At 31.8% G+C, this 57,671-nt stretch carries 65 protein-coding genes (2 of these 65 running past the window's edge); 32 read left to right on the top strand and 33 right to left on the bottom strand.

The features are described from left to right. The 3 genes from VF726_RS21510 to VF726_RS21500 all read left to right on the top strand — a co-directional run. Positions 1–860, top strand: the 3' portion of a protein-coding gene (locus VF726_RS21510; RefSeq protein WP_440171953.1) for an MFS transporter. The gene continues 439 nt to the left of window position 1, outside the view; the window shows 860 of its 1,299 coding nt (coding positions 440–1,299); the start codon falls outside the window, past its left edge; it ends in the stop codon at positions 858–860. A gap of 244 nt (positions 861–1,104) precedes the next feature. Beyond that, the gene (locus VF726_RS21505) at positions 1,105–1,902 is read left to right on the top strand and encodes a MerR family transcriptional regulator (protein ID WP_440171952.1); all 798 of its coding nucleotides are present in this window, start codon (positions 1,105–1,107) and stop codon (positions 1,900–1,902) included. A 22-nt stretch (positions 1,903–1,924) separates the two neighbouring features. Beyond that, positions 1,925–2,569, top strand: a complete 645-nt coding sequence (locus VF726_RS21500) for a methyltransferase family protein (RefSeq protein ID WP_440171950.1) — start codon at positions 1,925–1,927, stop codon at positions 2,567–2,569. Between the two features lie 49 nt (positions 2,570–2,618). Here VF726_RS21500 and VF726_RS21495 read toward each other — a convergent pair whose 3' ends face one another. Next, entirely contained in the window at positions 2,619–3,332 is a 714-nt protein-coding gene (locus tag VF726_RS21495; protein ID WP_440171948.1) for a hypothetical protein, read from the bottom strand. Positions 3,333–3,828: 496 nt separating this feature from the next. On the opposite strand from VF726_RS21495, the gene VF726_RS21490 reads away from it, so the two are divergent. After that, positions 3,829–4,629, top strand: a complete 801-nt coding sequence (locus VF726_RS21490) for a GNAT family N-acetyltransferase (RefSeq protein ID WP_440171946.1) — start codon at positions 3,829–3,831, stop codon at positions 4,627–4,629. 45 nt (positions 4,630–4,674) lie between these two features. Beyond that, positions 4,675–5,538: a glycerophosphodiester phosphodiesterase gene (locus VF726_RS21485; RefSeq protein WP_440171944.1), complete on the top strand. Its 864-nt coding sequence runs from the start codon at positions 4,675–4,677 to the stop codon at positions 5,536–5,538. 271 nt (positions 5,539–5,809) lie between these two features. Here VF726_RS21485 and VF726_RS21480 read toward each other — a convergent pair whose 3' ends face one another. Beyond that, positions 5,810–6,271 (bottom strand): DUF2306 domain-containing protein, encoded by a 462-nt coding sequence (locus VF726_RS21480; RefSeq protein WP_440171942.1) that lies wholly within the window; start codon positions 6,269–6,271, stop codon positions 5,810–5,812. Between the two features lie 174 nt (positions 6,272–6,445). Here VF726_RS21480 and VF726_RS21475 point away from each other — a divergent pair, with 174 nt between their 5' ends. After that, entirely contained in the window at positions 6,446–6,976 is a 531-nt protein-coding gene (locus tag VF726_RS21475) for a DUF4269 domain-containing protein (protein ID WP_440171940.1), read from the top strand. A gap of 44 nt (positions 6,977–7,020) precedes the next feature. On the opposite strand, the gene norG is transcribed toward VF726_RS21475, so the two are convergent. After that, positions 7,021–8,457 (bottom strand): efflux pump transcription regulator NorG, encoded by a 1,437-nt coding sequence (gene norG / locus VF726_RS21470; protein WP_440171939.1) that lies wholly within the window; start codon positions 8,455–8,457, stop codon positions 7,021–7,023. A 148-nt stretch (positions 8,458–8,605) separates the two neighbouring features. On the opposite strand from norG, the gene VF726_RS21465 reads away from it, so the two are divergent. The 14 genes from VF726_RS21465 (at position 8,606) to VF726_RS21400 (ending at position 18,869) form a co-directional block, all read left to right on the top strand. Continuing rightward, positions 8,606–9,517: a DMT family transporter gene (locus VF726_RS21465; RefSeq protein WP_440171937.1), complete on the top strand. Its 912-nt coding sequence runs from the start codon at positions 8,606–8,608 to the stop codon at positions 9,515–9,517. 106 nt (positions 9,518–9,623) lie between these two features. Beyond that, a complete protein-coding gene (locus tag VF726_RS21460) occupies positions 9,624–10,082 on the top strand; it encodes a GNAT family N-acetyltransferase (RefSeq protein WP_440171935.1) in 459 nt (152 codons plus the stop codon). Between the two features lie 30 nt (positions 10,083–10,112). After that, entirely contained in the window at positions 10,113–10,259 is a 147-nt protein-coding gene (locus VF726_RS21455) for a hypothetical protein (protein WP_440171933.1), read from the top strand. 25 nt (positions 10,260–10,284) lie between these two features. Next, positions 10,285–10,731 carry an NUDIX domain-containing protein gene (locus tag VF726_RS21450; protein WP_440171931.1) on the top strand — a complete coding sequence of 149 codons (447 nt, stop codon included), beginning with the start codon at positions 10,285–10,287 and terminating at the stop codon, positions 10,729–10,731. 199 nt (positions 10,732–10,930) lie between these two features. Then, positions 10,931–11,197 carry a heterocycloanthracin/sonorensin family bacteriocin gene (locus VF726_RS21445; RefSeq protein WP_440171929.1) on the top strand — a complete coding sequence of 89 codons (267 nt, stop codon included), beginning with the start codon at positions 10,931–10,933 and terminating at the stop codon, positions 11,195–11,197. 101 nt (positions 11,198–11,298) lie between these two features. Next, the gene (locus VF726_RS21440; protein WP_440171927.1) at positions 11,299–12,315 is read left to right on the top strand and encodes a serine hydrolase domain-containing protein; all 1,017 of its coding nucleotides are present in this window, start codon (positions 11,299–11,301) and stop codon (positions 12,313–12,315) included. 31 nt (positions 12,316–12,346) lie between these two features. Beyond that, the gene (locus tag VF726_RS21435; RefSeq protein WP_000653680.1) at positions 12,347–12,490 is read left to right on the top strand and encodes a hypothetical protein; all 144 of its coding nucleotides are present in this window, start codon (positions 12,347–12,349) and stop codon (positions 12,488–12,490) included. 279 nt (positions 12,491–12,769) lie between these two features. After that, entirely contained in the window at positions 12,770–13,978 is a 1,209-nt protein-coding gene (locus tag VF726_RS21430) for an L-lactate MFS transporter (RefSeq protein ID WP_440171924.1), read from the top strand. A 288-nt stretch (positions 13,979–14,266) separates the two neighbouring features. Then, positions 14,267–14,893, top strand: a complete 627-nt coding sequence (locus VF726_RS21425) for a cadmium resistance transporter (RefSeq protein ID WP_440171922.1) — start codon at positions 14,267–14,269, stop codon at positions 14,891–14,893. Between the two features lie 174 nt (positions 14,894–15,067). Then, on the top strand, positions 15,068–15,493 hold the full coding sequence (locus VF726_RS21420) for a GNAT family N-acetyltransferase (protein ID WP_440171920.1): 426 nt from the start codon (positions 15,068–15,070) through the stop codon (positions 15,491–15,493). Positions 15,494–15,708: 215 nt separating this feature from the next. Continuing rightward, a complete protein-coding gene (locus VF726_RS21415; protein WP_440171918.1) occupies positions 15,709–16,152 on the top strand; it encodes an NUDIX hydrolase in 444 nt (147 codons plus the stop codon). A gap of 30 nt (positions 16,153–16,182) precedes the next feature. Next, positions 16,183–17,316, top strand: a complete 1,134-nt coding sequence (gene dnaN / locus VF726_RS21410) for a DNA polymerase III subunit beta (protein ID WP_440171916.1) — start codon at positions 16,183–16,185, stop codon at positions 17,314–17,316. Positions 17,317–17,335: 19 nt separating this feature from the next. Then, positions 17,336–17,848 carry an NUDIX hydrolase gene (locus VF726_RS21405; protein ID WP_440171914.1) on the top strand — a complete coding sequence of 171 codons (513 nt, stop codon included), beginning with the start codon at positions 17,336–17,338 and terminating at the stop codon, positions 17,846–17,848. Positions 17,849–17,930: 82 nt separating this feature from the next. Then, entirely contained in the window at positions 17,931–18,869 is a 939-nt protein-coding gene (locus VF726_RS21400; protein ID WP_440171912.1) for a hypothetical protein, read from the top strand. A 61-nt stretch (positions 18,870–18,930) separates the two neighbouring features. On the opposite strand, the gene VF726_RS21395 is transcribed toward VF726_RS21400, so the two are convergent. Beyond that, positions 18,931–19,893: an MBL fold metallo-hydrolase gene (locus VF726_RS21395; RefSeq protein WP_440171910.1), complete on the bottom strand. Its 963-nt coding sequence runs from the start codon at positions 19,891–19,893 to the stop codon at positions 18,931–18,933. 293 nt (positions 19,894–20,186) lie between these two features. On the opposite strand from VF726_RS21395, the gene VF726_RS21390 reads away from it, so the two are divergent. From VF726_RS21390 to VF726_RS21380, 3 genes are all read left to right on the top strand, one after another. After that, positions 20,187–21,164, top strand: a complete 978-nt coding sequence (locus VF726_RS21390; protein ID WP_440171908.1) for an LAGLIDADG family homing endonuclease — start codon at positions 20,187–20,189, stop codon at positions 21,162–21,164. A 135-nt stretch (positions 21,165–21,299) separates the two neighbouring features. Continuing rightward, the gene (locus VF726_RS21385; protein ID WP_440171906.1) at positions 21,300–22,385 is read left to right on the top strand and encodes a hypothetical protein; all 1,086 of its coding nucleotides are present in this window, start codon (positions 21,300–21,302) and stop codon (positions 22,383–22,385) included. Between the two features lie 133 nt (positions 22,386–22,518). After that, on the top strand, positions 22,519–22,914 hold the full coding sequence (locus VF726_RS21380; protein WP_213745378.1) for a RidA family protein: 396 nt from the start codon (positions 22,519–22,521) through the stop codon (positions 22,912–22,914). 707 nt (positions 22,915–23,621) lie between these two features. Here VF726_RS21380 and VF726_RS21375 read toward each other — a convergent pair. From VF726_RS21375 to VF726_RS21355, 5 genes are all read right to left on the bottom strand, one after another. Beyond that, entirely contained in the window at positions 23,622–24,437 is an 816-nt protein-coding gene (locus tag VF726_RS21375) for a YwqG family protein (protein ID WP_440171904.1), read from the bottom strand. A 78-nt stretch (positions 24,438–24,515) separates the two neighbouring features. After that, positions 24,516–26,141: a DnaJ family domain-containing protein gene (locus tag VF726_RS21370; protein ID WP_440171902.1), complete on the bottom strand. Its 1,626-nt coding sequence runs from the start codon at positions 26,139–26,141 to the stop codon at positions 24,516–24,518. An 89-nt stretch (positions 26,142–26,230) separates the two neighbouring features. Further along, on the bottom strand, positions 26,231–26,596 hold the full coding sequence (locus VF726_RS21365) for a hypothetical protein (protein WP_440171900.1): 366 nt from the start codon (positions 26,594–26,596) through the stop codon (positions 26,231–26,233). A gap of 259 nt (positions 26,597–26,855) precedes the next feature. After that, positions 26,856–27,227: a YxiJ-like family protein gene (locus VF726_RS21360; RefSeq protein WP_000765968.1), complete on the bottom strand. Its 372-nt coding sequence runs from the start codon at positions 27,225–27,227 to the stop codon at positions 26,856–26,858. Between the two features lie 12 nt (positions 27,228–27,239). Further along, entirely contained in the window at positions 27,240–28,091 is an 852-nt protein-coding gene (locus VF726_RS21355; protein WP_440171898.1) for a patatin-like phospholipase family protein, read from the bottom strand. A gap of 179 nt (positions 28,092–28,270) precedes the next feature. Here VF726_RS21355 and VF726_RS21350 point away from each other — a divergent pair, with 179 nt between their 5' ends. After that, positions 28,271–28,648 carry a PH domain-containing protein gene (locus VF726_RS21350; protein WP_000522480.1) on the top strand — a complete coding sequence of 126 codons (378 nt, stop codon included), beginning with the start codon at positions 28,271–28,273 and terminating at the stop codon, positions 28,646–28,648. A gap of 121 nt (positions 28,649–28,769) precedes the next feature. On the opposite strand, the gene VF726_RS21345 is transcribed toward VF726_RS21350, so the two are convergent. The 5 genes from VF726_RS21345 to VF726_RS21325 all read right to left on the bottom strand — a co-directional run bounded on the left by VF726_RS21345 (position 28,770) and on the right by VF726_RS21325 (position 32,538). After that, complete coding sequence (locus tag VF726_RS21345; RefSeq protein ID WP_440171896.1) at positions 28,770–29,243, bottom strand: GNAT family N-acetyltransferase; 474 nt, start codon at positions 29,241–29,243, stop codon at positions 28,770–28,772. 1 nt (position 29,244) lies between these two features. Further along, positions 29,245–29,766, bottom strand: coding sequence for a YfiT family bacillithiol transferase (locus VF726_RS21340; protein ID WP_440171894.1), 522 nt, complete (start codon positions 29,764–29,766; stop codon positions 29,245–29,247). Between the two features lie 16 nt (positions 29,767–29,782). Beyond that, entirely contained in the window at positions 29,783–30,310 is a 528-nt protein-coding gene (locus VF726_RS21335) for a GNAT family N-acetyltransferase (RefSeq protein ID WP_440171892.1), read from the bottom strand. A 63-nt stretch (positions 30,311–30,373) separates the two neighbouring features. Next, positions 30,374–31,696: an FAD-dependent oxidoreductase gene (locus VF726_RS21330; RefSeq protein ID WP_440171890.1), complete on the bottom strand. Its 1,323-nt coding sequence runs from the start codon at positions 31,694–31,696 to the stop codon at positions 30,374–30,376. A 62-nt stretch (positions 31,697–31,758) separates the two neighbouring features. Continuing rightward, the gene (locus VF726_RS21325; RefSeq protein WP_440171888.1) at positions 31,759–32,538 is read right to left on the bottom strand and encodes an undecaprenyl-diphosphate phosphatase; all 780 of its coding nucleotides are present in this window, start codon (positions 32,536–32,538) and stop codon (positions 31,759–31,761) included. Between the two features lie 132 nt (positions 32,539–32,670). Between VF726_RS21325 and VF726_RS21320 the strand changes: the two genes are divergently transcribed. Then, on the top strand, positions 32,671–32,877 hold the full coding sequence (locus tag VF726_RS21320; protein WP_440171886.1) for a hypothetical protein: 207 nt from the start codon (positions 32,671–32,673) through the stop codon (positions 32,875–32,877). A 49-nt stretch (positions 32,878–32,926) separates the two neighbouring features. Here the strand turns inward: VF726_RS21320 and VF726_RS21315 are convergent, their stop codons facing one another. The 4 genes from VF726_RS21315 to VF726_RS21300 all read right to left on the bottom strand — a co-directional run bounded on the left by VF726_RS21315 (position 32,927) and on the right by VF726_RS21300 (position 36,092). Continuing rightward, positions 32,927–33,307, bottom strand: a complete 381-nt coding sequence (locus tag VF726_RS21315) for a nucleotide excision repair endonuclease (protein ID WP_440171884.1) — start codon at positions 33,305–33,307, stop codon at positions 32,927–32,929. A gap of 77 nt (positions 33,308–33,384) precedes the next feature. Then, entirely contained in the window at positions 33,385–33,948 is a 564-nt protein-coding gene (locus tag VF726_RS21310; RefSeq protein ID WP_440171882.1) for a GNAT family N-acetyltransferase, read from the bottom strand. A gap of 39 nt (positions 33,949–33,987) precedes the next feature. Next, positions 33,988–34,560, bottom strand: a complete 573-nt coding sequence (locus VF726_RS21305; RefSeq protein WP_440171880.1) for a hypothetical protein — start codon at positions 34,558–34,560, stop codon at positions 33,988–33,990. 101 nt (positions 34,561–34,661) lie between these two features. After that, entirely contained in the window at positions 34,662–36,092 is a 1,431-nt protein-coding gene (locus tag VF726_RS21300) for a PQQ-dependent sugar dehydrogenase (protein WP_440171878.1), read from the bottom strand. A gap of 202 nt (positions 36,093–36,294) precedes the next feature. Between VF726_RS21300 and VF726_RS21295 the strand changes: the two genes are divergently transcribed. Together VF726_RS21295 and VF726_RS21290 are read left to right on the top strand one after the other, a co-directional pair. Beyond that, positions 36,295–36,552, top strand: coding sequence for a hypothetical protein (locus VF726_RS21295; protein ID WP_440171876.1), 258 nt, complete (start codon positions 36,295–36,297; stop codon positions 36,550–36,552). A 258-nt stretch (positions 36,553–36,810) separates the two neighbouring features. After that, positions 36,811–37,260 (top strand): NUDIX hydrolase, encoded by a 450-nt coding sequence (locus VF726_RS21290; RefSeq protein ID WP_440171874.1) that lies wholly within the window; start codon positions 36,811–36,813, stop codon positions 37,258–37,260. 213 nt (positions 37,261–37,473) lie between these two features. On the opposite strand, the gene VF726_RS21285 is transcribed toward VF726_RS21290, so the two are convergent. The 8 genes from VF726_RS21285 to VF726_RS21250 form a co-directional block, all read right to left on the bottom strand. Continuing rightward, the gene (locus tag VF726_RS21285) at positions 37,474–37,662 is read right to left on the bottom strand and encodes a hypothetical protein (protein WP_440171873.1); all 189 of its coding nucleotides are present in this window, start codon (positions 37,660–37,662) and stop codon (positions 37,474–37,476) included. A gap of 133 nt (positions 37,663–37,795) precedes the next feature. Then, positions 37,796–38,461, bottom strand: a complete 666-nt coding sequence (locus VF726_RS21280; RefSeq protein WP_440171871.1) for a DNA alkylation repair protein — start codon at positions 38,459–38,461, stop codon at positions 37,796–37,798. Positions 38,462–38,910: 449 nt separating this feature from the next. After that, positions 38,911–40,026 carry an NAD(P)/FAD-dependent oxidoreductase gene (locus VF726_RS21275; RefSeq protein ID WP_440171869.1) on the bottom strand — a complete coding sequence of 372 codons (1,116 nt, stop codon included), beginning with the start codon at positions 40,024–40,026 and terminating at the stop codon, positions 38,911–38,913. Between the two features lie 126 nt (positions 40,027–40,152). Continuing rightward, positions 40,153–40,806, bottom strand: a complete 654-nt coding sequence (locus VF726_RS21270; protein ID WP_440171867.1) for a YdeI/OmpD-associated family protein — start codon at positions 40,804–40,806, stop codon at positions 40,153–40,155. Between the two features lie 138 nt (positions 40,807–40,944). Beyond that, complete coding sequence (locus tag VF726_RS21265) at positions 40,945–41,712, bottom strand: arylamine N-acetyltransferase family protein (RefSeq protein WP_440171865.1); 768 nt, start codon at positions 41,710–41,712, stop codon at positions 40,945–40,947. Between the two features lie 138 nt (positions 41,713–41,850). After that, positions 41,851–42,375 carry a MepB family protein gene (locus VF726_RS21260; protein WP_440171863.1) on the bottom strand — a complete coding sequence of 175 codons (525 nt, stop codon included), beginning with the start codon at positions 42,373–42,375 and terminating at the stop codon, positions 41,851–41,853. A gap of 87 nt (positions 42,376–42,462) precedes the next feature. After that, positions 42,463–42,828 (bottom strand): DUF4180 domain-containing protein, encoded by a 366-nt coding sequence (locus tag VF726_RS21255; protein WP_440171861.1) that lies wholly within the window; start codon positions 42,826–42,828, stop codon positions 42,463–42,465. Between the two features lie 171 nt (positions 42,829–42,999). Beyond that, positions 43,000–43,692, bottom strand: coding sequence for an HAD family hydrolase (locus tag VF726_RS21250; RefSeq protein WP_440172065.1), 693 nt, complete (start codon positions 43,690–43,692; stop codon positions 43,000–43,002). A 286-nt stretch (positions 43,693–43,978) separates the two neighbouring features. Between VF726_RS21250 and VF726_RS21245 the strand changes: the two genes are divergently transcribed. Beyond that, positions 43,979–44,515 carry a DinB family protein gene (locus VF726_RS21245; RefSeq protein ID WP_440171859.1) on the top strand — a complete coding sequence of 179 codons (537 nt, stop codon included), beginning with the start codon at positions 43,979–43,981 and terminating at the stop codon, positions 44,513–44,515. 147 nt (positions 44,516–44,662) lie between these two features. Further along, positions 44,663–44,845: a hypothetical protein gene (locus VF726_RS21240; protein ID WP_440171857.1), complete on the top strand. Its 183-nt coding sequence runs from the start codon at positions 44,663–44,665 to the stop codon at positions 44,843–44,845. Positions 44,846–45,014: 169 nt separating this feature from the next. Here VF726_RS21240 and VF726_RS21235 read toward each other — a convergent pair whose 3' ends face one another. The 5 genes from VF726_RS21235 to VF726_RS21215 form a co-directional block, all read right to left on the bottom strand. After that, on the bottom strand, positions 45,015–46,025 hold the full coding sequence (locus VF726_RS21235) for an aminoglycoside phosphotransferase family protein (RefSeq protein WP_440171855.1): 1,011 nt from the start codon (positions 46,023–46,025) through the stop codon (positions 45,015–45,017). Positions 46,026–46,320: 295 nt separating this feature from the next. Further along, complete coding sequence (locus VF726_RS21230; RefSeq protein WP_440171853.1) at positions 46,321–46,920, bottom strand: undecaprenyl-diphosphatase; 600 nt, start codon at positions 46,918–46,920, stop codon at positions 46,321–46,323. A gap of 505 nt (positions 46,921–47,425) precedes the next feature. Further along, entirely contained in the window at positions 47,426–49,990 is a 2,565-nt protein-coding gene (gene pulA / locus VF726_RS21225; RefSeq protein WP_440171851.1) for a type I pullulanase, read from the bottom strand. 487 nt (positions 49,991–50,477) lie between these two features. Continuing rightward, the gene (locus VF726_RS21220; RefSeq protein ID WP_440171849.1) at positions 50,478–52,181 is read right to left on the bottom strand and encodes a M4 family metallopeptidase; all 1,704 of its coding nucleotides are present in this window, start codon (positions 52,179–52,181) and stop codon (positions 50,478–50,480) included. Between the two features lie 382 nt (positions 52,182–52,563). Next, complete coding sequence (locus VF726_RS21215; RefSeq protein ID WP_440171847.1) at positions 52,564–53,064, bottom strand: AraC family transcriptional regulator; 501 nt, start codon at positions 53,062–53,064, stop codon at positions 52,564–52,566. Positions 53,065–53,283: 219 nt separating this feature from the next. Between VF726_RS21215 and VF726_RS21210 the strand changes: the two genes are divergently transcribed. Both VF726_RS21210 and secY read left to right on the top strand, forming a co-directional pair. Continuing rightward, positions 53,284–53,751: a VOC family protein gene (locus tag VF726_RS21210; RefSeq protein ID WP_000589645.1), complete on the top strand. Its 468-nt coding sequence runs from the start codon at positions 53,284–53,286 to the stop codon at positions 53,749–53,751. 354 nt (positions 53,752–54,105) lie between these two features. Next, positions 54,106–55,410 carry a preprotein translocase subunit SecY gene (gene secY / locus VF726_RS21205; RefSeq protein WP_087956173.1) on the top strand — a complete coding sequence of 435 codons (1,305 nt, stop codon included), beginning with the start codon at positions 54,106–54,108 and terminating at the stop codon, positions 55,408–55,410. A 17-nt stretch (positions 55,411–55,427) separates the two neighbouring features. Here secY and VF726_RS21200 read toward each other — a convergent pair whose 3' ends face one another. Then, on the bottom strand, positions 55,428–56,465 hold the full coding sequence (locus tag VF726_RS21200) for a DnaA N-terminal domain-containing protein (RefSeq protein WP_440171844.1): 1,038 nt from the start codon (positions 56,463–56,465) through the stop codon (positions 55,428–55,430). A gap of 135 nt (positions 56,466–56,600) precedes the next feature. After that, positions 56,601–57,518, bottom strand: coding sequence for a DMT family transporter (locus VF726_RS21195; RefSeq protein ID WP_440171842.1), 918 nt, complete (start codon positions 57,516–57,518; stop codon positions 56,601–56,603). Between the two features lie 146 nt (positions 57,519–57,664). On the opposite strand from VF726_RS21195, the gene pdxR reads away from it, so the two are divergent. Next, on the top strand, positions 57,665–57,671 hold the 5' portion of the coding sequence (pdxR, locus tag VF726_RS21190) for a MocR-like pyridoxine biosynthesis transcription factor PdxR (protein WP_440171840.1). 1,427 nt of this gene lie beyond the right edge of the window; only the first 7 of its 1,434 coding nucleotides appear in the window; its start codon is at positions 57,665–57,667; its stop codon lies off the right edge, out of view.

Raw genomic sequence — 57,671 nt, 5'->3', positions numbered from 1 at the left:
GTATTAATTCTATAAGTAAAATTATCGATTCTGTATCTTTAATTCTTGGTCCTATGTTAGGCGGCATTGTTTTTTCAGTATTTGATATTAAAACTTTTATCATTATAAACGGTATTTCGTTTCTTTTTTCAGGGATAGCATTACTATTTATTCACTTTAAACTGTTCGAGTGTAATATAAATGAGGGGAATTCAAAAAGAAGAGTTAATTTTATTAAAGATATACAAGAGGGGTTTTCTTACTTACTTGAAAAGGAAAGCTTAAAAAATACGTTTCATATTTTAGTTTTGTTTAATTTCTTCTTAGGCTTTGCTGTAACTGTTCCATTGCCATACATTATTAATACGGTACTCAATCTGACTTCTAAGCAATTTGGTATTATTCAAGGGACTTTTCCAGTAGGGATGATAATTGGTGCAATTGCAGTAAAAAAGATAACTGATCGTTTTTCTTACTCTTATCTTTTGAAAAAGCTAAGTTCTATGTTGTCAGTTATTATGATTCTTTCAGGGATTCCAGTTTTATTCAAAAGCTTTGAAGTGAATGATTTTGTATTCGTTATTACGTATTGTGTTGTTATGATCTTTTTAGGGCTTATTATAGCGCTTATTGATATCCCTTTAATTTATTTCATGCAAAAAGAGATACCTGATGAATATAGGGGAAGAGTACTTAGTATTGGATTAAGCTTAGGGAAAATGATGCAGCCAATAGCACTCGCAATATCAGGTCTATTATTAAATTATATTCCAGCCTACATTATTCCAATTGTAGGTGGAATCTTATATTTAATAGTAATTAAAATTTCATCAAACCGTTTCACGTTAGAAGTTCATTCGAAAGATTATAGTGCTTCGTAGAATCTTAGGTTATTTATAGAATAGATACCATCAAGCTAAGAAAAGCAAGTACCCTAAAACGAAAAAACGGGCTGAGTTCCTATGGATAATTTTAAAAAGGTTACATTGAGGATACTGTAAATTTATATGTTTATGGGGATGAATGTGGTTACTAAATACAATAAGAAAATTTAACTGTATTGATTGACCTTCCCCTTACAGGAAGCAGTATATTTAAAATAATTAATAACAGGAGGTGAGTGGTATGCTTTCAATTGGGGAGTTCTCAAAAATATCGCATCTTACAATGAAGACGCTGCGCTACTATGATGAAATTGGACTTTTAAAACCTGATTTCATAGACGCTAAGAATGGCTATCGCTACTATAATATTTCCCAATTAGAAACAGCTTTATTGATTACACGATTAAAAACATATTTATTTTCGCTGGAAGAAATTAAGGGTATTTTAGCAAATTGGGAGAATACAGCGTTGTTTAACTCTAAAATGAAAGCCAAACAAGAAAGTCTAACACAACAGATTACATTTTATTATTCTTTATTAAAAAAATTAAAGTTTGATATTCAACAATTAGATGAAGAGGAAAGTATCATGGATTACTTAAATTATATTGAGATTAATCTTGTAAATCACTTAACCTTTCATATAGTATCTCAGCGAAAGCGAATAAATATCACCGATTTCCTATTGCACTTTAATGGGTTGTTCAGTAAAATTGCATTTGAAAATTTATCGCCTATTGCAAAACCACTTGCTATATTCCATAGTTCAGAATATACACCTGAAAATTATGATGTAGAAATTGCGATTCCTCTTACCAAGACCGCAAATAAAACAAAAGTGTTTCATCCCGGCCTTTGTGCAATGGCTACGCTTATTGGTTCTTACGAAGAATTACCTTCTGTTCACACAAAATTACATGTTTGGATTAAAGAAAAGAACTATAAATTGAATGGCGCTCCGTTTGAAGTTTATAAAACGAATCCTTATAGCACACTGGGGGAGAATAATATTATAGAAGTATATTTTCCTATAAAATGATTAAAGGAAGGTGCGTATCACAATGTATGGTATAAACCAGCCGACAATAAAGGAAAAAATCTTGATTTTAGTTGCTGAGATTATCTATTTAATCATTGCATATTACTTACTTTTCATTACTTATTTCAAGCCAGCTATTTCAATAGTACTTTTTATCGCTTTAATTATTACCGCTTTACGATTAACAGCTATGATGTTTATATGGTTGCCTAGAGGGATTGCATGGCAAGAAGCCATTATGAACAGTATTGCTTTTGGAATATATTATTTAGGTTTTCCAATCTTAATGATTACTAGTAATCAGGAACCAAACATAACATTTATTATTATAGGCTGGATATTGTTTTTAGGGGGAAGTATATTAAACACAGTTTCAGAGTTACTTAGAAAACCTTTTAAAGACAATCCTGTAAATCAAGGTAAGCTATATACAGGTGGTTTATTTAAATATGCGATTCATATTAATTATCTTGGGGATTGCATTTGGGTGCTTGGTTTAGCATTAATCTCGAGCAATATTTTTAGTTTATTTATCCCGCTAGGCCTATTCTTAGTATTTGTTTTTGACTATATTCCCAAATCTGATGATTACTTACAAAACAAGTATGGGGAACAATTTACAGTGTATAAACAAAAAACAAAAAAACTAATACCGTTTATTTGGTAAATCAACTTCATAAATTATAAAAAGTGCAGGATTCATATCCTGCGCTTTTCTATCGTAGTTCAGCTGTTTTTCTAATAACAATCTTATCAATATCATCTTCTTCATCACCGATAAATAAACCGCGTTCTTTTAAATATGCCTCAAAATATAGATCTGCTTCTGCACGTTCATCATACGGTTTTACAGATAGAACGAAACCTAATTTGTTTTGTTCCTCTAAATGAGAAGTGGAGATGTAGGCCGGTACATTGTGACGTAAAAAGAGTTCTTTAACCGGAATAATCATATCTTTCATTAATTTCGTTAACATACCCATTTCAAACTCGAAATTAAAGCGATCTATACTACACAAATCAGCGAATACTACACCGATAAAACCTGTATTAAATACTTCTTGATATTCTGCGTCTTCGTCATTACCGTAAAAATTCTTTTCGATTAAATAATTTACAAAATAAGCCACACCATCACTTTGTTCAAATGGTTTCGTTGAGAGAACAAAGCCGATTTTCTTTTGTTTATGTAAATACACACATGACATGTATGCTGAAATATTATGTTCTTTAAATAGAGAACTTGTTGCCCCTGAGAGACCATCAAGTACGTGATGAACAATTTGAAGTTTTTTACGAGCGAAATAATAGGATTTCTTTTGTAACTCCAATGTATCAATAAAGACAGAGCCGATAAAGCCTGTATTTGAAATGATAGGTGTTTGCTTTTTTCTTCCTCTGCGCTTTGCTTGAGCCATTGTGAAAATCATCCCTTCATGTACAATTAAAATAAAAAGAACGTTTGTTCGTATATTTATATTTTACTATTAAAACGCTATAAAGTAAAGGGTTTTTGACGAAAAAAACAACAAAAAAGACACCTGTAAAAGGTGTCTTAAACGCTGTAGGGAAGAGGGTTCATCCATACAATTTATATTATGATACAGAAACAATCTCTTCTGTATCTTCTACATCTAAATGACAGTCCATAGTACGAACATCCTGATCTTCATGACTTCCGAAATAAATAGTAATTTTCATATGTATCGCTCCTTTATTCTAGGAATACCTAAAATAATTACTAGTAATGTTAATATTTATTATATACCACTTTTTTCATTCCGACAACGTTATATCATTTTTAATTCTTTTAGGGTGAATAGGCTGATGTATAGAGCTATTTTTATAGAAATAGGCACATTTCATATATGTTATATTTAATACTGAACGATTCGAATACGAATTTGTATGAAAGGAGAAAAATGAATGAATTATAAACAATTACTAATAGATAACTTCACATATAAAACGTCATATATTGCGCGACAAGTACATGGAATGAATGTAAAAGAAACGAAGGATTATATTGCTGTTGATTGTGGTTTACCTGCAGATACATTTAATATTATTACTTTATTAAACAATGATTTAACGGAAGGTAATGAGAAATTGTATAGAGTGGTAAACATCTATAATCAAAAGAAATTTCCAATGAGTGTTTGGTTTTGGAATGATAGGCCTGAGCAGATTATAAAAAGCGCATTAATAAAACTTGGCTTAAAAGAAGCAGAACAAAATATCGCGATGGTAGCAGACTTAAAAATAATTCATCCAATAATAAATATGCCAGAAGGTTTTACGATACAAAAAGCATATTCGTCAGGACAAATTAAAAAGTTTGGAGAAACGTTAGCTAATCTATTTGGTACATCAGAGGAAGGTACACAGGTACAAGCATTTTACAACCAAACCTCTTCTTTCGACTTATGGAATAGTGAAAATATGAAACTATACTTAGGACTTTATAAAGATGAAGTTGTATCGGTTGGTTCATTAGTGTGCACAAAAGATAGTATTGGTATTTATGATATAGCAACTAAAGAAGAAATGAGAGGGCAAGGATTTGGATCTACTATGTTTCATTACTTGCTGCAGGAAGCAAAGGAATTAAACGTCGCTCAATGTGTATTACAAGCTTCAGCTGATGGGATTAGTATTTATAAAAAGGCTGGTTTTCAATCTGTTGGACAAATGACTGTATTTGAAAATCGACATTTAATTGAATAAATTATCCGAGCTAAATTGCTTACATGTAGGAGTAAATACATCATTATGAAAAAGATATATATTATTACAATACTTTGCACCTTTATAGTAATAGGTACCTTTGTTTTTTATAAAGTAGATGAACTTAAGTACACGAAAGCTGTTAATCAATCAAATCATATAAAAACCATTGCACATAGAGGAGCTTCTGCGTATGCGCCAGAACATACAATAGCAGCTTATACATTAGGACAACGATTAAAAGGAGATTATATAGAAATTGATCTTCAAATGACAAAAGACGGAAATTTAGTAGCTATGCATGATGAAACAGTAAACCGCACAACAAATGGTACCGGGCTAGTTAAGGAGTATACATTAGAAGAATTAAAGCAATTAAAGGCAGGTTCTTTTTTTAATGAAAAATATCCAACTTTAGCAAAGAAAGAATATGAAAATGCTAAAGTCCCAACACTAGAAGAAATTATTGAAACGTTCGGGCATCACGCGAACTATTATATTGAAACCAAATCACCAGATCAATATGCTGGTATGGAAGAAAAGCTATTAGCAATTATAAAGCACTACGAAATAAGTGATAAAGTTATTATTCAATCATTTAGTGAAGAAAGTCTGCAAAAAATTCATAGTTTAGATGTTAATATACCGCTAGTACAATTACTACCTTACAAAAAGGCAGTTCAATTAACTGAATTAGAAATAAAAAAGTATAAAACATACTGCATTGGTCTAGGGATGAACTATAAATATATTGATTCAGCTTATGTAAAGAGAATAAAGAAACATGGATTAGAAGTTCATCCATTTACTGTAGATAATGAAAAAGATATGAAAAAGTTACTTTTATGGGGCGTTGACGGGATGTTTACGAATTACCCGGATCGTTTACATTCGTTAGTACAATCTTAAACTATAATAGTGTAATTACCACTGAACCAATAAAACAAGTACCCACAAGTATACATAGATAGTTCGTGATTCAGATGGTAACATCATTGAATACTTAGGGCCGATATTGAAATGAAATCCGAAAAAGAATCCAATATTTTTATTGGATTCTTTTTATTTAGCTTTAAGTGACTAACTTAAAGCAATACGATTTTGAATTTATAAATAAAATATTACATTGAGTATGATTTTTCATAATAATCATCAGAAAGTAACGAAAATGTAATGAATTTTAACTACGCTTTTTATATTTTTTTGATACACTGGCTACGAGAGGAATACCGATTAATGTAGGTAAAAACCAAAACCATATAGGCGGCAATAAATTAATTATGGGAATATGAATACCGACATTTACTAAAAGTGCAGTTACCGCACCTATATAAGAACCTAACATACCTATAATATGGTGATGCAGCCAATTTTTCCAACGTTTTTTTCGTGCAAGGTAGCCATAAATCGCAAAAGCATAAGAGAAAGTTGCTACATAAAATAAATATGCGATTTTATCCCAGTTTATAATGGATAATATAATTGCAGTAAGGGTGATGACCACATAGGATGCATGATATATTTCACCCCATTCCGTATGTTTTCCTTTCTTCTTTTGAGCAACCATCGCTATTATCCCAGTGATTAAACATATCGTTCCAAATAATATGTGGATGGTTAAAAGAATGTTAAAAATGCTCATTATAATTCCTCCCTTTTTATTTTTATAGTATTGCAGTATAGGAGAAAAGTTGAAACATATTGTTTATTCACTTTAATATATTGAAGTGAAGGTACTCCAAAAACAAGTTGAAACGGACAAATTTTTCTTGCATTTAGTGAGACACGTATTACGTGAAATGAAGGAGAGACTTCCATGTTTACATCTATTACATATTTACAATCAGGGAATGACAAGCAACTAAAGGTATATGATGTTTTGAATAAACTCAATATAATGGAGGATTTAGCTTTATATAGCCCCGTTCTTTGCGGAACAATCCCTATACGAATTGATACTCTTCAATCTGACTTAGATATAGTAATGGAAGTACATAACTTTGATGTTTTTGAACAGGAAATGAGATCTTTATATGGTTCTTATGAAGGGTTCAAAATAAAAAAAAAGAAAATTAAAAATATCGAATCAATAAAGGTAAATTTTGAATTTGAAGGTTTTGAATTTGAATTATTTGCTCAGCCTAAGCCAGTGCGTAATCAAAATGCATATAGACATATGATAGTAGAGCACATGTTATTAATGCAGCATCCCCATATAAGGGAAGAAATTCTTCGCTTAAAAGAGAGCGGTTTAAAAACAGAACCTGCTTTTGCTCAAGTATTAAACATTGACGGGGATCCTTATGAAGGACTTATTTTATTAGGGCAGGAAATGAGATTGTGGTAAATAAGATACATAAAAACTCCTCTATAGAAAAAGAGGAGTTTTTGTTATGCCGTTAGCTTACGAATTAATTCACTCAACAATTTAATCCCGTTAGTCATTTGCTCTGAAGAAGCATATCCATATGATAAACGAATGTATCGATCTGATTCTTCTTCATATATACGTCCAGGGTTTAAAAGAACTCCTTTTGATAGTGCCTCTGAAAATAATTTCTTCATCGGAATGCTAGGTATTATCTTTAGCCATATAAAAAATCCCCCACTAGGAATATCCCAGGTGGCAATATCTGCACAATACTTATTTAAAGCTCGTATCATTATTTGTCTGCGTTCTTTTAGTTTAATTCTTACGTTCGCTACATGTTCCTCATAAAACCCTTTATTTATCCATTCAGCAGCAACTCTTTGTGATAATGAACTCGATCCATAGTCTGTTTGCATTTTTATATCTGATAATCTATCAATAACAGGTTCTGGGCCGATAATCCATCCAATTCTAAGTCCTGGGGTAAGTGTCTTAGAGAGACTACCAATATATAATACATGTCCATGTTTATCTATAGACTTTAAAGGAGCTGGAGGGGGTTCATCAATCCATAACTCGCGGTAAATATCATCTTCAATAATAGGCAACTGTTCCTTTTCACATATCTTTATTATTTCTTTTCTTCGCTCTTGAGACATTAATATCCCTGTTGGGTTTTGAAAACTAGGGATAGAATATAAAATGTTTCTCTTTTGACTGTATTTAATCCGTTTTAATAATTCGTTAGGTAAAATACCATGATGATCCATACATATACCTGATAAATTTATATTTGCTGATTGAAATACATGCAGTGAATATAAGTAAGAAGGTTGTTCAAGTAAAACGGTTGACTCTCTATGTAAAAGACCAATTGATATTAATTGCAATGCTTGTAATGCGCCCGAGACGATTAATATAGAACTCGGTGATACATGTATTCCAAATGACTTTACGTATTTACTTATTGCTTCACGTAATGGATAAAACCCTTTTTGTTCCTCGTATCCAAAATAATCTAATTCCTCACTTACTTTTTTCAAAATGGACTGCATCGTTTCTAACGGAAAAAGATGAGGAGCAAGTTCACCTTTACTTAGCTGGATAAGTTTGTTATTTGCTTCTGCTTCATTTATTTCTCGTACCATTAACTTGCTTGGTTTATGAATACCGGCCTTTACATATTCACTCCAATCAGGCGGAGGATTCGTTGCTAATAATGACCATGTATTATTCGTTACAATTGTTCCTGCTCCGATTCTCCCTTGAATCAAGCCATCAGCCATAAGTTCATCTAGTGCAGTTATTACAGTGCTACGATTTACTTGAAATAATTTTGCTAACTGCCTTTGACTAGGGATCTTACTTCCAATTGACCATTCTCCGATTTCAATTTTTTCTTTCATATAATCTACTATCTGCCGATACTTAGGCAGTTTTTTACTAGTTGTCATCAAAAAACTCCTTCGTTCACTTAAAAAATACCAAGTGGTTGGTTTTTATGATAAAAAACTGGTTGAAGACATTGTATCAACTATTAAATATGATGAAAAGAAATAATTGGTAATTTGAAAATGGTTAGTTTATTAGGGAAGGAGAGACAACATGCATAATAAAAAATGGGATTTACGCATTATATGTGCTCACGCTTTTACGATTCTTATATGGGGATCTGCTTTTCCTGCAATTCGTATGGGGCTTGCATCTTATACACCTGAGCATCTGACTTTACTACGTTTATTAATTGCCTCATTCATACTTCTTTTGTTTTCCTTTATATATAAGTTACGGCTACCGGATTTAAAGGATATCCCAGCAATTTTTATATTTGGTGCTTTAGGATTTACTTTTTATCACATTGCATTAAACTACGGCGAAAAAACAGTAAATGCTGGTTCTGCAAGTTTAATTGTTTCGGTTACACCTATAGTAACGGCAATTCTTGCTTCTATATTTTTAAACGAAAAAATGAAATTACATGGTTGGGTCGGTGGTGTAATTAGTTTTATAGGAATTGCTCTCATATCATTTAGTCAAGGAGATACTATGCAATTAAATAGTGGAGGAGTATTTATATTATTAGCAGCGATTTCAGAAAGCCTATATTTTGTTTTCCAAACTTCTTACTTAAAAAAGTACGGCTTCTTACCATTTACCATATATACAATTTTATCTAGTACTGTATGTATGCTTATTTTCTTACCGGGATTGTATCAAGAAATACTAGCAGCTCCTCTTGAAGTGAATTTGAGCGTTATATATTTAGGTTTATTTCCAACAGTACTCCCGTATATTACATTAGCCTATATTATATCTCATACTGGTGCTTCCGAGGCAACAAGTTCTCTATATTTAACGCCAGTAATTGCGTGTTTTATATCTTGGGTATGGTTAGGAGAAGTACCTACTTTTATTTCGGTAGTTGGTGGAGTAATTACTATACTTGGAGTTTTAATAGCGCATGTATCATTAAAGAAAGATATTCGAAGTGAAAAGTACAGTGATTTAACTGGATAAATTCTATTTAGAAGTGATAACTCCCTGTTTTTTACAATCAAGAAACAGGGAATTATTTTACTACGTTGAATATGTAAATATATTCTTAATAAAGGGGTTTAAAATATTGAATATCCAGTTAAAGGTTGTTACGAGAGAGAATTGGGAAGATGCTTTAAAGCTACAAGTTAAAGATAATCAGACGAAATTTGTTCCATCTGTAGCAGTTTCACTTGCTAAAGTCTATATAAAACCAGATGGTGACAATGTAGAATACATACCATTTGCGATATACAACGGCGAACTAATGGTTGGTTTTGTTATGCATGCTGTTGTAAGAGAAACAACTGATATGTATTGGATGAACGGATTTATTATCGATCAAAAGCAACAAGGTAACGGTTATGGAAAAGCAGCATTACAAGAAAGTATATACTTAATAAAAAATACGTTTAAGGCGTGTAAAGAAATTAGATTAACAGTACATAAAGATAATATCTCTGCAAAGAAATTATATGAAAGTTACGGTTTTCAACCATTGGGGCATGATTATGATGGTGAGGAAGTATATCGCTTATTTGTTTAATTATTATGTAGCAAAGGTGTGAAATGAATTATGCAATTTACTGAAGTCAAAATTGAAGTATTTATCCCTGAAGAATACATTGAACTATTAAGGGATGCGTTTAATAAAATTCACCTGTATGAGACACCAATGATTTATATTATCCCGATATTAAATGTCTATTTTGAGCAAGTATAAATTGAATACCTAGGAGGAATATCGATTGGAAAATAAATTCCATCATATTGTACGAGCAGTCATGATAAAAAATGAAAAATTATTAGTTGCTGAATATATTGGCCATCATTATTTTTTACCAGGTGGTCATGTTGAAGTTGGCGAATCGGCTGAGAATGCATTAATAAGAGAAATAAGAGAAGAACTCGGAGTAAATTGTAGCATAAAACAATTTTTAGGAGTCATAGAAAACCAATGGCAAGATCAAGAAGTTCTTCACCATGAAATCAATCATATTTTTGAGATAGATTCACAAGAGTTACATATTGATTTCGTACCAAAATCTAAAGAATCTCATTTAGCGTTTCACTGGCATGATTTTAATCAAGATGCTTTACATACTTATAAAATCATGCCAGCACCTTCAGTTAAAGAGTTACTAGAAAGAAAATTAAGTGATGAACTACTAAATTGTTGGATTAGCAATTTTTAAACGCCTCTATCAATAGTAAATCCTTCCGCCAAAAGGAAAATAAGAAAATAGGCTAAAAAACAAGGTACATCACCTAGTGTAAGTTCATATTTTGTTGATGTACGCATTTAGTCTATAGTCTTGTTTCTACTTTGTTTGCAAAAATATATTACTTTTCATATTTGGACGGAATTTATATTTATAAATGGAGGGTTTCATAATGAATCAGTTTCAACAAGAACTACAATCATTGAACCTTAATGATTATCAAACTGGTAATGTTGTGTATTGGGATCCACAACAAAATCAATATCCATACTACTACATTCAAGACGATGCACGTCGTTGCGGTGGATGCGGAGGTTGTGGTGGACGCTGTGGCGGATGTGGCGGCAGATGTGGTGGTTGTGCAGGTCGTTGCGGCGGATGCATAGGTTGCGCTGGATGTTTCAGTTGTTTTAATTGCTGGAACTGGTGGATCATTTAAGTAGTGTAAATCAAAGCTAATTTACTTGAAAGAAAGGTGTGAAAGCTATTTTGCACTTTTCTTTCAAGCTGTAATTTTTATGCGTATTAAGGGGGATTTATTTGTATACATATGATAATTTGATTTCTTGGGTAGAGAATATAAAAGAAAAAAACCATAGCTCTGCTACAGCGCTTTATATTATAAAAGATAATAAAATCGTGCTAGAGCATTATAGTGGATATCACTCAAATACATCGACTAATAAAGAAGTGACCGCATCTTCACAGTTCAATGTTGCTTCTGCTAGAAAAAGTTATTTAGGTTTAATGGTAGCATATGCGCTTTACGAGGGAAAAATAGACTCTTTTGATGATGAAGCGATAAAATATTTTAAAGACTTTGATCCTGTATTGCTCGGTAAAACGACGATAAGACATTTAGTAACACATTCGCACGGATTAGAAGAAACGAATGACGGGACAATTTTTCGTGAATTTGAACCGGGACAATCATGGGCGTATAGAGATATTAATGTAAGAATGATGACACATCTTATTTATCAGCTATATAACAAAAGTTTTCCTGAATTGTTAAGAGAGCGTGTGTTTAGACCTGCTAATTTTCAAGAAACCGGTTGGAGAGTTCAGCAAGATGAAAATTTAGTTGACGTTGTTAATAATCCAAAAGAAGACGCGATTAGTGAAATTGGTACGGTAGATGACGGTACTGAAAAAAATCTATTTGTCTCAGCTAAAGAATTTGCGCAGTGGGGCAATCTTCATTTAAATCAAGGTATGATAGATGATAAACAAATTGTTCCAAAAGAAGTTATAAAAATCGCTACGAGTTTGCAGAGTCCAACATATGTAAATAAAGAGCTACCACAAAATGGCTTGTTTTGGTTCGTTCAAAATGAACCTGCACAATTAAGTGAACTAGGTGAACGCGTACCAAAAGGATCGTATCAAATATTAGGAATTACGGGACCAACTATATTAGTAATACCTGAATATAATGTAGTTGTTGCGAAAATGTATAATAAAAGATACAACTACGGCGGTGATAATTATTTATATTATTTACGTGAATTTAGTAATTTAGTCGCTGATACATTTCGTAACGGTAATAGGGCATAATTACTCCTATAACAAAAAGGAGTGATTGAAAGTGAAAGATAAAGTGAACAAAAATAAAAAGCAAAATATAAAAGATGTAAATACAGAGCAAAATGCGATCTATAGCGATCCTAAAGATGCAGCTAATATGCAAACGGTACCGCAGCCGAAGGATTTTGATGAAATCGAATATTAATTTTTTATCCGACTATATGATGAATGAAAAATACGTCTTAAGTCTCATCACATATAAGAAACTATTTGATAACATAAATACATAAGCATTTGAAAATGTCTTATCTTAACAAAGCTTTCTTTTGAAACATCTGATATAACCTGCAAAAGACACTTCTTTATGGAGTGTCTTTTTGTGTATATGAACTTAATTTCCATTTTCCGTACAGTATCTTGCATTTTATGATGGTTATACTAACTGTGAAAATCTATGTCAAGATAAAAGAAGGGGACAGTTAGTATGAAACAAACTTCTATAAATCCGTTACTAATTGTTCTAGGTACAATCATTGTTCAAATTGGCCTTGGAACAATTTATACATGGAGTTTATTTAACCAGCCCCTTGTCAGTAAGTTTGGATGGAACCTTAATTCCGTTGCGATAACTTTCTCCATAACAAGCTTTTCTTTATCATTTTCAACTTTATTTGCAGGCAAGTTACAGCAAAAATTAGGACTTCGTAAACTTATCGCTACTGCAGGGATTGTTCTGGGACTCGGTTTAATACTTAGTTCGCAAGTTTCTTCCTTACCATTATTATATTTATTAGCTGGTGTAGTTGTTGGTTATGCAGATGGAACTGCTTATATTACATCACTATCTAATCTAATTAAATGGTTTCCAAATCGGAAAGGGCTTATTTCCGGTATATCTGTATCAGCATATGGAATGGGGAGCTTAATCTTTAGATATATAAACGGAAATCTGATCGACAGCCTTGGTGTATCACAAGCTTTTTTATATTGGGGCATTATCGTTTTGCTTTTAGTATTAATCGGATCGTTCTTCTTACGTGAAGCAATTGTAAGTAATGCTGTAACTGAAACATTACACAATGACTATACTCCGCGTGAAATGATGCGAACGAAACAAGTATATCTTTTGTTTTTTATGTTATTTACATCGTGTATGGGTGGTCTATATTTAATCGGTATGGTAAAGGACATTGGCGTACAACTTGTTGGACTTAGTGCAGCAACTGCTGCTAACGCCGTTGCAATGATTGCAATTTTTAATACAGTAGGTCGTATTGTTCTTGGAACGTTATCAGATAAAATAGGTCGAATGAAAATCGTTTCTGCAACATTTATTATCATTGGATTGTCAGTCTTTACATTAAGTTTCATTCCACTAAATTACGGGATTTATTTCGCTTGTGTAGCAAGCGTTGCCTTTTGCTTTGGTGGTAATATCACGATCTTCCCAGCAATTGTTGGGGATTTCTTCGGATTAAAAAACCATAGTACAAATTACGGTATTGTATATCAAGGTTTCGGGTTTGGTGCACTTGCAGGAGCGTTCATTGGAGCCTTACTTGGTGGATTTCAACCGACCTTTATTATAATCGGTGTTTTAAGCGTTATTTCCTTCATCATTTCGATATTAATTCGTCCACCAAAAGCAGAAAAGAAAAAAGAAACACAACATTTATATCGGAAAGTAGCTTAAATATAAAAAGAGTCCTCCTATAGGGCTCTTTTTATATTGCAAAATATTTGATTTTCCGTTTTTACTAATCGTGTAGGAAGAAAAGAATTATTTAATTCTAAGTAAAATGATTTGAAAAGTAATAAAGTGATTTATTTCTCAATGAACTAAGTAGCAGATTAGTAAAATATTCATATTGTTTTATAAAGGTACTGAAATCATGTTATAAAACTACATTAACCACCTTTGTTATTAGATATGAGATTCATCTATATATCATTATTTTATTATAAAGGTAGTTGGCTTATATTGGTTACAACTATAATTTCTTCTTTTATTGCATTCACTTCAACGAATATTGATGATATTTTTATACTCCTTGTTTTATTTTCACAAGTAAGGACAGGAGTAATTAAGAAAGAAGGTAGATTTGTCCGGGAAAAAACTAAGATGGAAGAACTGTATATTGTTATTGGACAATATTTAGGATTTAGTGTAATTATTTTCCTGAGTATCATTGGTTCTTTAAGCTCTTTTTTCATTCCAATATCTTGGATTGGTTTATTAGGATTCGTGCCAATTTATATGGGAGTGAAAGGACTATTGTCACTTCGTTCTTATAAAGGTACTAAAGTCATCGCTAATACTTCTAGTCCATTATTTAAAGTAGCTTCGATAACATTAGCTAATGGAGCTGATAATATTTCAATTTATATACCAATGTTCGCTAGTCAAAATCTTAAAACGAATATTGTTACATTAGTTATCTTTTTTTGCATGATAGCAATATGGTGTTTTATTAGCTATAGATTGTTAAGAGCTCCTATTTTAGCTGAAGTACTTGAGAAAAACTGTCATATAATCTTTCCAATTGTTCTAATTGGTTTAGGAATATTCATTCTTTTGCGTAGTAATACACTTGAATTATTGTACTAACGGAAAGTTTTATTAAATGAATCGCACTACGTAAAGGGCCTTATTACAGATGGAGTGTAGTAGGGCTTTTCTTTATTTTAGTGAAATGAAACAGTGCCCTACGACTATTAAGTTAGACAGGATATTACGATTATTAAATTGAATAGATACTTTAAAAGGAGCGTGATAATTAAAATGAAAATAGTACAACAATGGGTCCAAGAAGATAATGATTACATAAGAGAAAAAGTTATTGAATATAATCAAAAACATATTTCGGATGAAGAGAAAAAGCCTTCAGAAAAAATTAGTTTTATAGTGAGAAATGAAAAGGAAGAAATTGTAGGCGGAATAACTGCGATTACATTTTGGCACCACGTACATGTCGATTTCCTTTGGGTTTCTGAAGAGTATAGACACGAAGGATACGGAAGTAAGTTATTAAAACTAATTGAAGAATTTGCAATTGAAAAAGAGTGTAGGCTAATCAATTTAGATACTTTTAGCTTTCAAGCACCTGCTTTTTATAAAAAACATGGATATAAAGTAATCGGAGTAAGTGAAGATCACCCTAAAGGACATAATCGATACTATTTAGAAAAAAGGTTAGAAAGTATTTAGGATCCAACAATAAATCAATCAAACCATAAAGAGCGTACGTTGAATAATTACTTTCGAAATAGGTTCTTTTTTATTTAGAAAGGCAAGAATATCGATAATTAACTTTACTAAAAACAGATAAATGAAATACTCTATTAACTTTTTTATATTTTAAAACGATTAAATGGTAGAATGTAACAAAGACAGAAAATTCTCGTTATTGAAGGTGAACTTAGATGAAAAAAGTAAATGTTACATATGCACTTTTATACGATAAAACAAATGAAAAGATCTTAATGGTAAAAAACAAAGGGAAGAATGGCTCTTATTACACATTACCAGGTGGTGCAGTTAAATTAGGAGAAACATTAGAAGAGGGAGTCATTCGGGAAGTGAAAGAAGAAACCGGTTTACATATAACTGTAAACGGTGTTTGTTACATTAGCGAAGCTTTTTTCGAAGAGAGAGGACATCATGCAATATTCTTTAATTTTTTAGGTGAAATAATCGGTGGAGAGACATATATATCAAGGCCAAAAGAAATCGAAGAGATTACTTGGATGGATTTACATAAAGCAGCACCGCATTTACGTATACCAGAACAATTATTAAATACATTACAAAGGAAAGAAACAGCACCTTACTTTTTTAACGGAACAATCATTCATCAATCTTCATAACATTATCATTTCATGTAAGGCGGGGAAAAAATGGAGTTTATCGTTAATCATAAACATTTCACTCAAGCACTTTCAGAAGTAAGTAAAGCTATATCTACCAAATCTATAATCCCTATACTATCTGGTATAAAAATAACCGCAGATCAATCTGGAATTACTTTAATCGCGAGTAATTCAAATATTTTCATCGAAAAATTCATCCCTAGTTCCATAGATGAAGAACAAATTACGACTATCTTAAAAGCAGGGACAATTGTTGTACCTGCAAAATACTTCATTGAAATTATAAAGAAAATGCCAAGCGATATAGTAATAAAAAGTAAGAATGAGCAAACAATTACCATACAATCAGAAGAAATCACATTAAACTTAAATGGCTTTCCAGCGAATGAATTTCCTAACGTACCACAAATAGACGATCATGCAGAAATACAAATAGAAACAAAACAATTGATTGATGCATTTAAACAAACAGTCTTTGCAGTAGCGAAAAATGAATCTAGACCCGTTCTTACCGGAGTACATATTGAGTTAGACCACAACAAATTAATATGCGCTGCAACTGACTCTCATAGACTAGCTATACGTGAAACATTAATTTCTACTAATGTGAAAGCGAATTGTATTGTACCAAGTGCAACCATTAATGAACTTTTAAAATTAATGAACAGCAATTTAGAATTCGTTTCTATTTATCTATCAGAAAGCCACATTATTTTTACATTCGGCACAACTACATTATATTCAAGATTAATTGAAGGGAAATATCCTAATATATCTAGTTTAATTCCAAATGAATTTCAAACAGTCATTAACATAGATAGACAAAGAATGTTACAAGGGGTAGATCGATCAAGCTTATTAGCAAGTGAATGGGCAAATAACAATGTCAACTTAGAAATCATAGACGAATCCACATTAAAAATTTCTTCTAATGCGTCTCAGATTGGTAAAATATCCGAGACACAACAGATAGATGCGATTCAAGGTGGAAAACAATTAAATATATCTTTCGATGGACGATTTATGATGGATGCTTTAAAAGCAATAAAAGAAGAAACGGTTACTTTAAGTTTCAGTGGTTCTATGAGACCAATATTAATTGAAGCAGGGACGCAATCTGCAGCAGTACATCTTATATCTCCAGTGAGAACTTATTCATAACAAAGGAAGGAATCACATTATGTATAAGCACACCTTATGTTTTATAAAGAGAAATGAAGAGATACTTATGTTAAATAGAGAATATGACCCTGTAAAAGGATTGTGGAATGGGGTAGGGGGAAAGATAGAAAAGGGAGAAACACCTTTAGAGAATGCAATCCGTGAAATAAAAGAAGAGACTAATATAGAAGTTACGCATGACCAAATTCAATATAAAGGGATTATTAAGTGGGAGGACTCTTCATATTCTGGCGGTATGTATGTTTATCTAATAGAGCTACTTAATGAATTTACATATCAAACTCCAAAAAAAGTATCAGAAGGAATTTTAGATTGGAAAGAGATTTCTTGGATTCTAAGCGACTATAATTACGGCGTAGGAGAGATGATACCAAAATTTTTATATGCAGTACTCCACAATGAATTAATATTAGAGCATAACTTTGTTTTGTCTAATCATAAATTAATAGATTATAGGAATGAAGAATTGGCTAAGCAGGACAGTTCTATAGATAATATAGTTCAATTATAAAAAGCAGGAATTGTAATCTATCATACACAGCAAAATAATTATCATTTAAATTATTCGAAGAGTAGCTAAGGAGAAAATTTATATGAGGATGAGGGTAATGAAGAAAATAATTATTTTACTCATAGCTCTAGTTTTAATTACTTTTGCTTTTTATCAATACACCAAAAAAGATCGTGTAGCAAAAAATGATAAGGTGTATGTAGAAGACTTTAAAGGTAAAAATGATTCAAATAAAATACAATCTGCTATTAATAAAGCAGAATCTAGTAAATTTAAAACAGTATTGCTTGATGATAAGAAGTATAAAATCACATCACCAATCGTAGTAAAACAGGGTGTAAAGTTATTATTTGGTTATGGAACACAATTTGTTGTTGAAGGTAATTTTAGAGTTCTAGAATTAGAAAAAAATTCATCAATTGAAGGGGCCTATATAGCTATAGACGATCCTACATTTAATTCTGAAGTTATATATTTAGATGGCAAAAATAAGTATTATAATACTTGGCACAAAACAAAAATAAAAGATATAAATATTATTAATTGGACAGAAACGAATAAAGGTACCGGCATTTCTTTGTATTCTGGTGGGAAGGAAAATGAAATTTCATTTATTAATTTTGAAAATATAAAAGTTGTAGGAATGGAAACTGGGGTGAAATTAGTAGCAAAGAAACCACAATCTGGTTATGCCTGGATAAATGCCAATCGTTTTATGAACTTCTCACTTGAAGATTGTGTAAATATGATTTATATGGATAGTAATGTAACTACTCCAAATGAAATTAGTGGTAATCAATTTACAAATCTACAAATACAGCCATCCAGTAAAACGAAAAATATATTAAGAGTAAGTGGACAGCATAACGAGTTCAATGGAATGGTGTGGGATTTACAGAAAATCAATCACGAAAACGAACTCGTTGAACTAACTGATAAGAGTATGAATACAGTGATTGAAATGTCCAGTGTACCAGCAAATAGAATTTTAGATAGCGGGAAATCAAATACAGTGAGATAAGTTTAAAAACAGAAAAAGAGCGAATTTCTTATAAGAGAGTTCGCTCTTTTTCTATTTGTAATCAAATTTCTCTCCACCAAGCTGTTGAAGGATAGTTTGTAGATTTTAACGTAATAGATTCGCCAATTTGAGGTGTTGTAATTTTAACTCCTAAACGGTTAGCTTCTTTCGTAACACGCTCTACCGGGTCACTCCATTCGTGTAATGCTAATGTAAAAGCACCCCAATGAATCGGAAGAAGTAATTCTCCTTGTACATCAATATGAGCTTGTACAGTTTCTTCAGGCAACATATGAATCGCAGACCACCTCGGATCATATTGTCCGCATTCCATCAATGTAAGATCGAATGGACCATATTTATCACCAATTTCCTTAAAGTGAGGGGCATAACCGCTATCACCACTAAAGAAAATTTTAGTATCTTGACCAAGAATAAGCCATGAACACCATAACGAACAATCTCTATCTGTCATACTTCGTCCAGAGAAATGCCTTGCAGGAGCACAAACTAACTTAATATTATCAAACGTAATTTCATCCCACCAATTATGCTCACTAATTTTGATAGGTGAAACACCCCATTTAATAAGATATTGTGCAACTCCGGTCGGAACATAGAAATGCTTTGCACGATCTTTTAATTGCATAATACTTTTATAATTTAAATGATCATAGTGATTATGAGAAATAATAATCGCATCAATCTCTTGAAGGTCATCACGTTCTAAAGAAAAAGCACCACTATAGCGTTTACTAGTAAACAAAGGAAATGGGGAAGAGGAATCTCCAAACATCGGGTCTAATAACAGTTTTTTACCTTCTATTTTCAAAAGAGAAGCAGAATGGCCAAACCATGTAACACTCTCTAACGGTTCATTATCTTTATTTGATAAAACGATAGGCAAATCCTTTATAGGACGCAGCTTTGATTTCATTTTTAAGTAATCAGTCATTAAACCTATAATATCTTTCGGTTTAAAACTTACATCAGTATCGATTTGATTTTTATATTTCTTTTTCATTCGTTCTCCTTTTTACGTTTAACAATATACGTATGTTGTTATTGTAGCTATTTGTAGTTTAAACGAAATCATTTTACCTTTCACCGTAATTGCAGTACATTTCATAAATTTGTCAAATTCATTATTCTTATATGCAAAACAAAAACCATGCAGCAGATAAAATGAATACGAAGTAAATGTAAATTGTTTTAATTTTGTAAAGTTCTTCTTATAAGCAGCAAAGAACATACGTTTCGTTATATGTTATAGAAGAAAATATGTCTCTAATTATTAAAAGGAAGGAGAGGATGTAAGTGCAAATAGAGAGAAAAAAGAACTCAAAATGTAAACTATCAAAATCGGAAATAACGCAACAATATGCAGAAGGGAAGTGTACTTCAGAAATAGCTACTCTTGCTAATGTGTCTGCAAGGTATATTCGTATGGTTTTATCAGACAGCAACGTTCCAAGGCGCGCTATAGGGAGTTGGAAGAGAAAGTATGACATAACAGAAGATTATTTTAAAACGTGGTCAAATAATATGGCTTATATATTAGGGGTTATAGCAGCAGATGGTGTTATACAGAAAGAAAATCAATGTGTCAGTATATCTCAAAAAGTAAGTTATATTTTAGAAGACATAAAAAAAGAACTAAAAACAAACCAGCCACTTTACCAAAACGAAAAAACAGGTGTATATATGCTAAACATTAATAGCAAAACAATAAAAGATGACCTTATGAACATACATGGAATTATGCCATGTAAATCTTTTAACATTGAATTTCCTTTTGTACCAGAAGAATATTTACATCATTTTGTGCGAGGGTATTTTGATGGGGATGGTTACGTCAAGTATGAAACTTATACAGTAAGCTTTGTAGGAGGATCATATAGCTTTATGAATTCTTTAAATCAGGTACTACAAAATCATAATTTACCAGCCGATTTACTAAATCAAAATAAACATTATCGCGTCATTTTAACCGGAAGAAAACCAATACAACTATTTTCAAAGTGGATTTATAAAGACAAAGATATTTATTTGCATAGAAAATATGAAGAATTTCAGAAAGAAAGTCTAAGTCTAGATCAATTAAAAGATCGAAAGCTAAAAAGAACTCAAGCTGCTGTTAAGCAGAGAAAACAAAATTTCCTTAAGGAATATATGAAAAATAAATGTATCGCTAAAACTTGTTCCATTTTAGAAATAAAGGAACCAACTTTTAAAAGTTGGTTAAAAAATGATAATCAATTTAAAAAAGACTATGAAAGAATTCATTCATTATAAAAATGTAAGAAACCTTAGTATACCTATGCTAAGGTTTTTAATTTGGGATTATTAGAGGACACTCATTTTCGTTTATAGAACTTAATAAATACATAGATTTTACAATGAATTTATTAGTAAGGGAGGGAATATGAAATGCTCACTAATAATAGTCCGGAGAATATATTACATACAGCTTATGAAGCAAAAATGATTTCGTCTGGAGATAATTCGCCATCTGTAAAAATAAAGGGAACGAAGCTTCAATATTTACTTGTAATGCTTCATCTTGGTTTTGAGTCAAATATTGTGAAAATGGTGCTAGGTTGGACGAATGAGGAATTTGAAGAGCGCATTAATTCATTAGAAGTAGAGGGGCTATTGAAACAAACAGGAGGGAGGTACTATCCAACATGTATGGTTATAACAGCTTGTGAAGGAAAAAAACTTTATAACCTTTGTGAACCTCTAATTAAACAAACACTTAAGATCATTGAAAACCATTCAAATCAAATTGAATGGTTTTCAAAAAGAATCGACGCGTTTAATCATTTATCTAAAGAATCGTATAGTCTTTTACTCTATAGTGGTGTGTTATTAGATTTTGGACAAATAAATTACATTGAAGAAAACTATTTAAAAAAGAAACGACCTTTAAGAAAAAAGAAACGATATTATTATGCTATTCAAGAACAAGAACTAGCAGATATAGAGGCTTTCGGGATGTATGGGAATACGTATTTAGATTTAGGAGAAGTTCAAATTGGTCTTTATGGAAATTCTCGATATTCAACATTAAATTTAATAACAGCAAATAACGAAATATTTGAAGAATATTTTCAAAACACTAATACTGATATTAATTATAAGAAAAAGCAATTAGTAAAAGGTTTCGTAGCAGCAGATAGACAAATAGACTTACATTTAAATGTAGTTTACGAAAAATTAGGCTTATATCAAAATTCACAACCTGTTATCCCGGTGTTTAAATCAACAGACTTATTTATACTTAACGAAATTGCAAACACAATCAGTGAAGATTTAGTCTTATTATTTAATGAAAACGATAAACCTTTAAAACAATACTTTGCCAGTAGCAGATACTCAAAAGAAATTACTTATGAAGAGTTTTTTATCTGGTGGTATCACTTTTTCTATACAAAAGTAACTGAAGAATTAATAAAACAAGGTGTAATTATAACAAGCACACAAAAAAATCAAACGTACATAATCCATCAATAACTTTAAATTAAAGTGCTAATATACTTTTACAAATGTAGCAGCTGAATGGAGAAATAATTATTAGTAAATAAGGGATAATCTGAAATTAAAATCTAATATAAAGAAAATAAGATATTTAAAGGAGAGAAGAGTCTTGCAAAAGAAATTTATCAATCCAGAAACGATGCCACCAACTTTTGGATACTCACATGTAGTCGAAGTTAGTAACGCTAAACGAACAATTTACATATCTGGACAAGTAGCAATCAATACCGATGGTCAAATAGTTGGTGTTGGTGATATAGCTATACAAACGCGACAAGTATTCGAAAACATTAAAAGTGCATTAGATACTTTAGAATTACAATTTAATGATGTAGTAAAATTAACATTTTTCTTAACAGATATTTCTCAAATGGCCACTGTTAGAGATATACGAGATCAATACATTGATACTAAAAATCCACCAGCAAGTTCAGCTGTAGAAGTTAGAAAGTTAATTAACGATAACTTTTTAATTGAAATCGAAGCAATTGCTGTAGCAAACTAATTTTAAAAACTTATTATGAATCATATCCATGCAATTCGTTTAATGTGTTCATTTAAAACGAATTGCATTTTTTATTGTCTTAAATATAATTTATATCTGGAGACATTATCATCAACAACTCATAAAACAACAACAAATAAGCACACAATCGATTACACAGAATGAATCCGATGAAAAGGGAAGCGTAACAATGTATACTAACATATAATAAGTTTATTACTTTTATCCAGTTAACATAATATATATTATAGGTAGTTATAGAAACAAAGCAATATCAGGTATCAAAATCCAAGTAAACTATACTTAATGAGACGAAACGGAGATTTTTAGTGAGATTCATACAAAATCGTATTTAAACGAATTTCTACAGTTTTTATTTGTTTTACATTCATCACAGCAACTCTTAATCAATAATCGCTTACGATTTAACAAATCAAAAACATTTTTGATCGGCAATAAATTTTTATACAGAAATTTTATTTCTATACAAAATATAAATTTATATTTTTATTTTATGTGTTACTTTATGAATTTATTGCTATTTGCACACGTTTTATAACTTTGTATTATTTGTTGTGATTTATGCTTGACTTTCATTACACTCATATTTTTTATTCTAGTTAACATAACGTTTATATTTAACATAAAAAAATCTCCCTCACCTTCAGGAAGATTTTTTAGTTTGCTAGTATTTCATTTATAAGTTTTTAATAACAATCCCAATTGTAAATAACATTAGAAAAATTTAGATTTAACAAATCGTCTTTTTTTATAAAGAAATTAGCAACACCAGAATCTCCCCACATAATATTTAACGAATCGTCTGTATCGATTTGTAGCAACAATATGTCATGATGCTCGTATTTTACTTCCCATTCTCTTGGATCTGTTTGTGTGAAAAATGGATAACCGCCTATTTTATGGCCTTGACTTACATATATATCATCATACAGTTCACCTAATTCTGTACTATTTTCTTCATCAACAATTTCTTCCCAATCAATTTCTTCACTAAACATCTTTTCAAATCGATAATCCCTTGATGTTACCGGTTGATAACCTAATTCAAACTTTAATTTCGCTGCTTCGGGAATAATAAAGTCCTCTAATTCTAAAGTGTTTAAATAACTAAAATCAGTAATTACCTTATTTAAATCTTTTATAATTGTAGAATGATAAATAATTCGAAAATCCTTTTGGATTGTTGGATGATCAAAATCTGCTCCATAAAGCTCATCATCAGCACTTACGAAAAACTGTAACATTCCCTTTTGAGGCATATATTCAACATGTGGCATTTCTTCAAAGTTTAGTTGAGCAAGTAACATCATAGGTTGTCCATTTGAATCTTTAGGGTGCTCTTGATCTATAGGTAAATACGGATACCCACCAAACTTACTCTCAAAAAGCGTTGTCTCTGCTAATGTTCCAGACACGTTAATATACGGTTTCACACTTTCTTCTAAAATAGTACGATACTGCTCTAGTTCTTTCGGAATTTGAAGTTGATACGTATTCTTCATTACATCTGCCTCCCTTTAATAATGAATTGAAAATGCTTTACTTAATTATATAGCAAGAGATAACTTCATTAAAAATCGTTAAAATTCCGTTTTCACCCTCGTTTTTTGCGCACTTGGTGGACAAATTAAGTTATGTTCTAAAACCTTTTTATTAATAGTTCGAATTAAATCCGCTGCTTCTTCAGAATTTATATTTTCTTTTAGCCTTTCTTTTAAATCATCAATTTCTTTTGAAAGCTCAATCCACCTTGGTAAAACATGATTATTCTTTAACGTTCTATACAGTTGCTTTTCAGGATTGTATGAAAGGTCTTTATCTAGATTTAGAGGTTTCCCTTTACCAGGCATATTATCAAAAGACCCTCTCTTTTCTGCTTCTTTAACGATAGAACTAATATGATCCTCATACGTATAGGACCAAACTTTCTCATCTTTTACTAAAATCTCTTGCTTTTTTAGTTTTTTATCTAGTTCTTCTTGATTCATAGATTCTCTCTCCTTTTTATTTTTTAGTGTCGTTTTTGTAAGTTCTAATGCCCTTAATCCATCGAATAGCTTTTCTCGCCACCACACGCTATCATGTCCGCCTTGAAACTCTTCATAGGTGGTTTGGCATTTCTTTTCTTCTAAAGCTTTATATAGACGTCTATTAGCCGTTAAAAGAGGTTCATTTTCAAGTTCACCTACTGCTATGTAAGAATTGAGATGAGTCGCATTAGAATCTATTGATGAAATTTGATTTTCAATCCAAGGAATTGTATTTTCATAATTATCCTTTTTCCAATGTACGGATCCAGACATTGACAACACATTTCCGAAAATATGTGGATTTTGAAGTGCTGCATAAAAAGCTGCTAAGCCACTAAGGCTGAAACCAGCAATTGTTGTATGTTTTGCTTTTTGATACACATGATATTTAGTTTGAATCCATGGAAGTAATTCCTTCGTTAAAAATGCATTCATTTTATCGTTATAAGTTAGTTCTTCTAGCCGGTTAACAGGATCTATAGCCACAGCAATACAAGATGGGATTTCTTTTTCGTAAATTAAATAATTAAGTGTTTTTGTGATTGAAAGGTCATTAATGAATGAATTCCCATCAAATACAATGAGAAGTTCTTGAAGATGTGAAGTGTGAGAATAATCATGAGGCGTATAAATATGAATTTTACGTGTGTTATTTAAAATCGAACTATAAAAAGAATATGTTTCAATTCTCCCAGATGGATAATGATTTGAAGGAAAACGACTGCTATACTTCACTTCCATCTCTATATTTAACAAAGTCGCTTTATTGGTACCTTCTCCAAATGTATTTTTATTAAATTGGTCTAGTTGATACTGTTCACTACGCTTTATCCAATCATTTTCGAAAAAATCATTTACTGTAAAATAATAAGTTGAAATAAAACTCTTATTCGTCCTAAACGTAACATACCAAATATCTGTCTGTAACAATTGTTGTAATTGATTTACAGACAAATCCCAACCAGGAAAACTACCGAATACATAAACATTTTCAGTGTTTTGATCCCCTAACCATATATAAGTTATAAGCTTATACTGATTATCTGCAGGGCATTGTTCTATTAGTGGCGTGTGATTTGACTTTATTTCATGCAAAAAAGTATAAAGAGCTTTTTCGTTTCCATTCTTTAATTGATTTTTAAGCTTCTCTAACTTAGGACTGATTATTGTAGTCACCTCTCTTTCTCCTTTGTAGTATTCTATATGTAGTTTTTTTCATTAGAATCCCTATTTAAAAGTAGTCGTAAGTTATTTGTTTAGCGAAGTTATTTATTAGAAAAATAATCAATTGCCTGAATAGAAAGTTCTAATGATTTTATTCTTCTTTCTAAAAGTGTTCTTTGAGGACTCCCAAGCTTTGACTTAACATAAATCTTTTCAATTGATGGAAGCAAACCAATTAGAACATTTCGAGCGTCTGCTAAATCCTCTTGCGTGTAATGATGGGTTTCTTGATTCCAAATACTTTCTAACATAGCTAAGCCGATAATAGCTGCTTTGAGTCTTTTTTTCACTAAAGTAGTGTTTGAGCCTTTTTGAGTCATCTGTGATAAGGCATTTTCAAGTTTACGGATTGTTGACTGTAAAGACTTTATTGATTCTACTTTATCTACATTTGATACGTTTTCCATATTAAATCTGTCCCTTCTTCGTTTCTAAATTAGTTTTCTTGATATTTGATAATACCATTTAGAAGCGAATTTTACTCGAAATATTTGAGTTGGACATGAATTTAAAGGGAAACAACTAACAAACTTCTATCTCCTCCCTCACACATTCTCTATATGTACTTCTTTTTTCTCGTTAAAATACCTACATGGATAAGTTGTAAATATTGTATATTTTATGAACAAAAAACGTACAAGCAGCATCACTTGTACGTTTTAATTTTTATTCAGTAAGATAATAAAGTAATAGCTTGCGGGTCTTTTCATAATTCATGAAATCTCTATATAAAATGGGATACTTCATAATCTCTATTTCTAGAAAACAATATTGTGGAAACCATTCAAAAAACGATTTCCTTAGCCATTTTATTTGATTAAACACAATCTCCTGTTCATTGTTATTAAGTACGTAACTTAAAGTACCTGCTGTATGCATCCAATAATAATTTAAATCAGCGCTTATACAATCATCTTCTGTAAACATATTATTAAAATCTTTTCGTATTTTTCGAATGTCACAATTCGGAAACGGTTTATACAGCAGACTAGGCATTTTCTGCAATTCATTAAAAATAACCCTTTTTCCTAACTTCAACTTTCCACCCCTTTATTTCTCTATCCAATTTAATAAGTTTTTATAATGATATTGAGCATCTGTATAGCCAAGATTATATAAATTAACGAGCTTTTCTTTACTTCTTTCTATTCCGCTTATTGGAAGCTGTACGCTAGGCTGAATAATATAAAAGTTGTCTTTTTGTTTTATTTGATTCATATAAGATATCGTCTCATTATAAAAACGATAATGTTCTACTAAAGATTCTGCGATGTTCGGATATTTCCTATATAAAATTTTAGCTAGCCCAGAAAATTTATTTCGCTGTTTCTCATATCCTTCTGGTTTTGTCATAATTACAACGTTCTTTTCATAACCATCAGTTTGCGCTTTTAAAACCGGTATAGGATCTATAATTCCTCCATCTAGCAATTTTCGATTATCATATTCTACAGCAGGTGCTATAAACGGCACTGAGCTAGATGCACGAATGATTTTTAAAATATCATTTCCGTGTTCTGCTTTATTATAATAAATAGCTTGTCCTGATTCACAATCAGTCGTCCCTATAACAAACTGTTCATTTGAGTTTAAGAAAGTTTGAAAATCAAATGGAACAATTTTATTAGGTACTTCATCAAATAAAAAGTCCATTCCAAATAATTCGCGTTTTCGAATGAAATTTCGATAAGATATATAACGATGATCTGCTACTAGCTCTGTATTCACTTTCTTATTTCTCCCTTTTTGACGTGATAAATAAGTCGCTCCCATACAAGCTCCAGCAGATACGCCGACTACGTAAGGAAAGAATAAGTTCTTTTCCATAAAATATTCGAGTACGCCTGCCGTATATAAACCTTTCATTCCTCCGCCTTCTAATACTAAACCGATATTCTTCATGCTATATCCCTCTGCTTCTTTTTTCTTACTTACATATTAGCATAAGATATTAAGATGAGGTTGTATAAAAGGATTACAACAATAGCCAGAAACTACTAATGTAATATCATAACTTCACACCAAGTTGCATGGTACAATATAAGTAACACATACCACAAATAATGGAGGAGGAATTTCCTATGGGTTTATTTAGCGGTATTTTAGGAAATGCATCAAATACGAGTACAGAAAGTGTAGAACGTGATTTAGAGAAGATTATGTTAGACGATGAGAAAGTTGAACATGCTTATAAATTAATTCGTGATTTAATCGTATTTACAAATCGTCGTCTTATTTTAGTAGATAAACAAGGAATATCAGGTAAAAAAACTGAGTATCATTCTATCCCTTATAAAAGCATTACACAATTTAGCATTGAAACAGCTGGGCATTTTGATTTAGATGCAGAACTTAAAATTTGGGTATCTAGTTTGAGTACACCAATTACGAAAGAATTTAAAGGTGACGATAGTGTTTTAAGCATTCAAAAAGCGTTAGTAACATATACGACGAAATAACGCTTTTCTGTATGTTTATTCATATATAAAATTACTAACCTGAGTATTTTGGAAGAATATTCATCGTTTTTGTATATTTAATCTAAAATAACATAAAATGGTAAAGCGTATTTTAAACGCTTTACCTTTCTTTTTTGTAATAAATAAGTGTAGTTTTATCATTTAATTTCTTAGTTTCTTCTGTTCTTGTATATCCCATCTTTTCGTATAGAAAACAATTTCTTTCTTCTTCTAAAATCGTAGCAAGTTCAAAACTTCGTGCTTCTGGAAACATCTCTTCAATTAAAATAAGTACCTTCTGAGCAATTCCTTTCCCTTGATAGATTGGATGAATAAACATTGGACTAATCCAGAATTTATTAGGTATTTCTTTTTTTGATATGCATATTGCTCCAACAAGGTTCGAATCAAATATAATCTTATAAAAGTTATTACTAGGATTATTAATCCTTAAAATAGTTTTTTCAATAGATTCATTTGCTGGATTTGTTTCATAGTCTTTATATTTATTTAATAAAGGTTTAAAAGAGTCTATTTGCATTTGAAATAACAATGCTGCATCAATTTCTGTTGCCTTCTCTAATGTAATCTCCATGTTACCAATTAAGACGCTTTCTTAACGAGTTAATATGAGCTGTATGATGGCGACCATGCCATGCGTATAGTCCTATTGCAGCAGCAAGTTTTGTTTCGCCAGACTCTGGATGGTTAAATGTCTTTTCTAGATCTTCAAGTTCTAAAGAATATAATAGGTTAACCCATCTTTTATGTAATGAATCTAACATTACTAGTGAAACATCTACTGGCAATTTAGAATCAGGTAATTCTGCCCACTTCTCTTCTTTATACGGTTTAATTGTTGGATTCTTTTCTGTTAATGCTAATTTAAAGCGTATGTAGCTGTTCATATGACTATCAACAACGTGATGAACTACTTGACGAACTGTCCATCCACCAACGCGATACGGTGTGTCTAACTGCTTCTGATCTAAATCTTTAATTGCCTTTGCTAGTTCATTAGGTAAATCTTCAATTTCTTGAATCCATGTATCAATCATTTCTTCAGTAATAGGACGTTTGTATGTAAATTGGCCAATTGGATAACGTAAATCATTCATGTATAAGTCCCCCTTATTATAAGCGCGAAGTATTTCTCCATATATAATGTACAAACTTCACATGTTCCCCGTTTAATTCTACAGAATTTGTATCTGCTTCGTTATGATAAGAAGAAAATCCGCTTTTTTCTAGTACAACTTGTGATGCGAGATTATTAGTAGTTGTTTTAGCGTGTACTTCAGTGATTTCATTATTTTTCGCTACGTCTAAAACTAATTTTACAGCTGCTGTTGCAATTCCTTTTTTAGTAAACTTTTCTCCGACTCGATAGCCTAGTGAACTACTTCGGGATTCTGTATCTATATCTACTAAATTTATTCGTCCTACAATTTCTTTTTCTTCGTTACGAATTAAATAAAAATAAGAATCTCCATCAGCCTGTTCTATTAATAAATCATCTAATAGTTTTTGAAAATATTCAAAATCAAAATATTGCGAGCCACGATTTGGTACCATTGTTTCAAAAAAAGATTTATTCGTAAGTTCAAACGTAAATAAATCCTTAGCATCGTTTTTCTTTAATTGTTCTATGTATATTTTCATCTTGACTACTCCTTCTATATCTACTAACTGTTATATATTCTTTTTCAACCAACTATTTTCCTTCTATTTCTTTCGCTTCAGTAACACAGCAAGTAACACTTTCGGATGAAATAGGTGAAATGGACTACGAATTAAATTCATCACTCTTACTAATCGAATATAAATGTCAGAGTCACTTGCAGATAGTTGATATATTTGTTTCGTATACCAAAGCTGAAATTTTTGCTTTATCGTTAATTCTTTTTTTAGCTGAGGATGGCGTGATATTTCCGTTGTAGTCATTTCCCATGGAGTTTGTATGATATGAGCGGTCTCTTTATAAAACTGCTTTGTAAATGCTTTATCAAGCTTTTGTTTCCTTTGTAAAAGTAACTGCAATTGATAAGCTTCCATAGCAGCAACTGAAACACCTTGCCCAAAAACAGGATCGAAACGACAATGTGCATCCCCAATTACTAACAACCTTTCGGGTAAATCATTTACTAAATCAAATCGCCGACGTACTTGATACGGAATTTTGTAAGTTTTGATATTTGAAATTGCCTCTGCTTTATTTAGAAAATCTGTCACATTAGAAATTGATAGATTTTCAGCAAAATTATAAAATTCATCATCTGTTTGTGGTGCTTTCTCATTTGCATAACCACTGAAAGTAACAAAATAACGATTATCCTCAATTGTTTGAATAAGAACGCCATACGGATTGTCAGGAAAGCTTGGAGACATTAGCATATTACAACAGTCTAATTTCTCATTTTCTTTAAGTTTAAACATTCTAGTTGCGTAAAATAAATCAATACGTACTTTTTCTTCTCGTACTTCAATATTGTATTCACGTAGCCAAGCTATACTTTTTGAAGCAAATCCACTCGCATCAACAACAATATCTGCTTTAATTTCTTCTTGCGTTCCCGTCTCTAAACATTTCGCTTTTACTCCACATACTTTGTTACGTTTTCCATCTATTAATAACCCTTCAATCAATGTTTCATATTTAATAGTAATAGTAGAAACCTGATCTATTCGTTTTTGAATATGCCATTCAAGCAAAAACCTACTTTGTTGAATCATATGTACTTCTCCTATGAATGATTGTTTCCATAAACCAAATTGATGCCATTTTAAATCACGAGTAAAGTTATTTACGATACTACCTGCTTCAACTAGTTCATTAGTGATAGTAGGAAACAATTCCTGAATGGCATTTTCTCCACCTTTTAATAACACATGAGGATGATTACTTTGTGGAACTCTTTTTCTCGAAGCTTTTCCATCCCATCTTTCACCGGCTTCTATAATGATTACTTCTTTAAAAGTAGTTGATAATGCTTTTGCTGCGAGTTTTCCTGCGATACTTCCGCCAATAACGATAGCTTTATTAAACATATTTTCCTCCTTAATGAAAAAAGACCCTGCCTTGTGTGAATGAAACAGGATCTGTTACTAAACTAAAACACATGAGTATATTGCAACGTTAAAATTAAAATACCTAATCCCCATACGTAGTACGCGAATACTTTTAAAGAGTGACGTTTTAAATATTGAATCATCCATGAAACGGCTATGTAACCAAAAAAAGCAGCTGATAACGTTCCGACAATTAAAGATGTACTAGAAATAGATTCTGCTTTCCCTTGATAAACATCTGCTAATTGCAAAATGATAGCTCCGACAATAGCTGGAGTTGATAACAAGAAAGAAAAATAAGCAGCAGTTTCGCGGTCTAACTTTCTCCATAATGCAGCGACGATTGTCATTCCAGAACGAGAAATTGCCGGAAAAATAGCAGCCGCTTGAAAGGAACCGATAATAAATGCATCTTTATATGTAATGTTGTCCATTTTTTTACGACCGTTCTTTTGTTTGTCGGCCATGTAGAGAAAGAATCCTGTCACTAAAAACTCCCAACCAATCGTAATACCTGTTTTTGAAATATCCTCAAAGAAATCTTTAAATAACAAGCCAATTACGACTGCGGGTATCGTCCCGACAATAAGTAGTAGCATTAGTTTTGAAAATGGATTTTTAATTAAATAAATAAATTCTTTTTTGTAATAAATAAATACCGCAAGTAAAGTCCCAATATGCAGCATCGTATCTAAAAATAATCCAGCTTCATCTAATTGAAACAAATGTCTTCCTAAATAAAGATGACCTGTACTACTTATCGGTAAAAATTCTGTTAAACCTTGTATGATCCCTAATATAAAAGCTTCTAACCAATTCATGATAGTCCCCTTTCTCGTTTGCTTGTACCAATATATGAAGATTAAATTTTCGATATGAAAAAAACTATATTTCTCTATGAATTTACTTTCATTTTATGGATATATATGTAAAAAGAGGTCGGGAGGGTTACTATGTGGCAACATACGAAATTAGGAAATATATTACTGTGGTTAGGACCTATTCTTGTGTTTGTTGGGTTATGTATGACAAATGTTATTTCTGATATTCCTTTCTTTGAAGGGAAACATAAAGCGCTTGGAATTGTACTTATTTGTATAGGTGTGTGCTGCTTTATTGTTGCGAATCATTTGAAAAAAGGAGGAAAATATGAGGACTAAATTTAAATAAAAAAACAATCCCAGTATATGTGCTAGGATTGTTTTTTTATTACTTATAGAATACTTTATCAACGTTATATTTTGCTTTGTATTCATTAATGATATATGTTTCGTAAATTTCTCTTTCTGTTGGATCTTCTACGATACATGCATCAATGCGGTATACTTCATCACGGTGATTTTTAATTGGTGAAACATTGTCTTCAAAATGCTTCTTAATACGTTGTCTAATTTTACGAGCTTTACCTACGAAAAGAAGTTCGTCATTAATATTATAAAACATAAAAATGCCGCCTTTATCTCTAGGGAACAAGTGGAAATCAATAAAACCATTAATTGGAGTGATTATTGGCTCGTCTCCTTTAATAACTTGTTTACGTTCAGTAATTGAAATATCAGCTTCAGGAATATTAATTTTAATCAAGTTCATTCACGTCCTCTTTTATTATAAAGATAAATAATAGCATACATATGTAAGAAAAGCTACGTTCAGAGGCATATTTCATTTTATAATTCAAATATTATAGGAGCATCATGTAAACTCTTCTTCCAAATCATATGATCACTTGATTCTCCCCAATAATCCTTCAGTACATAACTAGGTTCTCCAAACTTTTTCACCCATATACTTTGCGCTTTTTTGTATCCACTATCTAAACAGTATTCTGTTATTCCTCTGCTAAGTAACGTAATATACATTGCGTTTAGTAATACATTGCCTATGCCTTTTCTTTGATATTCAGGTAATACAAATACTGTTCCTATTTCATATAAATCTTTAAGAACACCACCTGTACAACTATGAATCAACGTACTTGCTGGGCCGATTTCAATTGTTCCAATGATTTTATCGTTACTTGTATCAATTGCTAATAAAAAATAACGACTTTCTCCGTTACTCCCCAAATCATTTTTCAAATACTGTTTTTTCGTATGTATTTCATTTTCTATGTCATCCATTAATTGTGATAACCCCTCATTTTTAAATGTATGAGTAATAACAAGACGAAAAAACAAATTTAATTCATCTACATCATCCGAATTTGGCCTTCTTATTTTAACTTTATACACGACTTAAATCTCCAATCTTTGAAAATATATGAGAAATTGTTAAGTCCATACTTTATATACTCTATTCAACATTATTCTACAAAAGCCTGCATAAATCCAACAGTATAGAAAGCTCATTATAAATATCGATAGAATAATTTTTATATCCAAAGTCGTATGAATAGTAGGACCTAATACAGGAAATCGAAAAATATCAAGAACGACCATAATTCCTATAAGTAAACATATCGCCGAAAAGGAAACAATCCAAATCCTCCTCTTAAATTGTATAAAGGATACACCTAACGCAATACCTAATAAACCTGTAGTAAAAGGAAAAACAATTAGTTCACTTGGCTCAATAATAAATAATAGGAGAATAGTAAGAATATAAGAAAGTATTCCCGTGCGAGTAGAATAACAAATAGCGAAAAATGTAGGCAGCGTCGCAAAAGGACTAATAAATAAGCCGATACCAGGGATTAAGTTCCCAGCAGATTGCAAAATAGCAGCAAGTGAACCGAGTAATGCTGTAATGACTAAACGCTTTGCGGGCGTCATCTCTCTTTTATGAACAAAATTTGTCTCATGCGCAATCATCGGTTGATACCAATAGTTTCTAAAGTGATTCATCAAAATCCCCCTAAAGATATTTAATTTATCACTTTCTATTTTTATTCATACACTTATAGTTTATTAGTTACCCTCTTCTAAATCTGAGAGTTTATTTTATATTAAGGAACGATTTCAAAAATAGTACCTTTGTTAAAATCAGTTACTTTCATAGAACCGTAAACTCCTAAATATAATCTTGTTTGATCCAAATTTGTTCCTAAACTCATAAAATAAGCTGCCTGTTCACCGAAATCATAATGGGTTTCAATAACATGAAAGTCAGTATGTTTACCATGCGTACCAACCCTAGAAAAAGCTAACGCACCTTTTACTGAAGACTGCGATTTTTCTTTCTTAGCAAGATAAGTAAACACAATGCTACCAGTCAAACTAGGAATGGCAGTTCCCATATACGGCTGAACTCCAGTAAGTGAAGTTCCTTCAAATTTATCTGGTCTGGAATCTTTATGAAAATAACTGATTAGGGGCTGGATACGCTTTGCGGATGTTTCTATTGTTTCCCTATAATAAGCCATAATTCTATCATCTAAAGTAGCATTTTCAGAACAGTGCCTTATAAAAGAAGTAGGTAATTCTCCTTCCCATCCTCTCCACCCAAAATTTATCAATCCATATTGTTCAGGAATATCTCTTATTAAATGGGTATGAACAAGTTCAGTAACTGGTATTGGTTTGTATTGAACAAATGAAAAAATAGATTCTACTATATCCTGTCCGACATTACCGGCGTATTTGATATATTGATTATAAAACCTTTGAAATGAAATGCCGGTTATATTCCGAACACCTTTCGCAATTACTGTAAGTGTTTCTTGTATAGATAAAGGAAGTTCATTAAAGCGTGTAACTACTGGAGGCTTATTTATGAATGTATTTTTACTTAAATCGATTTCAATTATTTTACCCGCTATTTCTAAATCATCTTGGCTTAAATTAAAGGGGTCATAGCCAGAACCGCCATCGCCATTTGTAAAAATCAGTTTTCCAGTCTCTGGTGAAAAATTTAAGCTATTTACGCCGTTATGATTAAAAAATGGCCTTTTTATATTAAGTAATGTTCGTCGCTTTTGAGGCTGACTGTTTGATTGTAAAATCCATTCTTCAATCGTATCGATATGATCATATTGAGTATCTCTATTTGTCCACTTTAAGTTTAGAGTTTTTGGTTCACACGGATTAGGTTTAAATTGTTCTGAAAGTGCACCTGGTCCTTGAGTCCCGGCTACTGAATAATGAAGATAAAATAAGCCGTTATCATTAAATTGTGGATGGAACGCTAGTCCAAGCAATCCGCGTTCATCATACCCACTACTAGAAACACCTTCTTCAAATGTGCCTAGTTTAATAATTCGGTGACGAATATTTAAAAATGTCTTTATAGCTCCGTCACCTATGTAAAACACCTCGCCTAATTGGGTTGCAATAAATAGTCTTTCAGCTGATTCACCTGGAAGTATTGCTGTTTTTATTACAGTTGGTAAATTTATGTTATGAACGATCGGCCGTAAACGAACTTTGACTTTTGTCAATTAACTGTACACCCCTTTTTATTCTTTTTAATAGAAGAATATGATTAAAGTAGTTCCATTAGTATCAAAACTATAGACGTGAAATGGTGATATCCCTGTTTGAACAAGTCTGTTTTCTAATTAGCATCAATTAACTTACATTCCTTTTTATTACATATTTTGATATGATATAACTATAAAATATAAATTAGGGGGACAATCCATGGCAATCTTACTACAAATCGTCGTACCACTTATATGTGCAATATACTTATTTACCCTCTATCGTAATGGAATATATGGATCAGTTTCATTCCTTTTAGCGATCATGATAGGGATTTTTGGTTTAGAGAATATCTTTCAATATGCTAGTTTAACAGATCATGCTGTATATCCGTATTGGGGAAGTTTGAAGGCTGTAATCTTTATTTTATCAGTGGTGTTTTTATATAAAAAAAACCCTACTTCATATAATAATTAAATATAAATAAACGTATCGCCAGCATTTCGGAGAAAAAACACGCTAAGTAAATTTTGACAAGAAAAAAGCAGTTTTTTTACATTAAAGGTACACATGTTTATGAACAATAAATTTGTTTTTTTAAATGAGGAGCCGGCATCATAAACCTGCATTATTAATGTAGAATAGTGATGTCGGCTCTTCATCTACTTAACTAATAGATTAGAGAATAAATGATTCAAATTTATTTAAAGCTTATTTTCGGGAAAAGGTTATGCAATGAGAGCGCCATATCAAGTATTAATATTTCCTTATATAATAACTGATGATTCTATTCAATATGCTATTTTTAATCGAAGTGATTATGGTTATTGGCAAGGAATAGCTGGTGGTGGAGAAGATGGTGAGACTCCTTCTGAATCAGCAAAACGGGAAGCGTTTGAAGAGGCTGGTATTTTAAGAGAATTCCCTTATATAAAATTAGATTCTGTGTCTTCACTACCAGTAGAAGATGTAGTTGGAGAATTTCTTTGGGGAGATGATGTTTATGTAATAAAAGAATTTTCTTTTGGAGTTAAAGTTCCTACAAAAAATATTTCATTATCCAAAGAACACTCCAATTATAAATGGTTTTGCTTTGAGGAAGCAGTAACGCTTTTAAAGTGGGATAGTAACAAAACAGCTTTATGGGAATTAAACAAAAGGTTATTAAAACAATTACAATATTAGCGAACCAAGCCGTAAGTGAAACAAGAATTAAACAACTTCAAAAACCTTGCTACACTTCATATGCAGCAAGGTTTTTAATTTTTCAATTTCCAAATTAGGTGTAACTATAGAAAAAATATGAGACATACTAAATAACTAACTATAAATTTTTTCATTTTCATCCCTCCTATTAGTCAGTTATTTAAAATTTAGTTGTTTCACAGTTTCTTTGTATTATGAAACAAACTCACATTTCAAGGTATTTCGATTTACTATAATATATTTACCTGTTGATTTATTCATTACTTGAGAAACTTCCTTGGTATGTGTTACCTCAAACCAATCATTTTGTATATCCACTAATAATTTTATTTCCACATCACTTTCCCCATATTTTAAACCACTATAAGATACTTTCGTCATTGTGATCGTTCCTTTCTTAATGATTAATAGGTGTCATTCAATCTCTTTTTATATTACTTATTTCTATAATACAATTATTGAGGTATTAAATTCCTTTTTTGCATTAAACCCTAATAAATTATTCAAAGGTAACTTAATCATTATGTCGTTTGTTAACTTCAATCGTAATGAACTCCGGCAAATAGCTGGGAGTACATCCTTTTGCTACTATTACATCTTTGTAAAGACCTGTTTTCTGACCAAGTTTAATACAACGCGCACGATTCTTTTCATCATAAACGCCTATCCAGCCTGCGGTGAAGTTCATAGCCCATTGAACTTCCGGTTCTTCCTGCATAATATTAGCTTCTAATGCAGATAGCAAGTCTGCGGTGTTATCAGGCGGTGTTTGTCCAGTCCATCTCAATAGCCCTTGATAATACCAATAAGCTCGCCTTTGAAGAGTAGAAGGACTATTTTCCCATGACTCCATCAATGCAATTTTCTTCTTGTCTTTGGTGAGCTGATTAGCCATTAACCAATCCATTAAGTTATTTCGTTCATCAAAAGTGTGAGTCTGTATATCCTTATCAAGCTTATTTAGCACATCTTGTGAAAGAAGTTTTTTGTCCATAATTAAGATTGCTAATAGCCTGGGCAAAAACTCTTCGGTTGACCAAAGTTCCATAGCTAGTTTGTGATCTTTTTTTATGTCCTTCGCGATTTTTCGTAAGTCGCCTAGCTTTGTTTTACTATTGATCTGAGATAGAATGTTTTCTGCTTTTGAAGAGCGTTTTATTTCTGTATCTTTTTCATTCATTTTATACAACTCCTTTATTTAAGCACTGTTTCATAATATATCCTCGACGGGATATATCAAGAACTTAATTTCATTATAAGTCTTATTGCAAACGTTTTTTCATTTTGAGGGAAATTCGTCTCCTTAACTTGATTGCGATGTATGGTGCCCCCTAACAATTAAGAAAAGCTGATTTTATATATGGAAACAAAATTGTTCAGCCTCCCTTCTGACGGCAATTCATCTCCACCTGAATTGTTCGGTTTCACCCGTAACACAAATCAGATGGAGATGAATTGCCTAAAGGGATAAATTCCGCGATTTAAATCAATTGTCTTCAATTAACATAACCATCTTATTTGTAGTCATCGATGCATATTTTCAATGGGAGTAATTAAAAATATTGGCTTGATGGGTATGTCGTGCTCCTCTAAATAAAAAAGATTAGGAGCGAATCCTAATCTTTTTTATTATTCAATTGCACCCGCAACGTCATAATCGTTTAAATCTAATTCAATTGTTTGGTCAAGTGCTAGTTTAGCTAATTCTGATCCTAAATATGGGCCGGCAGTTAAACCTGAAGCGCCTAATCCGTTCGCAACGAGTATACCTTCAAAGTTAGGTAGTGGCCCAATAACAGGTAAGAATCCTGGTGTAAATGGTCTAAAACCAACTCTCGTTTCAAGCATAGTACCCTCATCTAAACCAGGTGCAACAGTTAATGCTTTATGGAATACTTCATGTAAACCACCTGCTGTTACACGGTGATCGAAACCAGTGTCATTCTCATGTGTTGCACCAATTACGACATGACCATTGTCAAATGTTAAAATGTATTGATCGTTTGGCGGCATAACAACTGGCATATTTTCTGTTGCTGTATTTTCCGTTTGCAGGTGAACAATTTGTCCTTTTTGGAATGTAACTAAGAAATTGATCCCTAATGGATTTAATATTTCATTCGCCCATGCGCCGGCAGTTACAATTACCTTTTCTGCTACCATTGTTTCGTCATTTACTTTTACTCCAGTAATATGATTACCTTCACGGACTAATACTGCATCACCTTTAATAAAAGTTGCACCATGTTTTTTCGCAGCACTTATTAATGCGTTACGTAATGATCTTCCATTTACTCGTGCAGCACCACTAATATGAACAGAACTGTATTCTTCTGATAATGCTGGGAATAATTTTTTCGTTTCTTCAGCTGATAAACGTGTAATTTCCCCAATCTCTGGTGCATCTTCACGTCGTTTATAAGCGCGTTCTTCCATTTTATCTAACTTTTTCTCATCCGTATGTAAACTAATTGCACCTACACGTTTGTATCCTGTATCCGTTTCACCGTCTTCTTCTAATTGCTGAATTAAAGAAGAATAGTAACGCGCACCGCCTTTAGCGATTTTATACCATGCTTTATTACGACGCTGTGAAAGCCATGGACATACAATACCAGCTGCTGCATCAGTTGCTTGACCTAATTGTTGGCGATCCACGATAGTAACGTTCGCACCTGCTTTAGCAAGATGATAAGCAGTAGACGCCCCTAAAATACCAGCTCCAACTACAATATACGATTTCATTTCAAACACCTTTTCTCTTTTGCTAATTATTTAAATATAAGAACATACCTTAGTATACTGAAAGGAATTCTTTTTTCAATGTGCTAAGTATAATTAATTGTTGCATCATTGTGACTTACCTAATCGTTATTTTTTCTTCTTACGGAATAGTTCAATTGTTTTATAGCCTTGTGAAAGGATTTCAATCATTTTCTCAAGACGTTTATCGCGTGTTTTTTCTTGTTTTACAGAAAATAAATTACGTGCCCAATCTTTTTGATATCCCGGTGTTAAACTTTGATAAAACGTAAGTTCATTTGGGTGATTAGCCAATAGTGCTTCAACATCTTTAATACGATCTGCATAATCGGCAACACATTGACTCATAGCAGGCGTTTTCTTCTCTTTTTTCTTTTCACGCTTTAAACCTACAACAGTAAAGACATCGTCCATACTTACCATTCGTGCAAACTTAATATCACTTTGTCCTACATACCCATCTTCGCCAACGTTTAATGTTGGAAACATTTCATCACGGTGAATAAACGTACTATATCGAGAATTACCTTTTTTCGGATACGCGAAGAATATATAGCCTTTTTCAATTAGTAATTCATCATTACTAACAATATAATTCGTTTGTTTCACCATTTCATCAAGTGTTTCTACAAAAATAAAAATGGCATCGTGACCTTTGGAAAATGCAGTTTCTTCCCCTGTAAAAATGTTATAATCACTAGGTTCATTAATTACGACCATATTTGTATACTTATTAAGTTTTAATTTATCAATAATTGACATGAAAATCTTCCTTTACATTCAAAATTCATTGTTCATACTGTTCTAGTGTATTATATCTATTAAGAAAATCAAACTTTAATAGTAGTTTTAAAATAAAGTAGCCGATTCTGCATAAGAACCGGCTAGCTATTCGTTACATCACAACTCAATAGCAAATAAAGTAAATAAAAGCTCTCTATATAGATTTTCTGTAATTTCACGTTTCACTTTTTCACCATAAATGATTTCAGTTAAACTAGTATTTGTTAAAGAGACATGGCCAGATTCCGTTAATTTGACTGCGATTGGTCCCTTATTGAAAATAGATTTCTCATCTTCTATTACTCTTCTTTGAACATCGTTCACTACTGCCTCATCAATGATACGATTATAAAATGCATGGCAAACTTTCCACTCTCCGTCCGTATCTTTTCTTTCTAGAACGTAATTTCCTTTACTCGTGTCTCGTTTTTTCACTCGATACGTACCGTTTTTAGAGGAAACAGAATCTCCAGTAAAAGGTACAGGGATTAAAGGTACTAAAGAAGCAATACCTACATCAATTAAGTATCGTACGTTATCATGATTTAAAATAATTGTTATATGCCCATCCTCAAGTGCCCATGCGTTTATATCATTTTTATATACAGTACCAAGTGCAAGCTGTACATCATAACCACAATCTTGTAAAAAGTAGTAAAAAAGAGTATTTAATTCATAACAAAGTCCGCCGCGAGATGTAGTTAAAATTTTATTCTGTAAATTTTCCGTAGTAATTGTATTCGCATTACGTGCTATAACCTCTAAATTCTCAAATGGTATAGTGTGTGCAAATGCAAAAAGAATTGTATTTAATTCTTCAAACTTCACTTCAGTACGGTTTGCAAGATTCAATCTTGTAAACATCTTGTGTTGTAGACTTGTCATAGTCAGCACCCCTTAATATGTATAAGTTAAAATAGTATATGCTGATTGTAAATTTGATGGGGTACTGAAACAATGTACATTTCGTTTGACTGTACCGGTACAAAAAGTCTAACTCGCAAGATTACTTAAGAAAAGAAGTTACAAATACAAATGTAATAGTTTGTCTATAGGTAAATGATTATGATCACTTACATCAACAAAATATTGAAGTTGCCACATTTGGCTCTTTTTAGCTTGGTTGCTAACAGGAGTATCCCAAACCGGATAAACTCTCATAGCCATCTTTCCTTTTTGACTTTGCGTTTTCAATATTTTTTCTTTAAGTAGAATTTCTTTAGGGAAAATAAATTGTCCTAGTTTATTATCATCTATACAAGTGATAACTAATAAGTCAGGAGCAGCATCATAAGAAAACGCTTGATTTTGCATATTGTCATCTTTCTCCCAAAAAGAAACAAATTGCCCAATTTTATTAGGGGTAATTTTTGATATTCTAAAACGAATACTTTTATGATTTAAGTGAAATAAACATCCTGCATATTCTGCGTTTTGTTTTTCTTCTTTTAGATTCGTGATTATGAATTCGTTAGGTTTGTAAATTATATTGTTTAAATTTTGGATTACATCATGAAATTTGTTCAAAAAAACTCCCCCTTTATTCATCTCTTATTTTATCACAAACATTAGTTCTTATATGTTGTAAATAATAAGCGACATGAAAAAGAGGAATATTTTACTGAGGTATTATTGCTATAATGTACTTAGTTTTTCAATTGCTTGTTGTTCAGTTACTAAGTAAAAAATGTCTTTCCCTTTATTACATTCATAAATAAAATCCTTTAAGCTTTTACTAGTATACATAGAGAAATCTCCAATGATAGCAATCTTTACCTTGTAGTTTATAAACTTTTGAAGGATATCACCGGCAAGGCGTGTTTTTAAGTCAAAGAAACTTTCGCTTAGTAATGATTTATCAATAATAATATGTTTCGCATCTACTTCATATTGAACTGTTGCCATAAGATCCAATGCCGTTTGAACATCGGAAATTAATACCTTATCGTTTTTTATGACCGCAATATTTATTCCATCGATAACTAATTTCTTTATTTCCATAGTCCCACTCCTCTATTACTTACACAATATGAGTAAATTTGTATTGCAGCTCTTCATATTAATCATAGTTCAAACTAGATACAGCGAACAAAGCAGCCTCTTTTTATTTCAAATATAGATTTTTCATATCACTAATACGGTCAATGAAATTATTAAATATCGAGATCGGTTTTACTTGTTATAAAAATATTGTGGTGTAACATAACTTAATAAACTATCCAAAGTATTAATCTCGGCATACGGTTGTATTTCGGTAGTATTTTTGATTTTCTGAGGGTTAAACCACACACCTTTTATATTTACATTTTGAGGACCAGCAATATCCTTTTCTAAGTCATCTCCAACAAATAATACATTATCTGGTTGCACATTAAGCTTATTTAATGCTAGTTCGAATATACGCTTATCAGGTTTACTTAACCCCACTTCTTCAGAAATAATAATCGTATCAAAGTAATCATTTAAATTTGTGTTAATTATTTTAGCCGTTTGCCTCTGCGTCGAGCCATTTGTTATAATTCCAACTTTAAAGTGCCTCTTTATATGATTTAAGAAATGGATAGTATTTTGGTCTATTGAAAAACATTTAGGGAAATTTTCATTCCAAAAATCTTGGATATAATTGCGCGGCAATCTATATTTCGGCGCGAATTCATCAAATAATAATTCTAAAACTATCGTTTTATTACTTATGCCGTATTCTCTTTTATCGTATTCTTTGAATTTCTGTAGCATATTGTTTTTGATTGTATCACTAACATCCTCATAACACTTTTCCAAAACTAATAAAAACAGATTATCTACTGCCTTATCTCTATCAAGTAACGTATCATCTAAATCAAACAGCATTGCTTTATAACTCATCATTTAATTTCACAACCTTTCTTTATTTCCGTAGAGATCAAAAAAGTAATTAATATCAAAGGACTTGTAAAGAACGATATTCTAAGAGATAAATCGAAAGTCCTTTTTCTGTTTGTTATTTAATTTGAAAGCACACTAATTCAACTTGTTATATAAGCTTAGAAAAATATAATATTTTTGGCTTCGGTAGCAGGTGAAATTTTTGATTTTGATTTTAAACTTTCAGATTAATTCGAAACTCTTTTATGATAAGCTGTACTAAAAGACTAAAAAAAGGATGATTCGAATGCAAATAAGACCAAAGGCAAGTGAATATAACCCGTATTATGCAACGTATATTAACTTGGTATCAGACGGAAATATCATACATATTCTAGAACGACAAATACAGGAAACGAATCTTTTATTAAAGGAAATTTCTGATAGTGAGGGACTTTTCCGATATGCTCCTACTAAATGGAGTATAAAAGAAGTAATCGGTCACATAGCAGATACAGAACGTATTATGGCGTATAGATTGCTATCTATCGCTCGAGGCGAGACAGCAGAACTTCCAGGCTATAACGATGAAATGTATGTTCTTAAAGCTGCTTTTGATAAGCAATTTATGCAAGATCTTCTTGAGAATTTCATAGTTGTTCGCCAATCTACCGTACATTTACTTAAAAGTTTAGATAAAGACGCTTGGTTACTAAGGGGAAATGCGAACAAATCTGCAGTTACAGTTCGTGCATTAGCATACATCATTGCTGGTCACGAGCTTCACCATCTACAAATTATAAAAGAACGTTATCTTGGTTCTAATGCATATCCAGTAAGTTAATAATTGAAGAAAAAGAGTCCTATTTATGTAGGACTCTTTTTTGATATTTATAAAATTCACCACATAAGATGCAAACTAGTCCTTATACATAATTTTCTTCAGACTGATATACTATAAACACTATAGTTCTAGAAAGGTGATGATATTATGTATGAACAACAAAATAACAGGGATAGAGATCAAAAAATGATGTTTTCTATGCAAGGAGTTCCCGCAAATAAAGTTAACATGAATCAATTACCAAAATGGATTAGAATTTTCGGCTATTGTGCGTTTGGTTGGTTGGTACTATTTAGTTTAATTATGATTGTAGGTTTAATTCTGCAATAACAATACTTGTACCATGTTTACGGGAAAGTATTTAAATCATATGTCTAGGTAATAAAATAGTTTATTACCTAGATGTGCGATCCATACTTTTTCGTATTCGTGGATGTAAATAGGTGCATTGAATATATCGGCCCATTCAAAATGTTGACTTGATAAAGGGATTTCTATTTTAATCAATAAGATCTGCTACTGAATCCGTGTACGATTCTACCCATTCATAAAATGGAAGTTCATTATCCCAGGTGACCATATGCATTGCTTTTGCACAACCCCAATCTAGAAGTCGTTGATGAAGCATATGTACTTTAATACGTTTTTTTATATCCTCTTTCCCCTCTAAATTTCTACAATACAAATTAACTAAATGTTTTGCGATATTGACTTCATTGTTATCTATATAGTAGGTAATCATCTTTATTAGGTCGGAAACGGGATCTGCAAAATATGAATTTGTAAAATCAAAAACACCACCCAATTCCCATCCATTGTCACCTAAATATATTAAGAAGTTTCCAGGTTTAAAATCACCCATTACAAAAGTTGGAGTAGATAAATTTTCAAACGCCCCCTTGGATTCTTCTAATAAATCTTCCACCCATTTGAAATCCTTCTCCGTAATTTTCGAGTATTTTTTGGCATCCTCTAACCAAAATAATATTCTATTAAAAAGCCATTGCGTGTATGAATTTTTAAAGGGAATTATCTCAAGTTTTTCCGTATTAAGTTCACCAAATTCGTTGACTTTCCAATTATGAAATTCAGATAATGTTTTAGCGATTAATTCGGCTATTTTAAACTTGTCATTTAATTTGAGATTAGCTTTCAAATATTTTGAGTTTAGATGTTCGCCTTGAAGACAAGGCATTAGTGCATAACTCCAACCAAAAATTTCATCCGAATTATCAATTATATATGGCATAGGGACAGTCACGTTTGTTCTTTTATCGATATTTTCTACAAAGAACTTTTCCTCAACCAATTGACCATCATAAAGTGGGTTTCCTTTAAAAACATACTCTCCTTCTGTTGACGAGACAAACATAGTTTGGCCCATAACTCCATTTGCTGTTTTTTTCGATGAAATGAGTTTACCCAAATTAAATCTATTGAGCATCGATTGTAATTGATCATCATTTATTATCCCTAATTTATTGGATGCAAAGATTATTTCGGCAGTCATATGAAACCCACCAACTCCTCTTTATCTTTAAATAAACTTCCATATAATAATGATTTCGTTAACCATTTAAAAATCCCCTTTTGCAGAATAAAGATTAACTAATTGATCATTTCTATTACCTTTCTGTATAAGATGCTCTGGACACATATCTAATTTCAAAAATTTGATTTAAAGTCACGCTTAAATCAAATAAGATATTTTGTTACTTGGACATACCTCCACTCCTTATCACCTTTGTGGAAATAAACAGTTGCATCTTGCGGAAAATAGTAATGAGGATAAGAAAGGGATATACTCAAAATCCCTTTGATTTGTTTTTGGATGATAAAACATATTTTTCTACTCTTTCATATAACGTAAGCAATTGATTAATAAAAGAAAATTTCGGTACGAACCAATACGAAAATAACGCTGAAACACATCCTATTAAAGCCCCCATTGTAACGTCGAAAGGATAATGAACCCCTACCCAAATACGAGAGATCGCTACACAAAATGCAAGTATAAGCCATAACCATCCAGTTTTTTTACGAACAAGCCAGAATGAAAAACAAATTGAAAAAAAGAGAATCGTATGGTCACTAGGAAATGAATTATCTACAGCATGGTCGACAAGTTTATTCACATCAGGTAATACTGCAAACGGTTGGTAATTTAGATGAAATTTCCCCGCCATTTTCCCAATCACCTCAGCAATTATAAAAGCAAACATCGCTTGAATAACCATCATCTTACTTTTTCTGGTCCTAGTAAACCAATAAGCTAAAACAATTAAAGCGAAAATATATACCATATATTCTGCCAAAAATATCATGGTTGAGTTTAGAAATGAATATTGTTTACCTAAATCATTAATTGCTCGGAAAATATCAATATTGAATTGTGAAAAAGACATTTTCAAATCCCTCCTTTTTAGTAAGTTGTTTTACTGATTTCCATATAACTTCATTACATGAATAGTTTTGGTTATTGTACTCATCTAAAAATACCAACCTCTTATGACATCGCTTTCTTCTTTTTCACTTTAATAAAAAAAGAAAAAGGAAAACATCGAACTTTCTTACAAACATTCGTGCATTCTTACAGTTTTGTCATTTTCTCGTCATTTAGTAAATGGATTCATCGTCTTGCCTTTCGCTATTTTCAAACCTCTTGTAACTCTAGGTTTATATTGTTCTTTCGGTATGCAACGGCATGTTCCACAAAAAGTTAAATGTACATACCCATACCTGTAACTTTTCATACTCTAATTACACATTAAAAAAGGAGAAGAACCTTTGTGAGTTCTTCTCCTTTTGTTTATGATTTTTATTAAATTGTAATAAAATTACAGTATGTGAAATTTTATTACTTGAACTTTAAAAGCGAAGTGAAAATAATATTCATTCCGCTTTTTTCATTTATTTAATCGGTTTCTCTGTTTTTAAAACAAATGAACTTAATGCAGGAACTTTAATTTTATTGTCATGGACAACAGAAAGTGGTTTACTTCCCGCCTGCTTCCCGTCTACTAGTACTTTCCAAGGCCCTTTCGATGGAAGTGTTATTTCAACCGCTTCTCTATTTGCATTGTGAGCCACCATAAAGTATTCGTTTTTATTACCATTTCCTTTTGTTGAATAAGCCACAACATTTTTGGGAGCATCAATAAAAGAGATCTGTTTTTTAATTTGCTCTGCAGATGTCATTCGAAAAGCTGAGTACTTTTTGCGTAATTCTATTAAACCCTTCATATAATCTACTTCATTATTAAACGTTGCACGGCGCAACCAGTCCATCTGGTTAATTGAATCTGGAGATTTGTAACTGTTATGATCACCATATTTCGTGCGCATAAACTCTTGTCCCGCATGTAAGAACGGAATACCTTGTGATGTTAATAAAATCGAAGAAGATAATTTATGCATTTGTTTTCGCACTTCTTCGTTATCACCTGAATTAGTCAACTCAAGTTTATCCCATAATGTATGATTATCATGTGCTTCCACATACGTTAGCACCTGCTCTGGATCTTGGTAAGTCGACGAATTTGTATCGTAGTCAATGCCTGCGGTAATGCCTTTTTTAATACGGTCTTCCATGTTTTCCTTTCCATTTACAAACCCATTTTCTTTCTCTTCAAATACACTACCTTTTAATCCATCACGTATATTATCGTTAAAATGAGCAATCCCTTTCATTTTCTCTGCATTTTTTTGATTTGCTTTCAACTCTGCTGCAAGAGGTGTATTTAAATCCCAACCTTCTCCATGTAGTATAATAGAAGGGTCAATTTGATTAACAGCTTTACGTATTTCATTCATTGTTTCATAATCATGAATACCCATTAAATCAAAACGGAATCCGTCTAAATTGTATTCTTTTGCCCAGTATGTTATTGAATCAATCATAAATTTCCTCATCATTTTTCGTTCTGAAGCAGTATCATTTCCTACACCAGTGCCATTTGCAAATGTTCCGTCTTCATTGTAACGATAATAATAACCTGGAACTAACTTATGAAAATTAGATTCAGTAGCATTATACATATGGTTATAAACTACATCCATAACAACACGAAGATTATTATCGTGCAGTGTTTGAACCATTTGCTTTAATTCAGTTATTCGAACAGTTGGCTCATATGGATTTGTAGAATAAGATCCCTCTGGAACGTTGAAATTTTTCGGATCATATCCCCAGTTATATTGTGGTTCGTTTACATTCTCTTCATTTACTGAAGCATAATCAAATATCGGTAAAAGCTGAACGTGTGTAACACCAAGATCTTTCATATGATCAAGTCCTGTTTTTACACCTTCAGGCCCTCTTGTTCCTTTTTCTGTTACTCCTAAATATTTCCCTTTCTGCTTAATCCCACTTTCAGGTTGGATGGAAAGATCGCGTACATGCAATTCATAAATAATAGCATCTTCCGGATTTTTTAATTTAGGCTTTTTGTTAGTGTTCCATTTTTTCGGATTTGTTTCTTCTAAATCAACAACCGCACCTTTATCTCCATTTACAGAAGCAGCACGTGAATACGGATCAACTGCTTCCGTCCACTTATCACCAATTTTCACCTTATATGTATAATAGAGACCTTTTTGGTTCCCTTTAAGTTCTGCTTTCCAAGTGCCCTTTTCACCTTGTTGCATGTTTATTTCAGTACCTATTTTATCGTTCCATTTTTTATATGTAACTAATTTTGCTTCACTCGCAGTAGGAGCCCATACACGGAACTTTGTATGTTGTGGTGTATATATATTCCCTAAATCGTTACCACCATAATAAAATAAATGATCAAACTCTTCACTACGAATGACTTTACCGATTTCCGTATTTGTATCAGCTAAGTTTTCAATTTTAACTTTGTATGTCTGCTTTAAATCAATTTTCTGCTCCGTAATTACTTTCACCTTATTCGTAACATTTCCACTGTTTATATCATAAGGACTAATATTCTTAATTTTAATACCTTCCATTTCAATTTTCTTTTCCTTAATATGAAACGGGACATTCGTCGTTACAGTAATTTCATGGAAACTATCAATAGTTGCTTTTTGAATTGATAGATCCGATGAAGGCTTAGCGTTATATACTTTTTCATCACCAGAAAGAACCCATACTTCAGCACGACCGTCCTTTATATTTTCAATCCAACGATCGCCACCATCTTTTTCCCACTCATTTGTACGAATGATAAATCCTACACGATTATAGTCACCATCTATATTAATCTTAGCGTACTTTCCAAATTCATCTTCACCAGTAAATTCATATGATGTACCATTTGCATTTTCTCCCCATATCCAAAGGTTCCAGTCTTTTGTATTTCCAGACTGTTCTTTGTAATGAACGATAACTTCAGTTGTTTTCGAATTTGAAATTGCCTTTACACTTTGAAAAGAGAAAACGGATGATAACATTACGATTATAGTAAGTAATAAAACTGATTTGTTAATTAATCTTTTTATCATTTGCACCACATACACCCTTTCTTTAAATAGTACGAACGATTTATTATGCTCGTACTACATTCCAATACTTAAATCAATCTAGAAATCTATTTTTACTTCACCCCCATGTTTGCTATTTTCAAATCTGTATTTCAATGATCTTTTCAATACGAAAACGTTTGCATTAATATTTAAAAAAATAGTTTGTTTATGTCTTCATATATTTAAAAATAATACAAGATCAGGGAAATTATTTTAAAGCAATCGTTTGTTATCGCTTTCATTTTATAGCACTTTCCGTTAAGAGGTCAATATATTATTAATTTTCTGTTTTTACATACTATAAACCTTACATATTTGTCGCAGCTTCTTAAAAGTAAAGTGCCTAATTATCGCTTAGTAAGTGTATTTTCACTCATGCATAGTTACGTAAAAAAACAGCTAATGTCCTTTTAAGGATATTAGCTGTTTTTTCATAATGTAATAATATATGAATGATAACTATATTTCTAACTTACTTAATTTTTGCTGCATCAAATGCCTTTTGTACCGCTTGAACTTCAGCTGAATTCGCACCATATTTATTAGTTGCCACTCGAATACATGCTGATCTCAATTCTTTGAAATTAGAAGTCATGTTTAACTCATCTGTATTTGCATAATAGAAAATATCAAACATTTTATCTTCACCAATTCCTTTAACAATTACTCCGTTATGAGTTCCGCCTTTTGCAATAAGATATGCAACTTTATTAATAATGCTTGAATTAAAATGAACGCCACCTTGATCCCATCCATTAAAATCGTTAAATTCACTGTAATCATCTGGATAAGGTACTCCAAGTGAAGATGGAACAGAAGCTGGGTTTTCCATATCACGGAAGACAGATCCAGTTTGTTCTCCCATCGTCCAGTTAAAGCTTCCATTATTTACGTATTTCTCAATAGATGTTCCCATAATATCAGATAGTGCCTCATTAATCGCACCAGATTCACCGTAATATTCAAGATTAGATTCACTAGAAGTAACAGCATGTGTAAATTCATGCCCAGCCACGTCATATGCTTTGACGATAGGATCTCCATATACAAGCATACTACCATTATTAGCACTTAATGCATTCTGCCAATTTTTCGGATTATTCGTCTCTTCAGAATCCCAAGCGTGTACAACTGAAACTACCTTTTGTCCCTTATTATCAAAGCTATTACGATTGTATTTATCTTTATAAAAATCAAACACTTTTGTTGCTAAGTAATGAGCACTTACTGCTTTTGGATCGTTAAATGTTGTCGAAGTACTAGTTGCTAATGTACCAGGATAATAGCTTTCTTCTTTAGTAATATCTCTGTAATTCACATCATATGTTTCAATTCCTTGCCCTCTTGTATAATCAGCCAGAGCATATTTGCCATTACTTTGTTTAGAAATACCAAATGAACGAGAGATCCCTAAATCATCTTTTCCAGTGCCCGTTAATGATGTAAGACTGCTTTTTTTACTTTTCTTTAAGGCTCCAACTAGTTTTTCACTTGCTTTCAAGTTAGACTCTTGTACCATATTTTTTAACATATCACCATTTTGTGCATTTACTAAATATGTTCCGGAAACATATTTTGGTGTTGCCGCTTCAAATGTAACCTGGTATGCATTGCTAGCCTGTCCATTATTTTCATCAACAAAAATAACTTCCTTAACTTCTGGCTCCGAAATAAAATTGATATCGTTCCCGTACTTCGTATAAATATATTGTTTCGCTTCATCTTTTGATAGATTGATAGGCTTTTTCAATTCTTCTTGTTTTAAATTTTGCGCGCTATCGCCTGAAACACTTTTAATAACACCGTTATGATCTACGTGTGCAGTTAATTGATGGCCATATACTTCTTTTCCTTCATATGTTTGTTGTATACGTACAAGTGTAGTCCCATCATATGAATCACGTTTTTGAAGAACTTTATAATCTACTCCAGTTTCTCCATTGACTTGCTTTGAAGAAAGGGCTTGTTCTGTTTTCTCCTTAAGAGCATCTTTTACTACATTCTCTGGTTCCTTTTGTGACGGTTGTGTAAGTTCACCTGAACGGAATGATTCCTCCTGAATTTGAATTTGTAGTTGATCTGTTTCCTCTGCATGACCTACTCCATACGGTGCTACTGCTGTTAAAGCTAAACCTGTTGTTAATGCTACCTTAGTTAACGTCTTTTTGTTTTTCATTTTTTCACCTCGTATAATTTTGAAATAGAAAGCTTGTACAAAGTATACTTCCTGTTCCTGTCGAAAAAAAGGGAAAATACACAATTTATGTAACATTATGCAAAATTACATAATATAAGGACGATGATTCAAATTAAGAACAACTTATATAAGTGCATGAATTTCAATAAAAAAAGAGCACTTTAAGGTGCTCTTCAAATACGATTATAAATTATGCATTGTGTCATTTATTAGTATATGCTCGTCTCATTTAATTGTTTATTTAATGTTTTCTCTACCCAATAATCTTTTAAAAACATATCATCCAATACGCCGGTATCCTCCGTTACTATTTGATTAGCAAATAAAAAATATAGTAAAGATAATGCTAGATAGAAACATACTACTTATTTGCATTCATATTTATTGGTACTTTTTTAATTGGCACAAATAAATCAACCTTTAACTTTCCTTCTAAATCTTCTGCAACATTATTTAAGCAAAACTCTAAATTATCTCTATCATAATCTGCATCATACTCACTATTTGGTAGCCACTCTGCGTACATGTATTGATACGCTACACTTAATTTATGAGGTTCATCATAGAATTGGTATAGAGCGTATAGACCTCCATCTACACTTTTAAATTGCACACCCTCATGTTGTTCTTTTTCAAAGTTTTCAGGTATGGTCACGCAAGCATCATGTCGGCACATATGGCTTGCAACAAGTTCAGGATTATCTAATGAGATTCCGATAAATGATTGCTCCGGTGGATAAAGCTTATTTTCAATAGACCAGTTCAATAACTTCCCCCAATGATCTTGTGGTTCAAAGTAACTACCAGTTCTTCTTATGAATGCCACTTCTAATGGTCGTAATTCTTTTACAACTACTTTCATTTATATCATCCCCTTATTAAGTATCTATTCAATTTATTTATCTTTCAATTTGATAAATCCCTTTTAAATAAACAAATTTCTTAATTGCATAAATCTTAATTGAAATAAGATTATTTACTACTAAAGTTGTATGTACTTTCATACTTTTACTCGATTCTATATTCTTTTTTAACAGCTATAGTAATGATAAGAAATTGTAAGAATAAAGGAGGATTTAAATTGATTAAAGGAATATACGAAGCACACTTACCGGTTAGCAATTTAAGAAACTCAATTGAATTTTATGAAAAACTAGGGTTGAAATTAGCTTGGAGCGATGAATCAACAGCATTCTTTTGGATTGAAGAAGGAATGAGTTGGCTGGGGTTATGGGAAGGTTCTGAATGTGAAACGAAATATCATCCTTCTTTACGTCATATTGCATTTAGAGTTTCATATGAGGATTTAAAAGAATCATTAAATTGGTTACACTCACTTCAAATTAAAGCTGTTCCGTTTGGGAGTAATGAATCTATTGCACCTTTTGTCCGTCCACATCAAGGTAATGCATCTGTTTATTTTATTGATCCAGATGGTAATAGCTTAGAACTTATTTGTCATATTATTGTACCTAATGCACTAAAACATATAACTAATAAATTATCCTTTAAAGATTGGGAGAAACTATTAGCTGACACATTCGAATGAATATTAGCTATAAATCATAATGTCTCACCTTTATTTTTATAACATGTATAACAATCCCTAATAATAATGTCCTATCAATTTATCATTAAATAAATGTAAAAAATGACCCTATTTATTCATTTTTCATGCGTATGTATGTACATTTGTTAATTTATTCGATATATTATGTGTATTGAATGATTACGAAAAGCTTATAGGTCGTTAAAAAACACCTTATATTTTTATATCCATGAAAACTACAAAATGTATGTAAATCCATTTGTCAAATGAATTTAATGCGGAAGGAGGTTTGTGGTTACTTCATCGGGATATAATAATCAGTTTTAAACTGATAAAAATATAGGAGGCGACATAATGTTTCGTACGATTTCAAATTTCATGAGAGTAGCTGAGATAAGAAACAAAATTCTTTTTACACTAGCGATGCTAATCGTTTTTCGAATTGGCACGTTTATTCCAGTTCCTCATACTAACGCAGAGGTATTAAAAGTACAAGATCAAGCTAACGTTTTAGGTATGCTAAACGTATTTGGCGGAGGAGCACTGCAACACTTCTCAATCTTTGCTGTAGGTATTACACCTTATATTACAGCTTCCATCATAGTACAATTACTACAAATGGACGTTATACCTAAATTTTCGGAATGGGCAAAGCAAGGAGAGATGGGCCGTAAGAAATCAGCTCAATTCACTCGATACTTTACAATCATTCTCGCATTCATACAAGCCATTGGGATGTCTTATGGTTTTAATAATATAGCAGGTGGACAATTAATAACAGATCAAAGCTGGACTACATACTTATTTATTGCGACAGTGTTAACTGCAGGTACTGCATTTTTACTTTGGTTAGGTGAACAAATTACCGCTAACGGAGTTGGTAATGGTATTTCGATGATTATCTTCGCAGGACTTGTAGCAGCAATTCCAAATGTTGCGAACCAAGTTTATCTGCAACAATTCCAAAATGCAGGCGATCAATTATTCATGCACATCATAAAGATGGTTTTAATTGGTCTCGTTATTTTAGCGATAGTTGTTGGTGTTATTTACATACAACAAGCTGTGCGTAAAATACCGATTCAATATGCAAAAGCTGTTTCAGGAAACAATCAATATCAAGGAGCAAAAAACACTCATTTACCTCTTAAAGTAAATAGTGCTGGTGTAATTCCAGTAATCTTTGCTTCTGCATTTTTAATGACGCCGCGTACAATTGCGCAGCTCTTCCCTGATTCAAGCGTCTCAAAATGGATTGTTGCAAATCTTGATTTTGCACATCCAATTGGAATGACACTTTATGTCGGTCTTATCGTTGCTTTCACATATTTCTATGCATTTATTCAAGTAAATCCTGAACAAATGGCTGAGAATTTGAAAAAGCAAAATGGATATGTACCTGGTATTCGCCCTGGTAAATCAACAGAACAATATGTAACGAAAATTTTATATCGATTAACATTTATCGGCGCAATTTTCTTAGGAGCAATTTCGATCTTACCGCTCGTATTCACGAAAATTGCTACGTTACCGCCTTCTGCGCAAATTGGTGGTACCAGCTTACTTATCATCGTCGGTGTAGCACTTGAAACGATGAAGACTTTAGAAAGTCAGCTTGTGAAACGTCATTATAAAGGATTTATAAAAAAAGTAAATTAAGTAAAAAACACAGTTGGTTATTTTTCCAACTGTGTTTTTAATTCTACTACCTTTAATTTCCCCACCAATATGTCAACCACTTTTTCCAAGTTCACTATTTTTTCTTCTAAAGCTTGAATGCGTTTATCACTCTCGCCTACATCATTGTTTTTAAAATTATTAGTAGAGCCTTTGAACTGCTCCCCTATTTCAGAAATTGTATTATCAATAGTAGATTTTGATTTTTCATCATTATCGTTTGCATATGTATTTGCTTTCAATTCAAATTGCAGTTCATATGTATTTCCAGTTAACTCTTTAGCTATTTCTAAAATTAAATCTTTATAAGAATGCTCAACCCATCCTTGTTGGAATTCATTTTCAAAATAAATGATCAATGAATTTTCATTTATTCTGGCTGTCGTTTCTTTAACCCATGTTTCATATGAAGGTCTTGAAATTATTACTTGCATTTTATCTTTTATTTCATTCCAAATTGTGCTGTATTCCTCTTGTATGGGAGTGTGCTGATTATTTTGCGCATGATGTATCTGCAATGTAGGAGTAGTGTTTGGTTTTATTTCGAACCAAATTTGATATTCTTCATTTGTAAGATTTTGTACGGTACTTGAAATTATATTTTTATACTCCCCTTCAAGCAAGTCACGATGAAAAGCATCTTCACAAAAGATTATTAATTTATTATCTTCAATATTAGCATTTGTATTTCTAACCCACGTCATAAATGTTTTCTCTGCTACTTTAGGCCTTAATGCTTTCTTTACTTCATCCCAGCTATTAAGCCTTTCTTTTCGAACATCTTTCAACTTAGGTGGTTCGCCATTACATAGATCAAACTGAATTTCAAACGTCGTATGAAACATTTCTCTTAATGTATTAAATACTAATTCTTTGTAATGAGATTCTAACCAGTCACGTGCAAATTCATTCGGACAATAAATTGTTAATATATCATCTTCTAAATAAACAGTAGTATTCGTAAACCAAGTTTCATATGATGGTTTTGAAATTCGCGGTCGAATTTGTTCCTTTACTTCAGTCCAATTTATTTTCATAATAACTCCCCCTCTATTTACAGTTCTCTTTCATATAGCTTAATAATATTACGACTTTCCAATAAATAAAGTCAATCCGTATCTTTAATAAAATTAAAGCAGCCCTATTTTATACAGGGCTGCTTCTTTATACAACTACATTTCCTTCTCAAAAAATCTCCCTTGTTTGAAATAAGACCGGAGTGTGGATCGATTAGCTAAAAATACACCAACCAAAATGAAACAAGCACCTATCCCCATTGTAGGATTTAAAGGTTCACCTAATATAATATACCCTACAATAATAGCAATTAAGGGTGATACATATAACCATGTTGACGGGAATACAGGATTTGTTTTTGATAAGAGCCAATAATATAATCCGTGCCCACCAATTGATCCGATAAAGATAAGATATAAAATAGGCCACTGTACACTCCATGAAGCTAATACAGTTACATTCGGTTGTTCTACTATGACAGACACGATTAGTAGTAAAACACCTCCATAAAACATTTGAATGCCATTAATGAGAAACGGTGATACACTTTGTAAATCCGAAAGTATTTCTTTTGAGCGAATAGAACCTATTCCGTAAAATAACTCTCCAATTATTAAAATAAAACAAGCGATACTCCAAATAAAACTTACTTCTTGGTGCATTCCTGGTAAAGAAACAAAAACAACGCCTATGAGTGCAATAATTAAAGCTAGCAGTTGCTCTTTTTGTAATTTGGTTTTATTTTTCTTTGCCTGTAATAACAAAATCATCATCGGCCCTGTAGCAGATAGTACAGCAGCTAACCCTGAGGAAATATATTGTTCCGCCCAGTATAATGTAGCGAATGTCATAAACGTTAAGCAAAAACCAGCATACATAATACGTTTTGAAAATAGATGTGGCATTATTTCTTTTCGCTTTAGCTTAAATATAATCATCAGAATTACGCCTGCTAAAAAGAAACGAATTCCTGCTGAAAATAATGGAGGCGCCCCTGCTTCAATTCCTATTTTTATCGTTAAAAATGTTGTTCCGAAAATAATACATACTAAAATATAATTAATAATGACCATTTTCCTTCCTCCTTTTTACTCTTAACATGAGTATAGAAGGTGTGGTGTATAACAGTGTAACTATGTATATAACAGTTGCCTAAAATCGTAGTTGATTCTCTTTAAATTTTTCGCTTTAATTAAATAAAAATGAAAAAGGTGAAACCATGAAGA

The sequence above is a fragment of the Bacillus sp. Brlt_9 genome (assembly GCF_051948935.1).
GTDB lineage: Bacteria > Bacillota > Bacilli > Bacillales > Bacillaceae_G > Bacillus_A.
Note: the sequence above shows the minus strand (reverse complement) of the source record. Positions and strands in the feature narration are given on the sequence as shown.

Bases quoted from the DNA above. Each gene is read 5' to 3' on its own strand.
- VF726_RS21445 (WP_440171929.1), top strand. From the start codon at position 10,931: ATGAATCAGTTTCAACAAGAACTACAATCATTGAACCTTAATGATTAT.
- VF726_RS21280 (WP_440171871.1), bottom strand. From the start codon at position 38,461: ATGAATGAAAAAGATACAGAAATAAAACGCTCTTCAAAAGCAGAAAAC.
- VF726_RS21365 (WP_440171900.1), bottom strand. From the start codon at position 26,596: ATGGAAAACGTATCAAATGTAGATAAAGTAGAATCAATAAAGTCTTTA.
- VF726_RS21350 (WP_000522480.1), top strand. From the start codon at position 28,271: ATGGGTTTATTTAGCGGTATTTTAGGAAATGCATCAAATACGAGTACA.
- VF726_RS21220 (WP_440171849.1), bottom strand. From the start codon at position 52,181: ATGAAAAACAAAAAGACGTTAACTAAGGTAGCATTAACAACAGGTTTA.
- VF726_RS21260 (WP_440171863.1), bottom strand. From the start codon at position 42,375: ATGAATAAAGGGGGAGTTTTTTTGAACAAATTTCATGATGTAATCCAA.
- VF726_RS21420 (WP_440171920.1), top strand. From the start codon at position 15,068: ATGAAAATAGTACAACAATGGGTCCAAGAAGATAATGATTACATAAGA.
- VF726_RS21270 (WP_440171867.1), bottom strand. From the start codon at position 40,806: ATGTCAATTATTGATAAATTAAAACTTAATAAGTATACAAATATGGTC.
- VF726_RS21340 (WP_440171894.1), bottom strand. From the start codon at position 29,766: ATGAATGATTTACGTTATCCAATTGGCCAATTTACATACAAACGTCCT.
- VF726_RS21485 (WP_440171944.1), top strand. From the start codon at position 4,675: ATGAAAAAGATATATATTATTACAATACTTTGCACCTTTATAGTAATA.
- VF726_RS21505 (WP_440171952.1), top strand. From the start codon at position 1,105: ATGCTTTCAATTGGGGAGTTCTCAAAAATATCGCATCTTACAATGAAG.
- secY (WP_087956173.1), top strand. From the start codon at position 54,106: ATGTTTCGTACGATTTCAAATTTCATGAGAGTAGCTGAGATAAGAAAC.
- VF726_RS21400 (WP_440171912.1), top strand. From the start codon at position 17,931: ATGAGGATGAGGGTAATGAAGAAAATAATTATTTTACTCATAGCTCTA.
- VF726_RS21475 (WP_440171940.1), top strand. From the start codon at position 6,446: ATGTTTACATCTATTACATATTTACAATCAGGGAATGACAAGCAACTA.
- VF726_RS21325 (WP_440171888.1), bottom strand. From the start codon at position 32,538: ATGAATTGGTTAGAAGCTTTTATATTAGGGATCATACAAGGTTTAACA.
- VF726_RS21465 (WP_440171937.1), top strand. From the start codon at position 8,606: ATGCATAATAAAAAATGGGATTTACGCATTATATGTGCTCACGCTTTT.
- VF726_RS21240 (WP_440171857.1), top strand. From the start codon at position 44,663: ATGTATGAACAACAAAATAACAGGGATAGAGATCAAAAAATGATGTTT.
- VF726_RS21320 (WP_440171886.1), top strand. From the start codon at position 32,671: ATGTGGCAACATACGAAATTAGGAAATATATTACTGTGGTTAGGACCT.
- VF726_RS21405 (WP_440171914.1), top strand. From the start codon at position 17,336: ATGTATAAGCACACCTTATGTTTTATAAAGAGAAATGAAGAGATACTT.
- VF726_RS21200 (WP_440171844.1), bottom strand. From the start codon at position 56,465: ATGAAAATAAATTGGACTGAAGTAAAGGAACAAATTCGACCGCGAATT.
- VF726_RS21305 (WP_440171880.1), bottom strand. From the start codon at position 34,560: ATGAATCACTTTAGAAACTATTGGTATCAACCGATGATTGCGCATGAG.
- VF726_RS21215 (WP_440171847.1), bottom strand. From the start codon at position 53,064: ATGAAAGTAGTTGTAAAAGAATTACGACCATTAGAAGTGGCATTCATA.
- VF726_RS21490 (WP_440171946.1), top strand. From the start codon at position 3,829: ATGAATTATAAACAATTACTAATAGATAACTTCACATATAAAACGTCA.
- VF726_RS21495 (WP_440171948.1), bottom strand. From the start codon at position 3,332: ATGATTTTCACAATGGCTCAAGCAAAGCGCAGAGGAAGAAAAAAGCAA.
- VF726_RS21335 (WP_440171892.1), bottom strand. From the start codon at position 30,310: ATGAAAATATACATAGAACAATTAAAGAAAAACGATGCTAAGGATTTA.
- VF726_RS21295 (WP_440171876.1), top strand. From the start codon at position 36,295: ATGGCAATCTTACTACAAATCGTCGTACCACTTATATGTGCAATATAC.
- VF726_RS21385 (WP_440171906.1), top strand. From the start codon at position 21,300: ATGCTCACTAATAATAGTCCGGAGAATATATTACATACAGCTTATGAA.
- VF726_RS21265 (WP_440171865.1), bottom strand. From the start codon at position 41,712: ATGACAAGTCTACAACACAAGATGTTTACAAGATTGAATCTTGCAAAC.
- VF726_RS21230 (WP_440171853.1), bottom strand. From the start codon at position 46,920: ATGTCTTTTTCACAATTCAATATTGATATTTTCCGAGCAATTAATGAT.
- VF726_RS21275 (WP_440171869.1), bottom strand. From the start codon at position 40,026: ATGAAATCGTATATTGTAGTTGGAGCTGGTATTTTAGGGGCGTCTACT.
- VF726_RS21285 (WP_440171873.1), bottom strand. From the start codon at position 37,662: ATGACGAAAGTATCTTATAGTGGTTTAAAATATGGGGAAAGTGATGTG.
- VF726_RS21290 (WP_440171874.1), top strand. From the start codon at position 36,811: ATGAGAGCGCCATATCAAGTATTAATATTTCCTTATATAATAACTGAT.
- VF726_RS21345 (WP_440171896.1), bottom strand. From the start codon at position 29,243: ATGGAGATTACATTAGAGAAGGCAACAGAAATTGATGCAGCATTGTTA.
- VF726_RS21195 (WP_440171842.1), bottom strand. From the start codon at position 57,518: ATGGTCATTATTAATTATATTTTAGTATGTATTATTTTCGGAACAACA.
- dnaN (WP_440171916.1), top strand. From the start codon at position 16,183: ATGGAGTTTATCGTTAATCATAAACATTTCACTCAAGCACTTTCAGAA.
- VF726_RS21455 (WP_440171933.1), top strand. From the start codon at position 10,113: ATGCAATTTACTGAAGTCAAAATTGAAGTATTTATCCCTGAAGAATAC.
- VF726_RS21415 (WP_440171918.1), top strand. From the start codon at position 15,709: ATGAAAAAAGTAAATGTTACATATGCACTTTTATACGATAAAACAAAT.
- VF726_RS21375 (WP_440171904.1), bottom strand. From the start codon at position 24,437: ATGAAGAATACGTATCAACTTCAAATTCCGAAAGAACTAGAGCAGTAT.
- VF726_RS21250 (WP_440172065.1), bottom strand. From the start codon at position 43,692: ATGAGTTATAAAGCAATGCTGTTTGATTTAGATGATACGTTACTTGAT.
- VF726_RS21255 (WP_440171861.1), bottom strand. From the start codon at position 42,828: ATGGAAATAAAGAAATTAGTTATCGATGGAATAAATATTGCGGTCATA.
- VF726_RS21330 (WP_440171890.1), bottom strand. From the start codon at position 31,696: ATGTTTAATAAAGCTATCGTTATTGGCGGAAGTATCGCAGGAAAACTC.
- VF726_RS21430 (WP_440171924.1), top strand. From the start codon at position 12,770: ATGAAACAAACTTCTATAAATCCGTTACTAATTGTTCTAGGTACAATC.
- VF726_RS21500 (WP_440171950.1), top strand. From the start codon at position 1,925: ATGTATGGTATAAACCAGCCGACAATAAAGGAAAAAATCTTGATTTTA.
- VF726_RS21480 (WP_440171942.1), bottom strand. From the start codon at position 6,271: ATGAGCATTTTTAACATTCTTTTAACCATCCACATATTATTTGGAACG.
- VF726_RS21355 (WP_440171898.1), bottom strand. From the start codon at position 28,091: ATGAAGAATATCGGTTTAGTATTAGAAGGCGGAGGAATGAAAGGTTTA.
- VF726_RS21395 (WP_440171910.1), bottom strand. From the start codon at position 19,893: ATGAAAAAGAAATATAAAAATCAAATCGATACTGATGTAAGTTTTAAA.
- VF726_RS21245 (WP_440171859.1), top strand. From the start codon at position 43,979: ATGCAAATAAGACCAAAGGCAAGTGAATATAACCCGTATTATGCAACG.
- VF726_RS21235 (WP_440171855.1), bottom strand. From the start codon at position 46,025: ATGACTGCCGAAATAATCTTTGCATCCAATAAATTAGGGATAATAAAT.
- VF726_RS21315 (WP_440171884.1), bottom strand. From the start codon at position 33,307: ATGAACTTGATTAAAATTAATATTCCTGAAGCTGATATTTCAATTACT.